Genomic DNA, 57190 nt, shown 5'->3' with positions numbered 1-57190 from the left:
ATCGTTGGATCCGAACCTGGCCTGGAAACCGCTCGGGTCCGTCACCGGTCGCCGCCGAAGGGGCCGTCGTCCTTGGGCACGTCGAAGTCGCTCTTGGCCAGCTCCTCGACGTTGACGTCCTTGAACGTCACCACCTTGACGTTCTTCACGAACCGGGCAGGGCGGTACATGTCCCACACCCAGGCGTCGGACATGGTGACCTCGAAATAGGTCTCCCCGCCCTCGCTGCGGACCTTCAGGTCGACGTGGTTCGCGAGGTAGAACCGGCGATCGGTCTCCACGACGTACTTGAAGATCCCGACGACGTCGCGGTATTCGCGGTAGAGCTGGAGCTCCATCTCGGTTTCGTACTTCTCGAGGTCTTCGGCGCTCATCGCGCGCGCTCCCCTCCCCGAGCTCGGTTCCCCGTCGTCACGCTCACCAGGTCCTCGCAGTCGGTCGGTTGGTCGTCGGCCGGCCGGTCGCCGCCCGGAACGGAGGCCGTCCCGGCACCATTCTGGCCCATGACGCTGGACCCGCCCGGCACGGACCCGGCCGGGGCCGATCCGTCCGTTTCGTCCCCGGCTTCCCACTCGTCCGGCGAGGCCGGAACCGGTCCGCTGCGGGCGGCTCCCGCGGCGCGCCGGACGTTGATGTAACGCAGCCGGTGCTCCGGACACGGTCCGTACCGGTCGAGCGCTGCCTGGTGGTCGGCCGTGCAGTAGCCCTTGTGGGTGGCGAAGTCGTACGCCGGATAGTGCTCGGCCAGCTCGCACATCAGCCGGTCGCGGGTGACCTTCGCGATCACCGAGGCGGCGGCGATGCAGGCGATCACCCGGTCGCCCTTCCAGACCGCGAGGCCCGGGGCGCCGAGCCCGTCGACCGGGAAGCCGTCGGTGAGGACGTACGCCGGCCGGGTGTCCAGCGCGAACAGCGCCCGCCGCAGCGCCTCGATGTTGACCCGGTGCATGCCGAGCCGGTCGCACTCGGCGGGGGGTACGACCACCACGGACCAGGCGACCGCCCGCCGGACGATCTCGGCGTAGCAGCGCTCGCGGGCCGCGGCGGTCAGCAGCTTGGAGTCGGCGAGCCCGCGTATCTCACCGCGACTCCCCTCGGGGAGGATCACCGCCGCGGAGACCAGCGGGCCCGCACAGGCACCCCGCCCGGCCTCGTCGACGCCGGCCACGGGGGTGAGTCCGCCACGGACCAGGGCGCGTTCGTACGCGTAGAGGCCGGAGTCTCGCCGGACCACCACTCGGCGTACGGCTGGCATGGCCTGACCTCCCGGTCAGCGATCCGCCCGGGACCGGCGGCGGCGTCGCGCCAGCCCGCGCCGCAACCCGGCGAGCGGGAACACGACACCTGCACCGGCCAGGACGGGCACGGCATCGGTCAACGGAGAAGTCGGGGGAGAACTCAGCGAGCCGGCCGGCGCACGGGGACCACTGGCCAGGCCGGCGTCGCCGTAGGCACCCGGCCGGGTGAGCAGGTCGACCCGGTCCAGCGGCCACACGATCACGAACGCGCGGCCGACCACGTGGTCGATCGGGATGGTTCCGCCACCGGGGTCACCCAGGTGGGAACGGGAGTCGGCGGAGGCGGAGCGGTGGTCGCCCATCACCCACAGCCGGTCCGCCGGGACGCGGATGTCGAACGCCATCGCCGACGGCGGGTCGCCCGGGTGGAGGTAGCCGCCCTCGGTGATCGGCTTGCCGTTGACCGTCACGCGGTTCTGCTTGTCGCAGCAGACCACGTGGTCACCGGGCAGGCCGATCACCCGCTTGATGAAGTCCTTCTCGCCGACGGTGGAGAAGCCGAACAGCTCGCCCACCCGGTGCAGCAACTTCTGCACCGACCCGCTGGGCGGAGCGAGGTCGACCTCGCTCTCCCAGGAGTCGGCACCGTTGAACACGATCACGTCGCCGCGCTGGATCTCGCCCAGGCGGTACGACAGCTTGTTGACGAGCACCCGGTCGCCGGGGACGAGGGTGTTCTCCATCGACTCCGACGGGATGTAGAACGCCTGGACCAGGAAGGTCTTGATCAGCAGCGCGAGACCGAGGGCCAGGACCACGAGGACGGGGAGCTCGCGCCAGAAGGAGCGCTCCTTGCCGTGGTTACGCCGGGCCTCGCCCTTGTCCGACCCGTCGTTGGACCCCACAGTCGACGCCCTCCCGGTTGCCGGCTCGCGGCCGGCAGCGATCTCCCGTTCATCCACCCGTCGAGCCTAGTCCGACAGGCTCAGTGCGCGGCGGTGGACTCGCGCTTCTCCTTGATCTTCGCGGCCTTGCCGCGCAGACCACGGACGTAGTAGAGCTTCGCGCGGCGCACGTCGCCGCGGGTGGCGACCTCGATCTTGTCGATGATCGGGGTGTGCACGGGGAACGTGCGCTCCACTCCGACGCCGAAGCTCACCTTGCGGACCGTGAAGGTCGCCTTGAGCCCGGCACCGGCACGCCTGAGGCAGACGCCCTGGAAGACCTGGATCCGGCTGCGGTTACCTTCGACGACCTTGACGTGCACCTTCAGCGTGTCGCCGGCCTGGAACGCGGGAACGTCGCTGCGCAGGGAGGCGGCGTCGACGGCATCGAGCGAACTCATGTCTTCTCCTCGTGGTGCCACAGGTCACCATCGGTAGATGGTTGGTACGTGGTGATGCGATCGGGCCAGTGCCCGGGCGCTCCCCCTGAGGCAGGAACGCGTGTGGCTGGACCCGCAGGTGGGCAGCCAGCGGCCAAGTGTGGCATACCGAGCTGGGAACGCCCACAGCGACCCGGAAAGCCGAGCCGGTCCGCCCGGCTTGGGCGGGTCTCGGCCGGGATCAGCCGCCCGGCTCGTGCCCCGGCTCGTGGTCCGGCCCCTGATCCGGTTCGGCATCCTCCCGGGCCTGCTCCGCGATCACCTTCCGGTCCTGGGCGTCGAGCCCTCCCGCGGCCAGCCGGCGCAGCAGGTCGGGCCGGCGCCGCGCCGTCCGCCGCAGCGCCTCGTCCCGGCGCCAGCGGGCGATCCGTCCGTGGTGGCCGGACAGCAGGACGGGCGGGACCTCGCGGTCGCGCCAGTTCGGGGGCTTGGTGTAGACGGGGTACTCCAGGAGTCCGGCCATGGAGCCGGTGCCGTGGGACTCCTCGGTCAGCGACTCCGGGTTGCCGAGCACCCCGGGCAGCAGCCGGGCGACCGCCTCGACGATCACCAGGACGGCCACCTCGCCGCCGGCGAGAACGTAGTCGCCGAGGGACACCTCGTCGACCCGCATGCGACTGCCGGCGTACTCCACCACCCGCTGGTCGATCCCTTCGTACCGCCCGCAGCCGAACACCAGCCACGGCTCGGCGGCGAGTTCGGTGGCGAGGTCCTGGGTGAACGGCCGGCCGGCCGGCGTGGGTACGACGAACCGCGGCTGGGCACCGTCGGGCGGGGCCAGGGTGTCCAGCGCCTCACCCCACGGCTCGGGCCGCATCACCATGCCGGCGCCGCCGCCGTACGGAGTGTCGTCGACGGTGCGGTGCCGGTCGTGGGTCCAGTCGCGCAGGTCGTGGACGCGCAGGTCGAGGATGCCGCTGTCGACCGCCTTGCCCACCAGCGACAGCCTCAGCGGGGCGAGGTAGTCGGGGAAGATCGAGACGACGTCCAGCCTCACCGGGAACCCTCCGGTCCCCCGCCGGGCACGTCGGGCACGTCGGGCACGTCGGGCACGTCGGGCACGCCGTCAAGCTCGTCGCCAGGCACGTCGTCGTCCTCGACATCACCCAGGAGTCCCGGCGGCGGGTCGATCAGCACCCGCCGGTGCTCGAGGTCGACCTCCGGCACGATCGCGGCGACGAACGGCACGAGCACCTCGCCCGCGTCCGGCGTGCGGACGGCGAGCAGGTCCTGCATCGGCAGGTGCACGACCTCGGTCACCTCCCCCACGTTCTCCCCGGCGACCGTCACGGCGGCGAGCCCGACCAACTGGTGGTCGTAGAACTCGTCGGGGTCCTCGGGGCGCTCGTCGTCGGGCACCTCGGCCACCAGGTCGGTTCCGCGCAGCCGCTCGGCGCCGGTCCGGTCGTGTACGCCGTGGAAGTACGCCAGCAGCCGGCCGCTGCTCCAGCGCACCGCGTCGATCCGCAGCTCACCCTTGTCGGTGGCGAACGACGCGCCCGGCACGAACCGCTCCTCCGGCGCGTCGGTGCGCACCTGGACGGCGACCTCGCCACGGAGCCCGTGGGCACGGCCGATCCGGCCGACGAGCAACTCCATCAGACAGCCTCCGAGGGGCGGGACGAGCGGGTCACGACCGCGGCCGGGGCGCGGGCGCGAGGGGTCAGGACGTGCGAAGGGCCGGCGGCGCCGCGTTCGGCCGAACCGAACGGGACGCTGCCGGCCCCAGGCGTTGCTGTCTGGTCAGCGGCCGCGGCCGCTGCGCGCGCCGACCTCGACGAAGTCGATGCGCGGGCTGCGGCCCTTGTCGAGCGCACCGACCACCGTGCGAATGGCCTGCGCGGTGCGGCCGCGACGTCCGATCACCCGGCCGAAGTCCTCCGGGTGTACGCGGACCTCGAACGTGCGACCGCGCCGAAGCTCCCGCGTGCTCACCCGGACGTCATCGGGGTGGGCGACGATGCCGCGGACGACATGCTCCAGCGCCTCGACCAGCATGGATCAGGCCTCGCTCTCGCCCTGCGCGGCCTCGGTGCCGGCGGACTCGCCGGTGGCCTCGGCCTGGTCGGCGGGCTTGTCCTCGGCCTTGGGCTTGCGGGCCGCGGACTTCTTGCTGACGGCCTCGCCCTGCGGCTCGGAGTGAGCGTCGCGCAACGCGTCGTCGAACAGCGCACGCTTGTCGGCCTTGGGCGCCGGGACCTTCAGCGGCTCCGGGGCGGGCTCGCCCTTGAACTTCTGCCAGTCACCGGTGCGCTTCAGGATCGCGAGAACCGGCTCGGACGGCTGCGCCCCCACGGACAACCAGTGCTGTGCACGCTCGGAGTCGACCTCGATGAAGCTGGGGTCGCTCTTGGGGTGGTACTTGCCGATCTGCTCGATCGTCTTGCCGTCGCGCTTGACTCGCGAGTCGGCCACGACGATGCGGTAGTAGGGCGCACGGATCTTGCCCATGCGCTTCAGCCTGATCTTGACGGCCACGAGTGTGGAGTCTCCCTGTGTGGACGAAAGGGTGATCGGGCGGCGCCGCGTGGGGTGCGGAACCGACCTCTCGAAGGGAGCCGGCCGGCCGCGGAGGTGAGAGGGCTACGCGACTGACGGACTCGGCCGCCCATTGTGCCAGACGGGACGCCCGGCGTGGCCCGCACGGGTGCACCGAGCGGAACGACGAGTGGCCCGGACGCCGCGGATCGGGGTGAACCGGACGTTTCCCCCGCACCTTCGCCGGGCTCGGGCCCTACGCCACGACCCGGCCGCGCAGCACCACCCGGACGGGATCGGCCAGCGTGCGGAGGTCGGCCACCGGGTCGTCGGCGTAGACCACGAAGTCGGCCGGTGCGCCCTCCTCCAGCCGGGCCGGCCGGCCGAGCCACTCCCGAGCCCGCCAGGAGCCCGCCGCCAGCGCGTCGTACGCCGACATGCCGGCGTACTCGGCGAGCATCCGGATCTCGGTCGCCACCAGACCGTGCGGGAGTACGCCACCCGCGTCGGTGCCGGCGTAGATCGGGACCCCGGCCTCGTAGGCGGCCCGCAGCGTGCCGTCGACCCGGGCGTGCAGGTCGCGCATGTGCCGGGCGTACGCCGGGAACTTCGCCTCGCCCTGGGCGGCGTACTCCGGGAAGTTGTCGATCTGCCGGCGGGTCGGCACCAGCGCCACCTGCCGGCGGGCCATCTCGGCGATCAGGCCGTCGGTGAGGCCGGTGCCGTGTTCGAGGCAGTCGATCCCGGCGGCGAGCAGGTCGGGCAGCGCGTCCTCGCCGAAGACGTGCGCGGTCACCCGGGCGCCGAGCTCGTGGGCCTTCGCGATCCCGGCGGCCAGCGCGTCGCCGGGCCAGCAGGGCGCGAGGTCGCCCACGCCCCGGTCGATCCAGTCGCCGACGAGCTTGACCCAGCCGTCGCCGCGCGCGGCCTGCTCGGCCACGGTGTCCACGAGTTCGAGCGGCTCGATCTCGGTGCCGTAGTTGCGGATGTAGCGCTTGGTACGGGCGATGTGCCGTCCGGCCCGGATGATGCGGGGCAGGTCGTCGCGGTCGTCGATCCAGCGGGTGTCGGCGGCGCTGCCCGCGTCCCGGATCAGCAGCGTGCCGGCGTCGCGGTCGGCGACCGCCTGCTGCTCCTGCACCGGCGGCGGCACGGCGCCGTCGGCGTCCAGGCCGACGTGGCAGTGGGCGTCCACCAGGCCGGGTACGACGTAGCCCTCGCCGATCAGGTCGGCGTCGCGCACCGGCGTGTGGCTGATCCGCCCGTCCACGACGTACAGGTCGCGGTGTTCGCCCTCGGGCAGGACGACACCGCGTACCCGCAACGCACCCTCAGAGCGCGTGCCGCTCACTTGCCGTCTTTCGGCAACAGGTCGCGCAGCTCCTTCGGCAGCTCGAAGCCCTCCGGCACGTCGGCCGGGGAGTTGAGGTCGGGCAGCCCGTTGCCGCCGAACGCGGCCGGGACGCCACCCTGCTCCTCGCCCTGCTCACGGACGGCCACCGCGTCGGCGGCCTTCTGTGCCCGCTTGGCCGGGTTGCCGGAGCGTCCTCCGGCGCGCTGGTTGCCCTTGCCCTTCTTGCCCTTCTTGCCCTTGCGGTTGCCGCCACCGCCCATCGCGCCGCCCATGCCCGGGATGTTGGGCATCCCCGGGATGTTGGGCATGCCCTTGCCCTGGCTGAGCTGGCTCATCATCTTGCGGGCCTCGAGGAACCGCTCCACCAGCAGGTTGACGTCGGAGACCGTGGTGCCCGAACCGTTGGAGATCCGCAGCCGGCGTGAGCCGTTGATCAGCTTGGGGTCGTCCCGCTCGGCCGGCGTCATCGAGCGGATGATCGCCTCGATCCGGTCCAGCTCCCGGTCGTCGATCTGCTCGACCTGGTTACGGACGTCGCCGAGGCCGGGAAGCATGCCGAGGATCTTCGACAGGGAGCCCATCTTGCGGACGGCCTGCATCTGGGCGAGGAAGTCCTCGAGGGTGAAGCCGCGCTCGGTCTTGAGCTTGTCCGCGACCCGGGCGGCCTGCTCCTCGTCGAAGGCCTTCTCGGCGGTCTCGATGAGGGTGAGTACGTCACCCATCCCGAGGATGCGGGAGGCCATCCGGTCGGGGTGGAAGACGTCGAACTCGTCCAGCTTCTCGCCGTTGGAGGCGAACATCACCGGCCGGCCGGTCACGTGCCGGACAGAGAGTGCGGCGCCACCGCGCGCGTCGCCGTCGAGCTTGGACAGCACCACGCCGTCGAAGCCCACGCCGTCGCGGAACGCCTCGGCCGTGGTGACGGCGTCCTGGCCGATCATCGCGTCGACGACGAACAGGATCTCGTCGGGCGAGACCGCGTCCCGGATGTCGGCGGCCTGCTGCATCATCTCGGCGTCGATGCCGAGCCGGCCCGCGGTGTCGACGATCACCACGTCGTAGAGCTTGGAGCGGGCGTGCTCGATGCTGCGCCGCGCCACCTCCACCGGGTCGCCCACGCCGCTGCCGGGCTCGGGCGCGAAGACCTCGACCCCGGCGCGCTGGCCGACGACCTGCAACTGCTCGACGGCGTTGGGGCGCTGCAGGTCGGCGGCGACCAGCATCGGGGTGTGGCCCTGGCCCTTCAGCCACAGGCCGAGCTTGCCGGCGAGGGTGGTCTTACCAGCACCCTGCAGACCGGCCAGCATGATCACGGTCGGCGGGGTCTTGGCGTACCGCAGGCGACGGGTGTCGCCGCCGAGGATCTCGATGAGCTCCTCGTTGACGATCTTGATGACCTGCTCGGCCGGGTTGAGGGCCTGGTGGACCGAGGCTCCCCGCGCCCGCTCCTTGAGCTGCGCGATGAAGGCACGCACGACCGGCAGCGCGACGTCGGCCTCCAGCAGCGCGATCCGGATCTCCCGCGCGCTGGTATCGATGTCGTCGTCGGTGAGCCGGCCCTTGCCGCGGAGCCGCTTGAACGTCGCCTCGAGGCGATCCTGAAGGGTGGCGAACACGGTGGCAGTCTGGTCCTCGTTAGACGTGGTGGGGTCCTGGCCAGGGTAGCCGTCCGGGCGCCCGCGGTCGGCGGCGCCGGAGGTTTGGCGTTGATCTCACCCGGTTTCGGTAGGTCGTCCCCACTGTGTCACCGCGTCGTGCCCCTGTCATCCGGGGCCGCTGTCATCGGGGCTCTGGATCAAGCGCCGCGCGGACCGACTCGGCCACCCTCGCCGCGACGGCCTCCTCCAGCGGGCCGCCCAGGGGCCGGGTCAGGTAGAAGACGTCCACCGCGTTGTCCGCCCAGGTGCTCACGTGCGCGGACCGGACCGAGCACCCGGCAGCGGCCACCGCCGCGCAGACCTGGTGGAACAACCCCGGCCGGTCGTGGGCGCGTACCTCCAGCACCGTGGCGGCGGCCGACGCGCCGGGCTCCACCCGCACGTCGGCCGGGCGGCGTGCCGACCGCGCGGCGTGCGCGGCGTCCATCCTGGCCACCCGCGGGGCCACCCGGTCACGGCCGGACAGCGCGGCGTCCAGGCGTTCGCGCAGCACCGCGGGGTCGGGCGGCTCCCCCGCGACGGTCCAGATCGACACCCCCACGTCGCCCTCGGTGTGCCCGTCGGCGTAGACCCCGGTGTCGTCCTCGACCCGAACCTCGGTGTGTACGGATGCCGAGCGCACCGACAGCCGGGCGAGCGCGAGTACGCCGGCGACGGTGGCCAGCGACCCCACCCGGCCGGGCGCGACGACGGTGATCCGGAACGGTTCCCCGTCGACGTCGGGCGGCTCGACCACGACGCCGGGCAGCTTCTCCCGGGCGAGCGCCCGCTGCCACTGCGCGAGCGGACCCGGCGCCGGTACCTGGCCGCGTTCGAGGTGCCGGCGTACGTGCCCGACGAGCCGGCCGACCAGCGCGGCCCGCCACGGCGTCCAGGCCGCCGAACCGGTGGCCCGGGCGTCCGCCTCGGTCAGCGCGGCCAGCAGGTCGAGGGTGTCCGCGTCGCCGACCACGGCGGCGACTCGGCGGATCGTGGTCGGGTCGTCGAGGTCGCGGCGGGTGGCGGTGTCGGCGAGCAGCAGGTGGTGGCGGACGAGCAGGACGAGGGTCTCGGTGTCGGCCTCTCCGAACCCCCACCTCGGTGCCAGCCGGGCCGCGATCTCGGCACCGGTCACGCTGTGGTCGGGTGCCGGGCGTGCCGGGCGTCCGTCGCGGCTGTCCCGACCGCCCTGACCGACGGGCCCGCCCTTGCCGAGGTCGTGCAGCAGCGCGCCGACCAGCAGCAGGTCCGGCCGGTAGACCCGGCGCACCAGCCGGGACGCCTCCACGCAGGTGTCCAGCAGGTGCCGGTCGACGGTGTGCCGGTGCACCGGGGAGTACTGCGGCGCGCACCGCACCCGGTCCCACTCCGGCACCAGGTCGTTCACCAGCCCGGCCTGGTCGCAGGTCTCCCACACGGCGAGCAGGTCCGGGCCGGTGCCGAGCAGCGCGGTGAACAACCGGCGCGCCTCCGCGGGCCACGGTGTCGGAAGTGTGCCGGGGGTGTTCCCCAGCCGGTCGGCGGTGTGCGGCGCCAGCAGCAGCCCGTGGTCGGCCGCCGCGTACGCCGCCCGCAGCGGCAGCAGCGGGTCCGCGCCGACGCGTGCCTCGGGCGCCAGCACGACCTCGCCGTCGACGGCGGCGACACCGGGCGCCAGCGGGGTGAGGGCCGGGCCGGGACGTGGGCGGGTACGGCCGGTACGGCGGCCGGACCGGCCGGCGAGGGCCCGTCCAGCTCGCCGCCAGGCGATGTCGGCGGTGTGGCTCATGGTGCGGCCGAGGTGGTAGACGTACCGCAGCAGCGCGTCGCGGTCGGGCAGTCCGCAGCCGGCCGCCACCTCCGCCTGCAGGTCGGCGCGCAGCCGGTCGGTGGGCCGCCGGCCGCCGACCTCGTGCAGCACGTCGCGTACGTCGAGCAGACCGGACCGCAGCCGGGCGACGTTCGCCTGGGGTACGTCCACCAGCCAGGTGGCGGCCAGCGCCCGCATGACGACACCGTCGCGCAGCCCGCCGCGTGCCTCCTTCAGGTCCGGTTCCAGCAGGGCGGCGATCTCGCCGACCCGGGCGGCGCGTTCGCGGCAGCTCTGCTCCAGCTCCGGAAGCCGGCGTGGCGCGGTCCGCCGCCAGTTGGCGAGCAGCGTGGTCCGCAGCTGGATCGTCAGCGCCGCGTCGCCGGCCACGTGCCGGGCGTCCAGCAGGGACAGGGCGGTGCGCAGGTCGGCGGCGGCCGCGTCGGAGGTCTCGGTGATGGTGCGGACGCTGTGGTCGAGGGCCACCCGGTCGTCCCACAGCGGGTACCACAGGCGCTCGGCGATCCCGGCGACGTCGGCACAGCGGTCGTCGTACAGCAGCAGGACGTCGAGGTCGCTGGCGGCGGACAGTTCCTCCCGGCCGTAGCCGCCGAGCGCGACGACCGACACCCCGCCGGCGGTGGGCGGGGTGCCGGTCTCGGCGAAGGCGTCGGCGAGCAGCGTCCGCAGCCGCTCGTCGGCCGCGTGGGTGCGCGCGGCCCGCGAGCGGCCGACCTGGGTCAGCCGCTCGCGGGCCGATGGCGCCGGCGAGAACGCGGGGGTGGGTGGCATCGCCGGCTACAGCGCCTCCGGCCCGTGCTCGCCGGTTCGCACGCGTACCACCGTCTCCACGGGTACGACCCACACCTTGCCGTCGCCGATCTTGCCGGTGTGCGCGCTCTTGGCCACGACGTCCACGATGTCGTCCACGTCGGCGTCGTCGACCACGATCTCCACCCGGACCTTGGGCACCAGGTCCACTTCGTACTCCGCGCCCCGGTAGACCTCGGTGTGCCCCTTCTGGCGGCCGTACCCGCTCGCCTCGGTGACCGTCATGCCGGAGACTCCGAACGTCTCCAGGGCCGCGCGTACCTCGTCCAACCGGTGTGGCTTGATGACGGCGGTCACCAGCTTCATCGGGTCCAGCTCCCTTCCTTCTGCTCCGCCGGCGCGTCCGCCGGCCCGTCCTCTTCGCCCTGTGCCGAGTCCCGACCCGAATCCTCCGAGGTCGCCTCCGGTGCCTGTCCCGGCGTCGACGCAGGCGCCGACTCATGCGCCGGCTCGGGCGAGGTGACGACGCGTGCACCGTGCTCGGGCCGGACCGCTGCGCTCCGGGACAGCCCGTGGGTGCGCGAACCGCCGCCGATGGTGCTGAAGTCGTACGCCGTCTCCGCGTGCTCGGTGAGGTCGATGCCGCTCACCTCGTCATCCTCACTGATCCGGAAGCCCATCGTCTTGTCGATGACCTTGCCGATGACGAACGTGAGGCCGAAGGAGTACGCGAGCACCGCCACCGCGGCGACGACCTGGCGCCACAGCTGGTCGAACCCGCCTCCGTAGAACAGCCCGTCCACCCCGGCCGGCGCCGCCGCGGAGGCGACGAAGCCGATGATCAGCGTGCCCGCCAGGCCGCCGACGAGGTGCACGCCCACCACGTCCAGGGAATCGTCGAAGCCGAACTTCGTCTTCAGCCCGACGGCCAGCGCACACAGCATGCCCGCGGCCAGGCCGACCAGGATCGCGCCCAGCGGGGTGACCGACGCACACGCCGGGGTGATCGCCACCAGGCCCGCGACCGCACCGGACGCCGCGCCGAGAGTGGTGGGCTTGCCGTCCCGGATCTTCTCCACCAGGATCCAGGCGAGCAGCGCGGCCGCCGTGGCGACCTGGGTGTTGATGAACGCCACCCCTGCGGTGCCGTTCGCCGCCAGCGCCGAGCCCGCGTTGAATCCGAACCACCCGAACCACAGCAGGCCCGCCCCCAGCAGGACCAGCGGAAGGTTGTGCGGCCGCATCGGGTCCCGGCGCCAGCCGACCCGGCGGCCCAGGACCAGCGCCAGTGCGAGACCCGCCGCACCGGCGTTGATGTGCACGGCGGTGCCGCCGGCGAAGTCGAGCGCCTTGAGCTTGTCGGCGATCCAGCCGCCGTTGCCGTTGTCGAAGAAGAAGACCCAGTGCGCGACCGGGAAGTAGACGATGGTCGCCCACGCGACGATGAACACGATCCACGCGCTGAACTTCGTCCGGTCCGCGATCGCACCGGAGATCAGCGCCACCGTGATGATGGCGAACATCGCCTGGAACCCGACGAACACCGTGGTGGGAATCGTGCCGGACAGGGACTTCTCGCCGATCAGGCCTTCCAGGCCGAAGTCGCCGAGCCCGCCGATCAGTCCCCCGCCGACGTCCTTGGAGAACGCCAGCGAGTAGCCGTAGAGCACCCAGAGAATGCTCACGACGCCGATCGCGGCGAAGTTCATCATGAGCATGTTGAGCACGCCCTTGGCCCGGACCATGCCGCCGTAGAACAGCGCCAGTCCGGGTGTCATCAGTAGTACGAGTGCGGCACTGGCCAACACCCAGGCGGTGTCGCCGGCACTGAGCTGGGGCATCGCGTCTCCTCCTGTGGAGATCCGAGGCTGTGCGCTGGGGGCTTCGCCGAGCCCAACCCGACCGAAGTCGGCGGGCGGCAACGGCGCCGCCTCCTGGATGGGCTCGCGAGGATGCGGCAAGACTTGTCGGGGCGTGTTTCAGCCGCGGGAGTGCGATGTTGCGGGCAGATGACGGAGCCGGGCGCGAGTGTGAAATCCGTGTGAACGCGGGGACGGATGCCCTCAGTCGTCACAAGGTGGTACGACCAGGGCGCGCAGCGGAACGGCCGCCTTCACCAGCATCTCGTCCCATTCGTCCGCCGGGTCCGAGTCCAGCACGATCGCCCCGCCCGCGCCGGCGGTGAGCCGTCCCCGGTGGATCACGGCGGTCCGGATCACCACGCTCAGGTCGGCCGTGCCGGCCAGCCCGAAGTGGCCGAGCGCGCCGGAGTAGATGCCGCGCGCCCGCGTCTCCAGCCGGTCCAGGATGCGCATGGTGGACAGCTTCGGCGCACCGGTCATCGAGCCGGGCGGGAAACAGGCCCGGGCGGCACGCACCGCGGTCACGTCGGCCCGCAGCCGGCCGCGCACCGTGGAGACGAGCTGGTGGACCGTCGCGTAGGACTCCACCGAGCAGAACGCCGGCACGGTGATGCTTCCCGGCTCGCACACCCGGCCGAGGTCGTTGCGTACGAGGTCCACGATCATCAGGTTCTCCGCCTGCGCCTTGGTGCTCGCCGACAGCTCCTTGCGGGCCAGGTCGTCGGCCGCCGCGTCGTCGCCGCGGGGTGCGGTGCCCTTGATCGGCCGGGACTCGGCGTACCCTCCCGCGTCCACCCGCAGGAAGCGTTCCGGGGACGCGGACAGGACGTGGATGTCGTCCAGGCGCAGATAGGCGGCGTACGGCGCGGGGTTGCGGCGGCGCAGCCGGCAGTACATCTCGAACGCCTCGGACGCCTCGGACGCCTCCTCGGAAACCTCGGATGCCGCGCCCACGAAGGGCATCTGCACGGTGTTGGTGAGGCAGACCTCGTAGCTGTCGCCGGCCCGCAACCGGTCCAGGCAGTGGCGTACGTCGCGCAGGTAGGTGTCGCGCGGGCGCGCCAGCCAGGGTTCGGGATCGGGCTCCGGGTGCGGGTCACGGCCGCCGGGACGCGGTCCGGACGCGGGCAGGTCCGCGAGCACCGCGGCCGCCTCGTCCAGCCAGCAGGCGGGCGTGTCCGCGGTGCCGAGCTCGACCACCCAGGCGCGCCCGGTGAGATGGTCGAGGGCGACGTACCGCGTCGCCGCCAGCCAGTACGCGTCCGGCAGCTCCGACCGGTGCGGTGAGGGCGCGCCGTCGTGTGCCCTGAGCTCGTAGCCGAAGTAGCCGACGTAGCCGCAGGCGAGCTCGGCGGGCAGCCCCGGCGGGACCTCGACCCGTCTCTCGGCGAGGCGGCCTTCGAGCCGGTCGTACACCGTGGAAGTGGTCGTGGTGGACGGCGGTGCCGCGACACGGTCGGTGAGGACGTCGGCGTGCGGGCCGGCGCACTCACCGAGTACGGAGTACCTCGCGGGTCCGTCCACCATGGCGCTGTCCAGCCAGTAGGTGCACCGGCCGGCGCCGAAGAGGGCCCGGAACGCCTGCTCGGCGTCCGGCATGGCCGGCAGCTCCCGGCAGCGCAGCACCCACCTCGTCACCCGGTTCAGCGTAGAGCGCCGGCACCGGACGACTGTCAACCCGGCCTGGACAGGCACCTCGGACAGGCGCACGGACCGGTGTCAACGCCGGGTTTCGCCCGGTCGGCGTACCGGGGAGACGATGTGCCCCTTCGGTGAGGCCCTGCTGCCCTGTCGGACCGAACGAGGTCGGCATAGCGTCACGGGTGGAGTCGTACGGAAGCATGTCCCGGGGAGACATGATGGCCGATTACGAGGATCTTGGCCGGGATCTCACCAGGCTCGTGGCACAGAACGGACCGCAGGCGCCGCGGCGGATCTGCGAGGCGGTCGTGGCCTCCTCGCTGGCCGACGGCGCCGCGGTGACGCTGATCAGCGACCCGGATCGGCAGGAGCCGATCTGTGCCACCGACGAGATCGCCACCCGGCTGGACGAGTTGCAGTTCAGCCTCGCCGAGGGGCCCTGCCTGGACGCCCACAGCCTCGGCCAGCCGGTACTCGTGTCCGACATCGCCGATCCCGCGGACACCCGCTGGCCGGGGTTCGCCGACGGTGCCCGGGCCACGCGGGCCCGCGCGCTGTATGCCCTGCCGATGCGGATCGGCGGCGCCCGGCTGGGAATTCTGGACCTGTACCGGCTGGCGCACGGACCGCTGTCCCGCGAGGAGGTGACCATGGCCCTGCGGGCCGCGGACGCGGCGACGTGGGCGGTGCTCAACCCCGGCGCCGGCGGGCGGAAGGCTCCGGCGGAGGTGCTGGAGGACCTCATCGGCGGAGGGCTGGCACGGGCCGAGGTGCACCAGGCCACCGGGATGGTCGCCGTCCAGTTGGACGTCCCCGTCGCCACGGCGCTGGCGCGGCTGCGAGCGCACGCCTTCGCGGAGGACCGGCCGCTGATCGACGTGGCCCGCGACGTGGTGGCGCGCAGGCTGAAGTTCGACCCCGGCGACGACAGCGACCTGGGCTGACGGTGATCATCATGACGACCGGACACACCCGAGGCGAGGGACCCACCCGGGGCGAGGGCGCCTTCCCGGTGGAGTTCGCGGAACTCACGCAGTCCCTTGTCAACGACTACGACCCGATCGAGCTGCTCGACCGGGTGACGGCGATGTGCGTCGACCTGCTGCCGGTGCAGGCGGCCGGGGTGTTGCTGGCCGACCAGTGGGGAGCACTCGGCACCATCGCCTCGTCCAGCGAACAGATGCGCCTGCTGGAACTCATGCAGCTGCAGACCGACCACGGCCCCTGCCTGGAGTGCTACCGCACCGGCGAGCCGATCAACACCCTCGACCTGACCGGCCCCGCCGCGCGCAGGTGGCCGGACTTCGCCGCCCGGGCCGTCGCCGCCGGATTCCGGGGGATCGCGGCGATGCCGATGCGGCTGCGCGACGACCTGATCGGGGCCCTGAACCTGCTCAGTGAGCAGCCCGTGCCGTTGTCGCACTACGAGCAGCGCGTCGCCCAGGCGCTGGCCGACCTGGCGACGATCGCGGTCGTCCACGAACGCACGCTGCGCCGTCCGGAGCTGCCGGTCGAGCAGCGCCTCGCGGTGCTCAACCAGCGCGTGATCATCGAACAGGCCACCGGAATGGTCGCCCAGCACGGCGGCTACGACCTGTCCGAGGCGTACGGCGTGCTGCGCCGGCGCGCGCGGGAGACCGGTCGGCGCCTCACCGACCTCGCCACGGCGCTGGTCGAGGGGCGGATCACCGTGTCCGAGGCGGACCGGCCCGCGACGAAGTGACCCGGGCCCCGCGGTCGCGTCACCCGAAGGATCGAGGCAGCTGACATGCCGCTGGACCGCCTGCGACTCATCGACGAGCTGGCCACCATCGTGGCGGACGTCGAGCGGGTCGCCGAGCTCCCCCAGCGCGTGTGCGACACCGTCGTGGACCTGCTGCCGATCGACGGCGTGGGACTGTCCCTGATGAACCCCGACATCGCCGGTGGCCGCACCCTGCTGGGCGCCAGCAACGACGCCGGCGTGGAGATCGAGGAGCTGCAGTACCGGCTGGGCGAAGGTCCGTGCGTGTCCGCGTTCGCCGACAACCAGCCGGTCCTGGTGCCCGACCTGCAGGCCGCGGACGCGACGGTTCGCTGGCCGATGTTCACTCGCGAGGTAGCCCAGCTGGGGGTGCGGGCGATCTTCGCCCTGCCGCTGCGGATCGGCGCCGCCGGCATGGGCGTACTCGACTTCCACCGCACCCGGCCCGGTCCGTTGCTGGAGGTCATCGAGGCGCTGCTGGTGGCCGACGCGGTGGCGGTCGTGTTGTTCAACTACCAGCTCCGGCAACAGCAGACGGAGAGCCTGCCCGATCTGTACGAGCTGTCCCGGCTGCAGCACGAGCAGGTGCACCTCGCGATCGGGATGGTCTCCGGCCAGCTCGACATCCCCAACGAGCAGGCGATCGACCTGCTGCGTGCGTACGCGTACGAACACGGCGAACGCCTCAACGACGTCGCCGAACAGGTCGTGGAACGCCGGCTGCGCCTGACCCTCGACAGCTGAGGAGAGGGCCAGGCGCTCGGCGACCGACCGGCTCAGGCCGGTGCCAGCACGTCCTCCAGCTCGGCCAGCAGCCGCGCCTTCGACCGTGCGCCGACCAGCGACTTCACCAGCTCCCCGCCGCGGTAGACCTGCATCGTCGGTACGGCCATGACACGGGTCGCCATCCCGGTCTGGGGGTTCTCGTCGTAGTTGATCTTCACCACCCGGAGGCGTTCGGCGTTCTCCCCCGCGATCTGTTCGAGCACCGGCCCGAGCATCCGGCACGGCCCGCACCAGGGCGCCCAGAACTCCACCAGCACCGGCAGGTCGGCGCCGAGCACCCGGTCGGCGAAGGTCGCGTCGGTGACCGCCTCGAGTTCCTTGCCCTGGCCCGGGCGGGACGTGCGGGCGGCTTTGTCGTTCAGCAGCATGTCGAATCTCCAACGGTGTGGTCGATCTGGGCGGAGGCCCTGCGCTGCAGGGCGGTCGCCAGCTGCGCCTGGATCTGGTCCCGTACGGCACCCAGCCGGGTGAGACAGTCGTCGATCTCGGCGAGCTTGGCGCGGTAGACCTGCACGGAGTTCGGGCACGCGTCGCCGGCCTCGTGCCCGGACCGCAGGCACTCCACGAACGGCCGGGTCTCCTCCAGCGAGAACCCGATCGCCAGCAGGGACCGGATCTCCTCGACGATCCGCCGGTCGGTGTCGCCGTAGTCGCGATAGCCGTTCGACGTACGCCGGGCAGCCAGCAGCCCCTGCGACTCGTAGTAACGCAACGCCCGCGTGGTCGTGCCGGTTCGTTCGGCAAGCTCTCCGATGCGCATCTGGCCTCCTCGACCACCGACGCTAAACCTTGACGTCGGCGTCAACGCCAGCACAGGCGCATCGATTTCCGTCCCGGTTCCTCCGCCGGGATCACAACCCGAGGGCGGACCCTTCGGTACGCGGGTCGCTGCCACCGGTGAGCACGCCAGTCACCGAGTCTCGGGCGATCACCTGGGCGCCGCTCTCCGCACTCCAGTCGCCGCCGACCGTCACGTCGTGCCCGCGTTCGGCCAGCGCCGCGGCGTGCTCCCGGCCGGCCCGGCCCTCCAGCGTCAGCGTGAACCTGCCGCCCTCCCCCGCCGACGGCGAGCTGATCCACAGCGGCTGCTCGACCGTCTGCTGCGGGTCCAGACCGTGGTCGAGCAGCCCGGTGATCACCTGGAGGTTCCACTGGGGCTGCCGGTCACCGCCCGGCGTGCCGCCGACGACGTTCATCCGTCCCTGCCGGTCGGCGATCAGGTAGCAGTTGAGCGTGTGCATCGGCTTCTTGCCCGGCGCGAAGACGTTCGGCGAGGCCTCGTCGAGGGAGAACGCCTGGCAGCGGTTGTTCAGCAGGACCCCGGTTTCGCCGGCCACCAGCCCGCTGCCGAAGTTGGCGGCCACGGACTGGATCAGCGAGACCATCATGCCGTCGCGGTCGGTGACGCACAGGTACGTGGTGTGGCCGGGGTCGAACGCGCCGGCCGGTACGTCGTGGCGGGCCTGCCTGCCGATCAGGCTCGCCCGCCCGGCCGCCCAGTCCTTCGACAGCAGCCGCTCGACCGGCGAGGGACCGAACGCCGCGTCGCCGCAGCAGTGGGCGTACCGGTCGGCGAACGCCAGCTTGGTCGCCTCGACCAGCAGGTGGGTGCGTTCCGGTGACGCGGCGCCGAGGCCGGCGAGGTCGAAGCGTTCGGCGATGTTCAGCGCCTCCAGCATCACCAGGCCCTGACTGGGCAGGCAGGTCTGGAACACCCGATGACCGCGGTACGTCGTGGACAGCGGCGCCGACACGTCGGTGTGGTGGTCCTTGAAGTCGGCCGCCGACAGCGCACCACCGGCCTGAGCCATGAACGCGCCGATCCGCTCGGCGATCTCGCCCTGGTAGAAGACCTCCGGACCGTTCGCGGCGACCAGCTCCAGGGTGCGCGCGAGGTCGGCCTGCGCGAGCACACTGCCCGGTGCGGGCGGCCTGCCGTCCGGGAGGAAGACCCGCGCCGAGGTCGGGGCCGCCGCCAGCAGGTCGGCGAACTTCGTGATGAACCCGACCAGCACCGGCGAGACCGGATGCCCGTGGGCGTAGCCGATCGCGGGCCGGGCGAGGTCGGCGAACGTCCGGGTACCGTGGCGTTCGAGCAACGTGAACCAGCCGTGCACCGCGCCCGGCACCGTCACCGACAGCGGGCCACGGCCCGGCAGGTGGACGCCGTCGCCGGCCGCCCGCATCGAGGCGAGGCTCGCCGCGCGGGGCGCGATTCCGCTGCCCTGAAAGGACGTCACGGTGCCTTCGGGGCCAGTCGCCGCGGGGTCGTGCACCAGCGAGAACAGGTCGCCGCCCAGGCCGCACATCTCCGGCATCACCACCGCGGCCACCAGCGCCGAGGCGACCGCGGCGTCCACCGCGTTGCCGCCGTCGGCGAGCACCCGCAGGCCCGCGCCGGTCACCAGCGGGTGGGCCGAGGCCACCATCCCGCCCTCGGCGAACACCGGGGCGATCCGGCGGCGGGACCAGGTGGGGTCGGTGTTCATCGTGTTCCCTTCGCGGGCCGGAGGCGTCCGGCGTACATCAACATGATGGTGAAGTTGTCGGCGTACGGCGAGTTCTGCAGCAGCGGGTCACTGTCCGGCGGCCAGGCGGTGACCCGAACCCCTTCCAGGGCAGGGTTGTTGCCGTACCGCTCGAACAGCGGGATCATCGGCAGCAGCTCGTTGAACGCCAGGCCGAGGGTGCTGACGGTGGCCCGCTGCGCTGCCTCGTCGAGCCCCTCGCCCGCCTGGATCACCAGCCGCTGCAGGTCCACCTGACCGCGTACCTTAGTGGACTGCCGCAGGGGGAACGCCATGCCCTTGCCGCCCTGGTTCGCCGCCACCGGGATGTTGTGGACGAACAGGTCCTGCACGAAGGCGAAGTGCGGATGTGGATGGTCCGACGTGCCCCACGACTGGATGGCGAGGGAGAAGTTGCCCTTGTCCACGTCGATCGGCTGCTGGGACTCGGTGACCCCGCGCGGGGTGACCCTGATGCCGAACCGCGACAGCTGGCGGGCGGCGTCCTGCCCGGACGCCGACCAGTCGGCGTACTCCGCCGGGAAGATGATCTCGTACTCCGCGGCCCTGCCCTGCGGTGTCAACCACCGCTTGCCCTGACGGCGCCAGCCCGCCTTCGTCAACAGCCCGGCCGCCTTGTCCTGGTCGAACTCGTAGGCGTTCAGCCGGCCGCGGTCGGCCTCCGGCATCCACTCGGGCACCAGGTTGTCGGAGAACCCTGCCAGGTAACGGACTCCCCGGCCCGAGCTTGCCAACGACACCTTGCCGTTGAGGTCGCGGTCGATCGCGTGCGCCAGTGCCTGCCGGGCGGCCGGGTCGGCGAACTCACCGAGCCGGGCCAGGTTGAACAGCAGCGCGGGCCCGGAGTAGACCGGCGGCCGGATGATCCGGACGCCCTTCTTCGTCAGCTGTTTCTCGGTGGCGACCGGGAAGCCGTGGGTGGCGTAGTCCAGTCGCTTCGCGAGCACGAGCGGGGTGATCGTGGGCGTCTCGCCGTTGAAGACGATCACCTTGTCGAAGGAGATCCTGTCCGCGGCGTACCCCTTGGGGTTCTTCACCAACGTCAACTGGGCGTTGGTGATGGTGTCGTACTCGTAGTCGAACGGTCCGGAGACCACGGCGCGTTCCGGCCGGAACGCCTGGAACTCCTCGTTCAGCTTCCCGCCCTCCGGTGAGTCCAGGTCCTTGCCGGACCCGAAGAGGCGCTGCGCCCGGCGCGCCCACGGACCGTACGTCGCGTCGGCGTGCAGGTGCTGGCGCAGCACGTAACGCTCCACCACGGTCGAGGGCTTCTTCATGGTGAGCACGATCGTGCGCTCGTCGGGCGCACGGACGTCGTCCAGGTAGTCCCACAACGAGTTCCGCATGATCCGCAGGCACCAGAAGGTGGTCACCGCGTCCTTGCTGGTGATCGGCTTGCCGTCACTCCACCTCAGTCCGGACCGCAGCGTGCAGGTGAACGTGCGGGCCGCCTCGTCGACCTTCCACTTCTCCAGCAGCATCGGTTCCCACTTCTTCTCCTTCCACCGGTACATCGCGCCCGGCGCGAGGATCAGGTCGAGGTAGAAGTGGTCGCCGAGGATCGCGTCGGTCACGCCGTCCATCAGGTTGAAGTGGCCCTTGGGCGGCACCTGGTACGCCGTACCGCCGTGGAACTCCGCGGGCGCGCCGGCCGCACCGGGTTCGCCGCCCTGCCGGCATCCGGCCAGCGCCCAGGCACCGGCACCCGCGCTCATCGCGGCCAGGACGTCCCGCCGGGTCAGTCGTGCGGTGCCAGGGGAATGTGAAGGCATCTGCCGATTGTCGAGGCGGCACGCGACCCTGGGACAGCGTGTCGCGGCCCGCAGTCCTCGATAGGACAGGAGTTTCCGGATCCGGATGGATTCCGGACGAATCCGGATGAACTCAGGTGACCGGCGTGTTACCTCAGACCAGCGCCTCGTACACCCGCCCGATCGCGTCGGAGGCGATCGCCAGCCCTTCCTCGGCCTCGTCCTCGGTGAGGGTGAGCGGCGGCCCGATCCGGATGACGTTCCCGTGCAGGCCGCCCTTGCCGACCAGCAGCCCGCCGCGCCGGCACTCCGCCAGCACCATCCCCGCGGCCCGCGGGCTGGGCGTGTCGGTGCCCGGCTCGACCAGCTCCAGGCCGATCATCAGTCCCTTGCCGCGTACGTCGCCGACGATGTTCGTGCCGTCGGCCAGGGCCCGCAGGCCCGACATCAGCCTCGCCCCGAGCTTGGCGGCGTTGGCCTGCACGTCGTGGGCGAGCAGGTAGTCCAGGGTCGCGTTCGCGGCGGCCATCGCCAGCGGGTTGCCGCCGAACGTCGACAGCCCGCTCGCGTTCAGCCCGTCCATCAGCTCCGCACGGGCGACCACGCCGCCGATCGCCAGCCCACCGGCGGCGCCCTTGGCGAACGTCAGCACGTCGGGCACCACGTCGTGTGCCTGGTAGCCCCAGAAGTGCTCGCCGGTCCGGCCCCAGCCGGTCTGCACCTCGTCGCTGACGAAGTGGATGCCGTACTCGTCCAGCACCTGCTTCATCGCGCCGAACAGCCCGTCCGGCGGGGTGGCGAACCCGCCCACGCCCTGGATCGGCTCGGTGATCATGCACGCCACGTCGCCCGCGGTGGTGGTCGCGATGACGTCGCGCAGGTCCTCCACGCACGCCTCGATGTAGTCGGCGTCGGACAGGTGGCGGAACGGGCTGCGGTAGCGGTAGCCGCCGTACACGTAGCTCACGTGCACCGGGGACAGCGAGCTGGTGCCCCAGCTCCGGTTGCCGGTGATCGCCACCGTGGCGAACGCGCGGCCGTGGTAGGAGTTGCGCAGCGCCAGCACCTGGTTGCTGCGCCGCGCGTGGGTGGTGAGCAGCAGCGCGGCCTCGTTGGCCTCGGTGCCGGAGTTGACGAAGAACACCTTCGCGTCCGGGATGCCGGACAGCTCCGCGACCCGCTCGGCGTACTCCACCTGCGCCCGGCCGAGGTAGGCGGTGGAGGTGTGCACCACGCCGGTGTCGAGCTGGCGGCGGACGGCCTCGGTGATCTCGGGTACGCCGTACCCGAGGGAGTTGCTGAGGATCCCGGCGAAGAAGTCGAGGTAGGTCCGGCCGTCACCGCCGGTGACCCGGCGCCCCTGCCCGCCGACGATCTCCAGCGGGTCGTCGTAGTAGAGCGCCTGCCAGTTCGGCATCACCGCGCGGTGCCGGGCGAGCAGGTCGGTGTCCCGGTCGGTGCTGGTCATCGCCACTCCTCCTGCGTCGGTGTGCTCGACCCAGCCTTGCACAGGAGGTCGGCAGAGACCGTCAGCCGTCGAGGCCGACGTAGATGTCCAGGCCGGCGACCTCGGCGAAACCCAGCCGCGTGTACAGCCGGGCGGCCTCCTCGGTCTCGGGATTCAGGTGGGCGAGCGTCGCGCCGCCGCCGAACCCCCAGGCCAGGATGTCCGCTGTGAGCGCGGCGCCGATCCCCCGCCGGCGGGCCCGCGGCAGGACACCCACGCCGAAGACGCCGACGCTCTCCCCACCCGAACCGCTGGTGCGGATGCCGGTGGCCACGCCGACCGGCTCGCCGTCCAGCCTGGCCAGCACGGACCGGAAACCGTCGGCGCCGAGTTGCGGGCGTACCCAGGCGAGGTTCTGCTCCACCGGGTCGCCGAACGCCTCCGCGTCCACGGTGGCGAACAACTCCGCCTCGTCCGGCCTGGCCGGTGTGACGACGAGCCCCGGCGGCATCGCCACCGGACGTTCGTACGCCGGCACCGCCAGCGCCATGCACCGCTTCCGGAACAGCCACCGCCCGTACGGCCATGGCGTGCCCGCCGGCACCCGCACGCCCCACGGGACGCCTCGAGGGGCGTACCACGCGCGCACCTGGTCCAGGTCGAACAGCGCCGGGTCGGTCACGTCGCCGTTGTTCCACTGCGGGTACGGCAGACCGGAGGCCATCACCGCACAGCCCGGCAGCAGCGCGGCGCCCCCGCCGTCGGCCACCCGGATCCGGCCCATCGCCTGCCAGGCGTCGGCGTGCGCCGCCCACACCCGTTCGTTCATCGTCGGGTCACTGCCAACCGCCAACTGCCGGTCGTCAGTCCGCGAGCAGCGCGTCGACGAACTCCTCCGGAGCGAACGGCGCGAGGTCGTCGGCGCCCTCGCCGAGTCCGACGAGCTTCACCGGCACGCCGAGTTCGCGCTGCACGGCGATGATGATGCCGCCCTTGGCGGTGCTGTCCAGCTTTGTGAGCACGATGCCGGTGACGTCGACCACCTCGGCGAACACCCGGGCCTGGGTGAGGCCGTTCTGCCCGGTGGTGGCGTCGATGACCAGCAGCACCTCGCTCACCGGCGCCTGCTTCTCGATCACCCGCTTGACCTTGCCGAGCTCGTCCATCAGGCCGGTCTTGGTGTGCAGCCGGCCGGCGGTGTCGACGATCACCACGTCGGACTCCTGCTCGACGCCGGCCTTCACCGCGTCGAACGCCACACTGGCGGGGTCGCCGCCCTCCGGGCCCCGCACGGTGGGTACGCCGACCCGCTCGCCCCAGGTGGCCAGCTGGGCGACCGCGGCGGCGCGGAAGGTGTCGGCGGCGCCCAGGATGACGTCCTTGTCCTCGGCGACGAGGACCCGGGCGAGCTTGCCGCAGGTGGTCGTCTTGCCGGTGCCGTTGACGCCGACGACGAGCACCACGGCGGGGTTGGTGGCCGTACGGTCGGCGTGCACCGTCCGGTCCAGATCGGTGCCGACGAGGTGCAGCAACTCCGATCGGAGGATCTCCCGCGCCTGGCCGGGGCTGGCGACGCCCTCGACCCGCACCCGGGTGCGCAGCCGCTCGACCAGCTCCTGGGTCGGGCGCACGCCGACGTCGGCGGACAACAGGGAGTCCTCGATCTCCTCCCAGGTGTCCTCGTCGATCCGGTCCCGGGACAGCATCGCCAGCAGGCCCTTGCCGAGCGTGCTCTGCGAACGCGCCAGCCGGGAACGAAGCCGGACCAGCCGGCCCTGGGCGGGTTCGGGCCGCTCCACGGTGGGCGTGGGCGGCTCGACGAGGTCGAGTTCCTCGGTGGGCGGCGCGGGGGCGCCGGTGCCGCTCGGGCGCTCGGCGGTCGCGACGGGACCTTCCGCCTCGGACTCCTCCCCGGCGGGGCGCGAGATGGTGCCGGTGCCCCGGTCCGCCTGAGGCGGTAGCTCACGCCGGCGGCCCCGGGTGAGGAGGAAGGTTCCGGCGGCGCCGAGGGCGATGACGGCGATGACGATGGCTGCGACGACGTACTCCACGGTCGTTCATCCTCCCAGACCGGGCCGGAACCCGCCGACGCCCGGGGCGGTCACCGCCGATCAGGGCTGATCAGAGCGGGCCACAGCCGGTCAGGGCCGGTCGGCGGCGGGCAGGCGTACCTCGGCCCGTACGCCGGGACCCGCGTCGGCCAGCGTCACCGTGCCGCCGTGCAGGCGGGCCAACTCCCGCACGATCGCCAGGCCCAGCCCGCTGCCGCCGTCGTCGCGGGCCCGGGCGTCGTCCAGCCGGGTGAACCGGTCGAACACCCGCTCCCGGTCCGCGGGCGCGACCCCGGGACCGTCGTCGGTGACGGTGAGCAGCACGCCCTCTCCGGAGTCCTCCACCGCGACCCGCACCTCGCCGGCGGCGTGCCGTACGGCGTTGTCGGCGAGGTTGCCGATCAGCTGCCGCAGCGCGCCCGGCGTGCCGCACACCCACCGGGCCTCGGGCGCGTCCACCCGGACCGGCACCCGCGCACCGGCGTACCTTCCGGCGACCTCCTTGGCCAGTGCGGCCACGTCGACCTGATCGGTCCCCCGGTGCAGGGCGCCCTCGTCGGCCCGGGCCAGCAGCAACAGGTCGTTGGTCAGGTCGGCCAGCCGGTTCACGTCGGTGAGCAGGTCGGTGAGGAGTTCGGCCGGCGGGCCGCTCCCCGGCGCGGTGTCGGTGGCGGTTGCGGCTGCGTCCAGCCGGACGGCGACCTCCAGCTGGGTACGCATGCTGGCCAGCGGGCTGCGGAGCTCGTGCGCCGCGTCGGCGACGAACGCCCGCTGCCGTCCCCGGGTCGACTCCAGCCGCGCGAGCATGTCGTTCAGCGTCACCGCGAGCCGGTGCACCTCGTCGTTGCCGGGCGGCACCGGGAGCCGCCGCGCCGAACTCGCCCCGGTGATCTCGGCCGCGCCACGCCGCAGCGCCTCCACCGGCGCGAGCGTCCAGCCGACCACCCGCCACGCGACCGCGGCCAGCAGCCCGACCAGGATCGGGAACGCCACCAGCAACGTTCCCTTGACGACGCTGATCGACTCGGCCATCCCGCGTTCGGACACCGCGACCAGCACGGTCCGCCCGCCCGGCAGCGGCTCACCGACGACCCGGACCGCGCCGGTGATCCCCAGCTGTTCCCCGTCCACGGTCAGCCGGGCACCACCGCGCGCCGCCGTGAGGTCGCCCGGCCGCAGCGCCGGCACCAGCCGGTCCGCACCCGCGGACGCCGCGGTCACCCGGCCCTGCCCGTCGACGACCTGCACGAACGACACCCCTCCGCCGACCGGGATCGGGTCGGACAACCGGCCGGCGTGGGCGAGCGCGGCGACGTCGCGGGCCGTGCCGACCGCGCCCTCGTCCAGGCTGCGCTGCAGGGTGAACTCCAGCGTCCGGACCAGGATCAGGCCGCCCAGCGCGAGCCCGGCGGCCACCCCGACCGAGCCGATCAGGATCAGCCGGCCCCGCAGGGTCAGCCGGTGCCACCGGCGGGCCGGCCCGCTCGCGTTCACCGGCTCACCTCACGGTCACGTCGGCGGCCAGGCGATACCCCGCTCCGCGCACTGTCTCCAGCGCCGACCGGCCGATCTTGCGGCGGAGGTAGCCGACGTACACCTCGACGACGTTCGGGTCGGTGTCGTCGGTGGCGTCCCACACGTGGTCGAGCAGTTCGATCTTGGTCACCACGTCGCCGGGCCGCCGGATGAGGTACTCCAGCAACGCGAACTCCCGGGCGGTCAACGTGATCTCCGCGCCCGCCCGGGTCACCCGCCGGCTGGCCGGGTCGAGAGTGAGGTCACCGGCGGCCAGCACGGTCGGCCGCTCCGGGGCGCCACGGCGCAGCAGGGCGCGCAGCCTGGCCACCAGCACGACGTAGGAGAACGGCTTGGTGAGGTAGTCGTCGGCGCCGGCGTCCAGCCCGTCGGCCTGGTCGTACTCCCCGTCCTTGGCCGACAGCATCAGCACCGGAACCCAGTGCTGCTCCGCGCGCAGCGCGCGTACGACGTCGTACCCGGACATGGCGGGCAGCATCACGTCCAGCACCACCGCGTCGTACTCACCGTGCAGTGCACGGTCCAGCCCGTCACGGCCGTCGGTGGCGAGGTCCACCACGAAACCCTCGGCGGACAGGCCGCGCACCAGGGCCCGGCCGAGCCGGGGTTCGTCCTCGACGAGCAGCAGTCGCACGCTCACCAGCGTGACACGCGACGCGCCGCCCAGCGAGCACGCGGGGACGGAATCGCCCGCCGGAGGGACCCCGAGGAAACCCTTAGGGGGCCTTCTCAGCGTGCTCACAGGCCGCACCACGCAGGATGGGGCCGACGTCCTTCACTCCTTGCGGAGATCTCTTGAGGAGGCCCGGCTTGTTCCCGTCCCGCCCCGCCCTGCGCTGGCTGGCCCCGGTGGCCGTCCTGGCGCTGGTGCTCGCCGCCGGCACGACCGGCACCATGCTGCGGGCCGACGCGGCCGGCGCGCTGCCGCCCCGGACCGCCGCCCAGCTGCTGGTCGACCTGCAGAAGGCCGACCCCGCACCGTTCTCCGGCACCGTCTCCCAGCAGTCCGACCTCGGACTTCCCGAGCTTCCCGCCCTGAACGGCGGAGGCGGCAGCTCCGACCTCAGCTCGCTCGTCAGCGGCAGCCACACCCTGCGGGTGTGGTTCGACGGTCCGCAGCGGGTACGCCTGGCGCTGCTCGGCACGCTCGGCGAGTCCGATGTCGTACGCAACGGCTCCGACCTGTGGATGTGGTCCAGCCAGGAGCGCTCGGCCACCCACCGCACCCTGCCGGCGAAGTCGGAGCATGCCGCTCCGGACGCCTCGAAGCTGCCCGCGGACCTGCCGAAGACGCCGCAGGAAGCCGCCGACCAGGCGCTGAAGGCGCTCGACCCGACCACGAAGGTCACCACCGACGGCACCGCGAAGGTGGCCGGCCGGTCGGCGTACCTGCTGATTCTCACCCCGCGCGACTCCTCCTCCCTCGTCGGCCAGGTGCGGCTGGCGATCGACGGCGCCCGGCACGTTCCCCTGCAGGTGCAGGTGTTCGCCAAGGGCGCGAGCGAGCCGGCGTTCCAGGTCGGGTTCACCTCGATCAGCTTCACCCGGCCCAGTGCCGACCAGTTCCGGTTCACCCCGCCGCCCGGCACGAAGGTGACCGAGGGCGAGAAGGGGTCCGGCGAGGGGCCCGCCTCCCACAAGCGCGCCCCGGCCAAGCAGGCGCAGGAACCGCGGGTGGTCGGCAAGGGCTGGACCAGTGTGGTCGTGGCCACGATGCCCTCCGAGCGGGCGGCCGCGCCCGGCAAGGGTGGGCGGGGTGACCAGCTCGGCGAGCTCGGCCAGGTGCTGAACTCGCTGCCCAGGGTGAGCGGCTCCTGGGGAAGCGGGCGCCTTTTGAAGGGCTCGCTGTTCTCCGTGCTGGTCACCGACGACGGCCGGGTGCTGGCCGGCGCGGTGTCGCCGGACAGGTTGTACTCCGTCGCCGGGTCCGCCAGGTGACCGAGGCAACGTCCGCCGTGGTGTCCGCCGGCCGGTCCGGCGGGCACCACGACGAGGACACGCCGGCGATCCGTACGTACGGACTGCGCAAGAGGTTCCGGTCCGGTCAGGTCGCGGTCGACGACCTCGACCTGACCGTGCCGACCGGCGCCGTCTACGGCTTTCTCGGGCCGAACGGCTCGGGCAAGACGACCACGATCCGGATGCTGCTCGGCCTGGTCCGCCCGACCGCCGGCCGGCACGAGCTCCTCGGCCGGGCGATTCCCCGGGAGTCGGCGCAGGCACTCCCCCGGATTGGCGCCCTGGTGGAAGGTCCGGCGTTCCACCCCTACCTGTCCGGACGCGCCAACCTGCACCGGCTGGACGCCGCCGACCGTACGGCGGACCCGGCGACCGCGCGCGCTCGCGTGGACGCCGCGCTGGACCGGGTGGGACTGCTCGCCGCCGCCCGCAAGCGCTACCGCGCCTACTCCCTCGGTATGCGGCAACGGCTGGGGCTGGCCGCCGTCCTCCTCCAGCCTCGCGACCTGCTGATCCTCGACGAACCCACCAACGGGCTGGACCCGCAAGGAACCCGCGAGGTGCGCAACCTCGTCACCGACCTGGCTCGCGACGGCGCGACCGTCATGTTGTCCACGCACCTGCTGTCGGAGGTCGAGCAGATCTGTTCCCACGTGGGCGTCATGCACGTCGGGAAGCTGCTGACCCAGGCGCCGCTGGCACAGGTGCGGTCGAGCGCGCAGGCCCGGGTCGAGGTGGAGACCGAACGACCCGATCTCGCCGAAGGGACGCTGCGCAGGTTCGGGTTGACAGGGCTGTCCGTGGCCGGGACGAAGGTGAGCGCGCTGATCGGCGACGTGCCGCCGGAGAAGATCGTGCCGGTGCTGGTCGAGGACGGCGTGCCCGTACGTGCGTTCGGTGTGCAGACCCCCGGACTGGAGGACGTGTTCGTGTCACTGACCGGGGAGGGCTTCGATGTCAGCGGCTGAGCCGATCGTCGGCCGGGCCAGCGCGCGGCCGCACCGCCGGGTGAGCCCGCGGTTCTTCTGGTCCGAGCTGACGCTGCTGTTCGGCCGCCGGCGCAACTGGGCGGGGATGGCAGTGCTGGCCGCCGTACCCCTCATCATCGCCGTCTCGGTGAAGCTGTCCTCGCCGTCGTCGCGCGGCGGTGGTGCGGACGGCCCGAACTTCTTCGCCGGCATCACCTCGAACGGACTGTTCGTGGCACTCGCCGCGCTCACCGTCGAACTCCCGTTGTTCCTTCCGCTCGCGGTGTCGGCGATCGCCGGCGACGCCGTGGCCGGGGAGGCCAACCAGGGCACGTTGCGCGGCCTGCTCGCCGTACCGGTCGAACGCACCCGGCTGCTGGCGGTGAAGTACGCCGGGATCGTGGTGTTCGCGTTCGCCTGCACGCTGCTGGTCGCCGCGGTGGGCGCGGTCGCCGGGCTGATTCTCTTCGGTGGTGGGCCGATGGTGTTGCTGTCCGGCGTCCAGGTGGGCTTCGCCGAGGGGCTGGGCCGGCTGCTGCTGGTCTGTGTCTACCTCGCGGTCTGCCTGTCCACGCTGGGTGCGATCGGGTTGTTCGTGTCCACGCTGACCGAACAACCCATCGGGGCCACCATCGCGACCGTGATCCTCAGCCTGAGCAGTCAGATCCTGGACGTGATCCCCCAGCTGGACTGGCTGCATCCGTACCTCCCCACCCACTACTGGACCGGCTTCGGCGACCTGCTGCGCTCACCTCTGGCCACCGAGTCGGTGGCGCCGGGGCTGTGGCTTTCCCTTGCCTACACAGCGGTTTTCCTCGCCGCCGCATGGGCGAGGTTCGCCGGCCGGGACGTGACCAGCTGAGCAGACAGCGCTCGGACGGTTCACGGCCAGGCTTCAGAACGGCGGGAGGTCGTCCTCGGCCGACCGCACTCCGGCGGTGGCCGGCACGGGCTCGGCTGGTTCAACCGGGTCGGTGAGGGAGGGCGCTCCGCTGTGGTACTTGCGGCCGAACGGGTCGGTGAGGGTGTGCTCTCCTGGCCCGGTCTGCTTCAGCTTCCAGTCCCGTTCGGTCTTGGCTTTGTGGTGACGCGCGCACAGGGGCGCGATGTTGTCCACGGAGGTTTCTCCGCCGTCGGCGTACTCGGTGTTGTGGTCCAGGTGACACGTCGCGGCCGGGCGGCGGCAGGTGGTCCACACACACCGCTGGTCGCGGGCATGGACGAGCTCGGCCTGCAGTCCGCGCAGGAACCTCGCAGGTATCGGATGCAGGTGCAGTAACCGCCCGGTGACCGGGTGAGTGACCCCGACGCTGAATCTGGCCTCGGGGTTGTCGAGATGGTTCGCCACGATCCGGCGAGCCACCTCGGTGATGACCGGTCCGAACCCGCCGAGCTCACCGGGCCGGGTGGACAGCCCCATCAGGGTAGTCAGCGGCATGTTCAGCTGCACCTTGGCGCGCGTCTTGATCGGACCCCAGCTCGGCTGCGAAGAGGTCCACGGCGGTGGCAGTGGCGGCGATGTGGAATTGCCCGTCGGCGAATCAGGTGGATCAGGCTGACCCGGCGGATCGGGTGGGTCGGGCTGTCCCGGCGGTTCGGCGTTGCGGGCTGCGGCCTGGTGGGCGGTGATGTCGTGGACTCGGACCCGGTTCATCGCGGCCGCACCACACACTGTGCAGCTGGCCACCGGTGCCGGAGAACAGTTCCCACACTCACACCAGCTGTCGTGCAGGTCATGGTCGGGGAACCGGTGCACAGCACAGTGCCCCTGCCCACCCTGCTCGGTCTCTCCCTGAGCCTGCTCCTCCGACTCACCTTCGGGCTGCGTTTCGTCGTCGGTTCCAGGGTCGGCCCGCTCCTGCGGAGTGTCACCGTCCGCGGGCTGCTGCCCGGAGTCGTCCTGCCCGGAGTCGTCCTGCGCCTCGTCTTGCGCGGCCTGGCTCTGCGGGGCCTGGCCCTGGACGCCTTCGTCCCGCTCGGCCTGGTCGTGCGGCTGGTCGGCGTGCGTGGGGGCGGAGCAGTCGATGATGTCGGCGGCGCCGCTGAGCAGGGAGAAGGCGACGTCCGCGCGTAGCTGGCTCAGCTTGCGGGGGTCGCCGGCAGACTTCACGGCACGGGCAATCGCGTCGATGTACCCGTACGCCTCCGCGGCCTGATCAGCGGACAGACCCCGAATCGCCAGGTCGGCGACACCGTCGACAGCCGGCCAGATCGCCACGTTCCGCCCCGTCCGCGCGGCCCGGTGCCGCTTGCCGGCAGCCTCGGGGTCGGCCTTCACGACCTCCGCCTCCACCTTCGCCCGCAACAACCCGCCCCGAAGTTCCAGCACCTTCGGGAAGATCGCGTCCTCGACCGCACCCCACAGGTCGGGTTTCGCGTCGGTGATCCGATCGACGATCGCCCGCACGTCGGGCAGCTCCAGCCCACCGGACGCCAGCGCCGCACGCACACGGGGCAGGCGGGGCAGGGTGAGGGCCAGCGCCAGATACCAGCTGGCGTGGTAGCCCGACCACCGCAGCAAAGGTTCCAGCACGGCCTGGGTCATCGGGTCCATCTCGGGACTGCGCTGCGCCGGCTCGTCGGGCATACCGGGTTCGGCGTAGGCCAGCTCGTTCACCTCGGCCAGACACTCGGCCTCCGCCCAGCCGATCAGCCGCCGCCACGCCCTGGCCCGCTCCTCCACCTCGAACCCGTTACACACCCCGCGATCCACCGAAGCCAGCAGCACCGCAAGCCGCGGCCCACCCGGCACATCAGCGAACCCATCCGGCAGCACCCGGCGACGACCCGGGCCATCGCCCAGGTCGTCGCCGAAGCACTCACCGCCGTCGCTCACGTGTTCGAGTCTACCGCACAAGATCGACTTCCGCTCGTAGGAAACCCCTTACTCACAAGGTAAATCGAGCGATTTCTCGTCAGCGTTTTGTGGGTCTCCGCACTGAGGAGTAGAACGCGTTCGGTCACCACGGTCCGCCTCGCACCTGGCCGGAGGACCTTGGTGGCAACCCCCGCGGGTTCAGCGGAGGTCGATCATGTCGCTGAGGCCCGGACCGGTGTCCAGCAACACCACCGGCGCTCCGGTGTCGTGTTCGACCTGCTCGATCAGCGCCCGGACCGGTGCGGTGATCGCGGCGGCGTCACGGGTGCCGCGCATCGTCGGGTCCACATGGTCGCAGAACGTCAACGCGATCTGCGTGGGCCCGTTGAGCATCGCGGCGTAGCCGAGGAGGTCCCGGTCCAGCCGGCCGGCCTTGCGCCGCGGCCGTCCGGTGACCACGCCGTACTCCGCGATGCCGCGCCGGAGCACCTCCTCCTCGGGTAGTTCGTACGGCAGCGGCCCCTCGCCGACCCGCGTCGGCAGTGCCTTGACCACCATCAGCACGTCCTGCACCAGCCGCCAGTTCAGGCCCACGTCGTCCATCGCCGCGGCGGCGGTGCAGTTGCCGGAGGTGGTGTAGGGGTACTCGTCGCTGAATCCCAACGACAGCAGGGTTCCCTGCGACCCCTCCACCAGGACCAGACCGTCGCGGGCCACGTCGTTCACGTGCCGGGCGACGTCGCTGAGGTACGGCGCGAGGGCCGGCTCGTCGCGGGCCTGCCGCGCCCGGCGGAGCACGAAGTCCGCCCGGGCGGCGCCGTTTCCGGTGCAGGTCGAACCGACCGTCGTGGCCAGGTGCGCGTCGGCGCGTTCGGCCTCGACGTGCTCGGGCTCGATCAGGGCGCAGCGACCGTCCACGAGCACCCGGCCGGCGAGGCCGAACCTCGCCACCTCGCCGGCCAGCACGGCCGGGTCGACGAGGACGCCGGACCCCACCGCGACGGTCGTACCCGGGTTGATCCACCCGGTCGGCAACTGCCGCGCGCGAACGAGCGTGCCGTCGTCCAGCGTCACGCTCGCGCCGGCGTTGGTGCCGACCCCCGCGCGTACTGCCAACGGCGCCTTGTCACTGACGGCGAGGTGCGCGCACACCTTGCCCTTGCCGGAGTCTCCCCACAACGCGTCCACGATGACGACCGCACCCATGTCAACCCATCCTTTACAGACGTTCGAGCACACGGATTCCCTGCACGGCAGCGCTTTCTGCACCCCGTGCACGCACTGATGTCGCACCACCCGACCGGGCGGTCTCGCGCTACTCCGAGGGGAGCAGCTCCTCCACGACCGGCGCGTCCGCGCCGAAACCGACCACCGACAGCAGCGCACTGGCCTGCTCGGCCGGGAGCAGCTTCGAGCGCAGGTCGACCAGGTGCGGACCGAACGTCTCCTCCAGTTGCGGCCGGAGCTGGTCGTAGATGGCGGCGAGGTAGGCCTCGTCCCGGATGAGTTTCTCCACCACCCTCAGCAGCGCCGGATGTTCTGTGTGCACGGCCGCGGCGGGGTCGTCCAGGGAGGCGATGAGGGCCGTGGTGGAGTCCACGGCGAGGGTGAGCAGGTGGCCGCCGACGGTCTTCGCGGGCGGCTCGTGGCGGTAGACCTCGCCGAAGTCGACCGGTACGTCACCGAAGACGTTGACCACGACATGGCAGCCCGACCGGGCGGCGGCGCGCAGCGGCTCACCCAGCCAGTCCAGGTCGTCGGCCCACAGGCACACCGCGACCCGGTCCCGGGCGTCCGCGACCAGGGCGCCGGCGCGCTCGATCACCGACTCCCGGCCCTTCAGGCTCCAGAACGCGGTGGGCTGCGCCGGCCCGGACAGCGCGGCGAGGTCGGCGACGAGCGCGTCGCACCGCCGGGCGGTCTCGTGCTTGATCCGCCCGAGCACCTGGGCCGGCGGCTGGGCGAGGAATCGCGCGGGCCCGTCGCCGACCTGCTCCACGACGCCGCGGTCGGTCAGCGAGGCCAGCACCTGGTAGACGTTCGCGCGCTGCAGCCCTGCGAGTTTGGCGAGCTCGTAGCCGGTCGCCGACGGCTGCCTCAGCGCCGCGACGTAGACCCGGGCCTCCTGGGAGGAGAACCCCACCCGCACCAGTTCGTCGATCACGTGACGCGAGCCTAGACGAGACGTAGTAGTCGACGCAACTACTACGTCTCTCCTTTCGTGACCTCAGCGCCGAAGCTGCCCGCGGGCTCAGGCCGCGCGGACCCGGCGTTCGAGGTCCAGCAGGAACTGCTTGCGCTCGAGCCCGCCGCCGTACCCGGTGAGACTTCCGGTCGATCCCACCACCCGGTGGCAGGGCACGATGATGCCGATCGGGTTGCGGCCGTTGGCGAGGCCGACCGCCCTGGACGCGGCCGGCCGTCCGAGCTCACGGGCGAGCTCGCCGTAGCCCCGGGTCTCGCCGTACGGGATGGACCGCAGCCCGGCCCACACCTGCTGCTGGAACTCCGTGCCCACCGGCGCGAGCGGTAGGTCGAACTCGCGGAGCCGGCCGGCGAAGTACGCCTCCAACTGCGCGGTGACCTCCTCGAACCCGTCCGGGTCCGGGACACCGAAAGTCTCCGGGCCGGGCCGGTGCCGCTGGTCGGTCATGTAGAGGCCGGCGAGCACACCGTCGGTGGCGACCAGCGTGAGCGGCCCGACCGGACTGTCGACGACGGTGTGGGTGCGCCGGTCGGCGGCCGGTGTCGCGGGCCGGGCCGTGGCCGCGGTGGCCGTCGCGCTCGCCGACGTGGGCCGGGCGCTGATGGAAGTACGCATGCCGTCAACCTAGCCTTTCGCCCGGATCGATCCTGGCGGGAATCCGACATGGCGCTGAACAGCGAACGGGCCCGCCTCCTCCGCGATGGAGGAAGCGGGCCCGAGCGTCCTGGCGGATCCGAACCGCCGCGTACAGCCTCAGCTGAAGCGCGGGATGATCTCGGAAGCGAACCGGTGCAGCGGCTCGTGGTCGTAGGCCACGCCGGGGATGTAGGTGATGAGGTAGTCCGAACCGGCCTCGACCAGCGCCTCCACCTTCGCGGCGATCTCGTCGGAGGTGCCCACGACGTTGGCGTCGGCGAACTGCTCGTAGCTCTGCCGGCCACGGGCCTTCGCGGTGGCCTTCTCGGGGTCGGCACCGGCCTCGATCGGGAACACGTTCAGGCTGGTCGACTTGATGATCGAGTCGTAGTCGCGGCCCAGCTTGTCGCAGTGCGCCTTGAGCACGGACGCCTTGTGCTTGAACGCCTCCGGGTCACCGCCACCGATGTTGGCCGCGTCGCCGTACTTCGCGACCAGCTTCAGCGTGACCTTCTCGCCACCGCCGCCGATCCAGAACGACGGGTGCGGCTTACGCGCGCCCTTCGGCTCGTTGTACGGCTTGTCGATGGAGTAGTACTTGCCGTTGAAGACCGGTGCGTCCTCGGTCCACATCTTGTAGATGAGCTCGGTGGCCTCGCGGAACGCACCCATCCGGTCCCGCAGCTCCGGCCACTCGTAGCCGTAGGCCTTCCACTCGTTCTCGTACCAGCCCGCGCCGATGCCGGCGTAGAGGCGGCCGTGGCTCGCGACGTCGACCGTGGAGGCGATCTTCGCGTACAGCGCCGGGTGACGGTAGCCGTTGCAGCCGACCATCTGGCCCACGTTGACCCGCTTGGTGTCGCGCACCAGCGTGGAGGTGATGGTCCAGCACTCGAACGTGGTGTTCGGCGTGGGCTCGGGCACCGTGTGGAAGTGGTCGTAGACCCAGATCGAGTCCCACGGTCCCTCGTCCGCGGCCTTGGCGACGGCCGTCATCGCTTCGTACTGTTCGACCGGGTCGGCGATCTCGTTCAGATCCATCCGCCAGCCTTGGGGTACGAACACACCGAAACGCGTTGTCATGCGTGGGGTCCCTTCGTCGTGTCCGCTTACCGGACACCTCGCTTGGGACCTTACCGACAGCCGACGAACGATCGGTGACGCCCAGGTGGCCGCGCGAGGGAGCACGACCGGTATCGGACGCCGGGTTCACCGGCCGAGTGCGCACGACCACGCAGGATGACCCGACGACGAAACGGACACTCATGCCCGACCAGTTGCCCGACCCGCTGCCCGACTCGCTGCCCGGCCTCCAGCTGATCACCGCGGTGCCGACGCCGTTCGGTCCCGACCGGTCGCTGGACCTCGTCGGGGTTCGCACCCTGCTCGCTCGCGTCGCGGACTACGGCGTGGACGGCGTACTTGTCGCCGGTACGAACGGCGAGTTCGTCGCGTTGTCCGACGCCGAACGCCTTGCCGTGGTGGAGGCCGCGCTGGAGGTCTGGCCGAACGCGGACGGCGTCTTCGCCCACGTCGGGGCAGCGACGACGTACCAGGCCGTGGCGCTCACCCGGGCGTCGGTCGGCCTCGGTGCCCGCAGGCTCGCCGCGCTCACGCCCTACTACCACCCGGCGAGCAGGCAGGTGGTGCTCGACCACTTCCGTTCCGTCGCCGACGCGGCCGGTGGAGTGCCGGTGTACGCATACCTCTTCGAAAGCCTCACCAACACCAGGGTCGACGTGCCGCTGATGGCCGAGCTGGCAACGATCCCAGGTCTGGCCGGGGTGAAGGTCAGCGGAGCGCCGGTCGACGCGGTGGCCGCCTACCGCGCGGCGCTGCCACCGGGGTTCGCGGTCTACTCCGGTGCGGACATCGACCTGGCCCGCGTCCACCGCATCGGTGGTACCGGCGTCGTCTCCGGTGTCTCCGCCGCCTTCCCGGCGCCGTTCCTGGACCTGGCGGCCGCGGTGCGGGCCGGCGACGAGGAAGCCGAGAAGCGTGCGCAAGCCGAGGTTGACACGGTGGTGTACGCGCTGTCCGGTGGTGTGGCGAGCCTGAAGGCCGCGCTGGACCTGCTGGGGCTGCCGGCCGGTCCGGTGCGGGTCGGCGTCGACCCGCCGTCCGCGCAGGAGTACGACCACCTCCGGCGGCTCACCGGGCGGTGAGCATCCCCAGGTCCAGCACCTCGTCCACCAGGTCGGCCGGCACGGCGCGGTGGGTGACGAGGACGACGGTTCGGTCACCGGTGGCGGCGAGCAGATCGCGGGTGAGCGCGGTCGCGTCCGGCTCAGCCAGGTGCTCGGTGGGTTCGTCGAACACCACCACCGGCGTACCGGCCAGCAGGCAACGGGCCAGCGCCAGCCGTTGGCGTTCCCCGCCGGACAGCCGTTCGCCGTGTTCGCCGACCCGGGTGTGGATGCCTTCTGGGAACGATTCCAGCCGGTCCAGCAGGCGAGCTTGCGCCAGTGCGTGACGTACGTCGGTGTCGTCGGCGCCGGGCCTGGCCAGCCGGACGTTCTCGGCGAGGGTGGTGTCGAAGATGTGCGCGTCCTGGGCGCACAGGCTGACCACCGTGCGCACGTCGTCGGTGGCGAACCTGCGTACGTCCACACCGTCCAGGCTGATCCGCCCCCGGCCCGGCTCGACGAACCGCACCAGCGCCTGCGCGAGCGTGCTCTTACCGCATCCGCTCGGCCCGACCACCGCGATCCGCCTGCCGGGTGGCAGGTCCAGGTTGACACCGGCGAACACCCACGGCGTGTCCGGCGACCAGCGCACTGCGAGGTCGTGCACCCGCAGGTGGTGGGGGCCGGGCGGCAGCGGCAACGGCTGCTCGGGTTCGGCCACCGGCTCCGGTGCCGACCGCAGTTGCGCCAGCCGGGCCAGCGCCGGACGTGCCCGCGCGGCGCCGAGCGCCGCCGCCGGGATCGCGGCGAACACGTCGGCCAGGGCCAGCGGGACCAGCGCCACCACGGCCAGCAGCACCGGGTCCAGCCGCCCGCCGGCGACCGCGGGCACCCCCGCCGTGAGTCCCACCCAGCAGGCCGCGCCGACCGCCAGCACCAGCCCGGCCGAACCGAGCCCGGCGCTCCAGGCCGACCTGCGTTCGGCCCGCCGGAGCCGTTCGGTGCTTGCTCGTACGTGGTCCAGCACCGGGCCGGCCGCACCGTAGGCCAGCAGGTCCGGAGCGCCGTCGAGGAGTTCGGTGGTGGCGGTTGCCAGCCGGCCGCGCTCGGGTGCGACCGCACGCTCGGCCGCCCGGCCGGATCGGGCCACCAGCCACGGCACCACGAGCAGCGCCACTGCCACACAGACCGCGGTCGCCACCCCGGCGGCCGGAAGGACCAGCCCGAGGAACACCGCCGTGGCCGCTCCGGTGATGCCGACCGCCGTCACCGGCAGCGCCACCCGCAGGATCACGTCCAGCACCGCGTCCACGTCGGCGACCAGCCGAGAGAGCAGGTCACCGGAGCGGAACGCCGCCAGCCCGCCTGGGGCCAGTCGCTCCAGCCGGCGGTAGGCGTCGGACCGGACGTCACCCAGTAGCCGGTACGCCGAGTCGTGCGCGAGCAGCCGTTCGACGTAGCGCAGCACACCCCGGCCGAGCCCGAAAGCGCGCACCGCCACGATCGCGACCATCAGCACCAGCACCGGCGGATGCTGGGCGGCCCGCGAGATCAGCCAGGCCGAGGTGGCCAGCAGGGCGACGGCGCTGGCCGCCGCCGCGACGCCCGCTGCCGCGGCGAGGACGAGCCGAACCCCTGTCCTGGCGGGCGTCCCGGGCATCCCGGTCGTCCCGGTCATGCGGGCACTCCGGTGAGAGGGCGACCGGGCCGCGAGGTGGGGGTCGTTCGCAGAGGTACCTCCACGACCCGGTCGGCAAGTGGGAGGAGCGTCGGGCGGTGCGTGACCACGATCGTGGTGACGCCGTTCGTCCGCAGCCGGGTGAGTTCGGCCCGCACCTGCTCCTCGGTTCCGGAGTCCAGTCCCGCGGTGGGTTCGTCCAGCAACAGCAGGCAGCCCTGGCCGGCCGCCAGCCGCCGATCCACCCGCACCAGCGCCCGGGCGAGCGCGACCCGGCGCACCTGACCGGCGGACAGCCCCGCGCCACGCTCCCCTACCGGCCGGTCCGGGTCCAGGTCACCGGCACCGGCGCGGGCCAGCGCGGCGACGACGTGGCCGCGGTCGGCTTCGGGGTCACCGATCCGGATGTTGTCCGCGATGGTTCCCGCAAGCAGGTAAGGACGTTGGGGCACCCAGGCGACGCCTGCCCGCCAGGCAACCGGGTCGACGCGGGCCAGGTCGTGCGCCCCGGCCAGCACCTCACCGGACGCCGGGAGCACGAAGCCGAGCAGACCGGCCAGCAAGGTGGACTTGCCCGCGCCGCTCGGTCCGGTGACCGCCACGGTCTCCCCCGGACGAACGGTCATCGTCAATCCGGCCAGGGCCGGCGCGTCGCGGTCGGGGTAGCGGATCTCGAGGTCTCGTACCGTCAAGGTGACCTTGCCCGGGTCCACGTCGCCCGCACCTCGGTGGGGCAGCGGCGTCTCCAGCACCCGGAACGCCTCCTCCGCCGCGGCGAGCCCGTCGGCACTGGCGTGGAAGTGCGTGCCCACCATCCGCAACGGGAGGTACGCCTCCGGCGCCAGCACCAGGACCAGCACCGCCGTCCGCAGGTCCAGCTCACCCTCGACCAGCCGCAGCCCGATCCCGACCGCGACCAGTGCCACCGACAGGGTGGCCAGCAGTTCGAGGACGAGCGCGGACAGGAACGCGATCCGCAGGGTGGCCAGCGACTCCCGCCGGTGCTCGTCGGACACCTCGCGCAGTGCCCGGGCCTGTGCCTTCGCCCGGCCGAACAGCTTCAGGGTGGGCAGTCCCGCGACAACGTCGGCGAAGTGGTGCGCCAGCACTGCCAGCGCCCGCCACCGCCGCCTGGTCCGTGCCCTGGTGGCCAGCCCCACCAGCACCATGAAGACCGGGATCAGCGGCAGGGTGAGCGCCACGATCGCCGCGGACAGCGGGTCGGCGGTGAACAGGCACACCACGACGGCGGCCGGGACGATGGTGGCGAGCACGAGTTGCGGCAGGTAGCGCGCGAAGTAGCCGTCCAGCGCGTCCAGGCCCGATGTCACCAACGTGGTCAGCGCCGCCCGGCGTTCGGTCCCCAGCCAGGACGGGCCGAGCTCGGCGACGTGCTCGCTGATCCGCCGCCGCAAGGTCGCCTTGACAGCGGCCGAGGAACGCTGGGCGGCCACCTCCTGGCCCCACGCGAGCCCGGCCCGGGCCGCGATCACCAGCCCCAGCAGGGCAAGCGCCCTTCCATACTCGGTCTGCACACCACCGAACGCCCCGCCGAACACCCCGCTGATCACGTCGGCCAGCACGGTGGCCTGGGCGATCACCAGGCCGGCCGCCACCGCGCCGATCCCGGCGGTCAGCCCGACGTACACCGCACTGGACCGGGCGTACCGCAGCAGCCGCGGGTCGAGCGGGCGCACGGACGTTCCCGCCCCGCTCATCCGGCCACCCGCCTGCGGAAGACCCAGTAGGACCAGCCCTGGTAGGCGAGTACGGCCGGCAGGGTCACCAGCCCGGCGATGGTGAGGATGCGCAGCCCGTACGCCGGTGACGCCTCGGTGAGCACCGTCAGGTCGTGCATCCGGCCGAGCGTGGACGGCATCAACACAGGGAAAGCCGAGCAGAAGATCGCCACCACGGTGGCGCCGACCGCGGCCGTGGTGCCCGCGAAAGCCCAGCCGTCGTGGCGCAGCACCACCCCGGCCACCACGCCCAGGGCAGCCACCACACCCACCAGGTCGACCCACCCGGACAGCCCGCCAGCGGGACCGGCTCGCAGCGCGGTCCACAGCCAGAACCCGCCGCCGAGCAGGACGGCCGGAACACCCGTCACCGCCAGCGCCCGGCTCGCCCGAGCCCGCAGTTCACCGGTCGTGCGCAGCCTCAGGAACGCCGCACCGTGTAGCAGGCACAGCGCGAGCAGCGCGCATCCGCCCAGCAGGGCGTACGGATGCAGGAGTGCACCGAGACCGCCGACGAGCACACCGCGACCGTCCAGCGGGAGGCCACGGGCCGCACCGGCCAGCGCGATGCCCCACGCCAGCGGCGGGAGCGCCGAGCCGACCGCGACTCCCAGGTCGCACCGGCGGCGCCAGCGGTCGTCGTCGTGCTTGCCGCGGAACTCCAGTGCGACACCGCGCAGGATCAGCGCCACCAGGATCGCGACCAGCGGGAGGTAGTAGACGCTGGTCAGGGTGGCGTACCACCCGGGAAAGGCCGCGAACATCGCGCCGCCGGCCACCACCAGCCACACCTCGTTGCCGTCCCAGACCGGTGCGATGGTGGACAGCAGCCTGCCCCGCTCCGCCTCGTCGCGGCCGAGCACGCGGGCGAGCACACCTACTCCGAAGTCGAAGCCCTCCAGGACGAAGTAGAGCGTCCAAAAGAAGACGATCAACCCGAACCACAGCGTCGGCAGGTCCATCGTTACGCTCCTGTCTTTTCGAGCAGACCGTCAGTAGGCGAAGGTGACCGGGCGGTCGGCGTCGTCGGAGTCCTCGGCGTCCCGGTCGCCGGAGTCACGTCCGGGCGGTGCGGGGCTCGCCTGGTCGCCGTCGTCGGGCGGCAGGTCGGGCACCTGCCGGGCGACCCGCCGCAGCAGGCCGAACTCCACCACCGCCAGTACGCCGTACACGATCGTGAAGACGGCCAGCGACACGGCGACCTGCCAGGCGGCGGTGCCCGGCGAAACCCCGTCCGCGGTCTGGAACAGCCCGTATGCAAGCCACGGTTGACGGCCGCCCTCGGTGAACAGCCAGCCGAAGCTGTTCGCCAGCAGCGGAAGGAACGGCACCGTCAACGCGACCCGGGGCACCCAGCGGTTGGCGAGCAACCCCGGCTTGCGCAGCACCAGCAGCCCGACCAGGGCAAGGAACGCCGCGAGCAGACCGAGGCCCATCATCAGCCGGAAGCTCCAGTAGGTCACCGGCACGTTCGGCACGTAGTCGCCGGGTCCGAACGCCGCGACCGCCTTGGCCTGCAGCTGGTTGACGCCCTCCACCTTGCCGGTGAAGCTTCCGGTGGCGAGGAACGACAGCAGGTCGGGAAACCTGAAGCTCCACAGTTCCCGCCGCCCGTCCGCCGTCCCCAGGGTGAGCAGCGAGAACCCCGCGGGCTGCTCGGTGTCGAACAGCCCCTCGGCCGCGGCCACCTTCATCGGCTGCAGCTGGGTCATCAGCTTCATCATCGAGTCGCCGGTGACGACCACGCCCAGGGCCGCGGCGACCACCACACCCGAACCCACCTTGGCCGCGGTACGAAACGCGGCCCGGGCGGCGTCGGTCGCGGAGGGCCGGGCCAGGTGCCAGAACGCCACGCCCGCCACCAGGGCGCCGCCGGTGAGCAGGCACGCCGCCGCGGTGTGCAGGCCGGCCTGGATCGCGACCGGGTTCGTCAGTAGGGCGGTGAAGTCGGTGAGTTCCGCCCGGCCGGTCGCCGGGTCGATCCGGTAGCCGACGGGATGCTGCATCCAGGCGTTCACACTCAGGATGACGTACGCCGAGATCTGGGTGCCGATGGCGACCAGCCAGATGCAGCCGAGGTGCACCACCCGCGGCAGCCGGTTCCAGCCGAACACCCACAGGCCGAGGAACGTCGACTCCAGGAAGAACGCGAGCAGGCCCTCGATCGCCAGCGGTACGCCGAAGATGTCGCCGACGAACCGCGAGTAGGCGCTCCAGTTCATCCCGAACTGGAACTCCTGGATCAGCCCGGTCACGATGCCGACGGCGAAGTTGACGATGAAGATCGTGCCGAAGAACTTCGTCAACGTGAGGTAGCGCCGCGCCTTCGTGACGAACCACGCGGTCTGCAGGCCGGCCACGATCGCCGAGAGTCCGATCGACAGCGGGACGAAGAGGAAGTGGTAGACGGTGGTGATGCCGAACTGCCACCGTGCGAGGTCGACTGCACCCATGCCTGAATACTACTTCTTGTAGTACGACAGAGCGTCGTAACCTTGCTCACATCGCGCCGGCGCGGTGACGCGAAGTGCAGTGCCCTAGCCGAGCAGCTCTACCCGAGCCCTACCCGAGCCCGCGGGGACGCGACCGGAACGCCCAGTCCAGCTTCGGCTCGACCGCCCACCGGACCGCCGCTCGCACCGGCGGCGTGGACAGCAGCCCCGCGAGCAGCACGCCGGCCACCGCGACGGCCAGGACGCCGAGCGTGGTGTGCAGCGCGGGGTGGTCGTACCCGCCGAGGTAGTCGGCCACCTTCACCGGGATGCCGTGCAGGAGGTAGACGTACAACGTGATCGCGCCCAGCGCGGTGAACCACGTCTTCTTCGAGGGCACCAGCGCGAGGAAGGCCGCCGACAGGGTGGTGGCACACACCAGCATCCCCACCCGCATGGCCGTACCCGTGAGGTTGTCCACCCCCAGGTACCCGTTGCTGCGCCGCCAGAAGACCCACTCCACACTCATCCGGGTCTGCGCCCAGTAGGCGACCACCAGGCCGCCGGCCAGCACCGGGACGGCCAGGATGCGCACCCAGCGCCTGCGCAGGTAGGCGAAGTGCTCCGGCTTCAGCATCATCCCGAGAACGAAGAACGGCAGCAGGCTGAGGATCCGGCCGGTCTCCAGCACGCCGGGAAGTTCCTGCAGCCCGGCCGCCAGCGAGATCAGCACCGCCACCAGCAACGGCCAGCGGATCCGCAGCCAGACCGGTGTCGACAACCGCCAGGCGAACAGCGCCAGCAGGAACCACACCAGGAAGTACGGGTCGAGCAAGGTCGGGTTGACATCGCGGCCGCCGACGAACCGGCCCAGCAGCAGGTACACGATCTGGAAGATCACGTACGGCACCAGCAACTGCGTGATGAGCTTGCGGGCCTTGTTCTTCGAGTACGGAAAGCGCCGGGAGAAGTAGCCGGACACGATGATGAACACCGGCATGTGGAACATGTAGAGAAAGAGGTAGAGCGCCTTGCCCACCGGCACGTCACGCAGCGCCTCCATCGCGTGACCGGCCACCACCAGCACGATCGCGATGTACTTCGCGTTGTCGAAGAACGGGTCCCGGGTCTTCGGCACCCGCCCGGTCGCCTCGGGCCTACTCTCCGTGGCAGCGCCGTCGGTGATGGCATCACCCCTCGCGCCCACGTGGCGGGGGTCACCGTCGGAGGACGGCTTCACCGGGTCGGAGGAGGGTGTTCCGGGATCAGCGGCAGGTGTCACCACCGGCGGGACGATACCTATCGCCCGGCGCGCGGCCAAACCGGCGGCCCCGCCCTCGGCGGGCTCCGCACCCGCCGGGCACCCGCTCGAGCACCCGCCGCGTGATCGATCCCACAGCCGTCCCCGCCACCGGGACCGGCCGAGTACGACGCAGCGTCGTAGAATCGCGGGCATGGCGCGGTTGGGAAACCTCGAACGCGAGGTCATGGAGCACGTCTGGTCCGCCACCGAGCCGGTCACGGTGCGCGAGGTCCACGAGGCGCTGGCGGTCGAACGTGACCTGGCCTACACCACGGTGATGACGGTCCTGGACCGGCTGGCGAAGAAGGGGGTCGTCCTCCGGGTACGCGACGGCCGCGCCTATCGCTACCAGGCGGCCGCGGGCCAGGACCAGTTGGTCGCCGACCTGATGCGCGAGGCGCTCGACGGCGCCGGCACCGGGGCCACCCGCGCCGCCGCCCTCGTCCGGTTCGTCGACCAGGCGTCCCCGGAGGAGGCCGCCGCCCTGCGCGAGGCCCTCGCCGAGGTGGACGCCCTCGCCACCCGGCCCTCCCGCCGACGGCCCCCCCGGAGCTGATCATGACGCCGGTCGTCCTGGGTGCGCTGGCGCTGCTGCTGACCTGGCCGGTGCCCGAGCTCCTCGGCCGCGCACGGTGGCCCTCGCTGGTCCCCCGCGCGGCGCTGGTGCTGTGGCAGGCGCTGGCACTGGCCGCCGTCCTCGCCGCCCTCGGCGCCGGCCTGAGCCTGGGCACCGACGTCCTGCTGCATCCCGGGCAGGGTGCGGCGCGGACCGGCCTGCAGCTTGCCGTCACTGCGCTCACCGTCGTGGTCGCGGTCCGGCTGGCGTGGGCGACCGTGCAGGTCGCGGTCCGCACCCGGGCGCGGCGCCGGCACCACCGGATGGTGGTCGACCTGGTGGGCACGCCCGGCGAGCGCCTCGGCGACCCCGCACGGCTGCACGATGAGGAGTCCGGCGTCCGGGTGCTCGCCGAGAGCACGCCGTTCGCGTACTGCCTGCCGGGGGTGCGGTGCTCCCGCGTCGTGGTGTCCTCCGGCGCCCTGGACCAGCTCGCCCCCGAGGAGCTGGAGGCGGTGCTCGCGCACGAACGCGCGCACCTGCGAGCTCGCCACGACCTGGTGTTGGAGGCGTTCACCGCGCTGCGGCAGGCGTTTCCGCGCTGGGTACGCAGCCGGACGGCGTTCGACCGCGCCCACCTGCTGGTGGAGATGCTTGCCGACGACGCCGCGCGGCGCCGGGTCGGTGCTCCCCCGGTCGCCCGTGCCCTGGTGACGCTGGCGTCCACCCCGGCCGCACCGGCCGGCGGGCTGGCCGCCGGGGGCACCGGGACCCTCGCCCGGATACGCCGGCTGGCTCAGCCCGGTGAACCCCACCGGGTCCTCGCGACCACCACCTACCTGGCGGCGGCCGCACTGGTGGTCGTGCCGACGCTCACCCTGGCCGTGCCGTGGCTCGCCCGGCTGGCCGAGCACCTGGCCTGATCGGGCGGCAGGCTCGTCGGGCGGCACGGTTCGTCAGGCGGCGTCTTCGTACTGCCCGTTCAGGCCGGAACGGTCGGGATGGAGCAGATGTGCGTCCTGGTGGTGGTTGGCGTCCTCTTCGGGCGTGGGTGTGCTCGGAGTACGGGCGAAGACCGCGACGAGCGCCATGACCACCAGCGCCAGCGTCGTTATCGCCAGCAGCGAGCCGATGAGAGCAATCACATGGTGAGAGTCCCCTCCCCCGGTGCGACGAAAACGCTTCCGCCCGACCGAAATCTGCTGGGGGCACGACGAATTCCTTCTCCAGCGCGCGCGAGATCTCTTGCCCGCTTGCCGAATCGGCCCATCCGGCCGACATGCACCACTCGTCCGAGCGCCGGATCGCCGTCAGGAAAGGAGAAACCCGGCATCAGGTGTCACGACAGCGCGGACACACCCAGGCACGGGTCGAACGCCTCGAACGCAGCCAGGTCAGCTCAACGCACGCACGAGCGCGTCGGCGCAAGCTCGGGTTGACAGTGGCCCGCCGAAGAACCACGTCCTCGTGCCGAGCCGGTGCACCCGTCCCTCGGCGGCGAACGCGAGTCCCCGCCAGGCCGGCCCGTCGGTCATGGCACCGGTGAAGATGTCGTTGCGCCGGTCGGCCAGGTAGAGGAAGTCCGCCGACGACACCTGGCCGAGGTCGGCGGGGCCGACCGTGGAGAGGCCGTACTGGTCCGGCTCTCCCCGCCAGCCGTTCTGCAGGCCGAGCCGGCCCAGCAGATCCCCGGCCAGCGAGGTTCGCCCGAACATCCGGATCGTGGGCACGCCCTCCACGGAGTACCCCTGGGCGAGCGCCACCGGCAGGTTCGCCGCACCCGCGGCGGCCAGCTTCGAGCGGTCCCGCACGATCGCGTCGTCCAGTTGGCGCAGCACCCAGGCGGCCTGGTCGCCGCGGCCGACCGCCCGGGCCACCGCCGCGAACGTCGTTCGCATCTCCGTCCAGGCGGACATGTCTGGCCGGTACGGGTCGAACACCAGCACCGGCGCGATCCGGCGCATCTGCGCCACCAGAGCATTGGTCTCGTCCTTGCCGACGAGGATGAGGTCGGGCCGCAAAGCACGTACGACCGTCGGGTCGGGCTGCTGGCGCGGCCCGACCTCGGCCGTGGTGCGGTCCAGCCGCGGACCGCCGCCGACCCAGGCCGCGTAACCGGCCTTGTCCGCCACGCCGACCGGCCGGACACCGACCGCCAGCAGGTCCTCGGCGTACGTCCAGTCCAGCGCCACCACCCGGCGGGCCGGTGCCCGCAGCCGCACCGCGCCGTTCACGTCGGAGACGGTCACCGGCTTCGGCCGGGCTGCCCGGGCGCGCGCGGCCGGGCTCGCCGAGGCAGGGCTCGCGGAGGCGGGGCTCGCCGAGGCCGGGCTCGCGGTCCTGGATGCGCTCGAGGAGGTCGAGGCGCCCGGCGCCGGCGAACCCCCGTCGGAGCAGGCCACCGACCCGGCGGCGAGGAGTACGCCGATCAGGCAGGCGCAGACGCGTCGTACGGAAGCGGGACTCACCGGGCTCGCCTCTTTCGGTATTGCCACCGGTCGGACTCACCGATTCGCTTACCCGCCGGCGAAGATCACCGACCGGCCCCGACGGAACCCACGGCCTGTCCGAGGCGGTCCTACGCGGACTCCGCCTCCCGCATCCGCTGGCTGATCACCGCCGACACGCCGTCGCCGCGCATCGACACGCCGTACAGCGCGTCCGCGACCTCCATCGTGCGCTTCTGGTGGGTGACGACGAGCAGCTGGCTGTTCTCCCGTAGCTCCTCGTAGATCTCCAGCAGCCGGCCGAGGTTGGTGTCGTCCAGCGCCGCCTCCACCTCGTCAAGGAGGTAGAACGGGCTGGGCCGGGCCTTGAACAACGCGACCAGGAAAGCCACCGCGACCAGCGAGCGTTCGCCGCCGGACAGCAGCGAGAGGCGCTTGACCTTCTTGCCCGGCGGGCGGGCCTCGACCTCGATGCCCGTGGTGAGCATGTCGTCGGGGTTGGTCAGGACGAGCCGCCCGTCGCCGCCCGGAAAGAGCCGGTCGAACACCTGCTCGAACTGCTTCTCCACGTCGCGGTAGGCCGCGGTGAACACCTGCTCGACCCGCTCGTCGACCTCCCGGACGATCTCCATCAGGTCCTTGCGGGTGGCGCGGAGGTCCTCCAGCTGGCGGGACAGGAACGTGTGGCGTTCCTCCATCGCCGCGAACTCCTCCAGCGCGAGCGGGTTGACCTTGCCCAGGAGGTTCAGCTGGCGTTCGGCGGCCTTGAGCCGCTTGGTCTGCTCGGCCCGGTCGTAGGGACGCGGCTCGCCCTCGGCCTCCTCACCCGGGGCGGGCGGGGACGGCGGAACGGGCACCTCCGGGCCGTACTCGCGGGCGAGGGTCTCCGGGTCGACGCCCAGCTCCTCGATGGCGCGGGTCTCCAGCTGCTCGATCCGCAGCCGCTGCTCGGCCCGGGCCATCTCGTCGCGGTGCACCGAGTTGGTCAGCTCGTCCAGCTCGCCGGCCAGGGCGCGGACCTTCTGCCGGACGGTGTTGATCTGCGCCTCGCGGGCGGTGCGGGCCTGTTCGGCCTCCTGCCGCTCCCGCCCGGCCGCGGCCAGCGAGCCTTCCAGCCGGGCGAGAACCTGGCGTACGGCGGCGAGGACGGCGGTGGCGACCTCCGCCTCACGGGCGCGGCGTTCCCGGCGCACCCGGGCGCGTTCACGGGCCGCCCGCTCCTCGCGGGCCGCCCGCTCCAGGGAGTCGGCGCGGCCGGACATCGCCCGGCCGCGTTCCTCGGCGGTACGCAGCCCGAGCCGGGCCTCCATCTCCCGCTGGCGGCCGTCGCGGCACACCTCGGCGAGCCGGTCGCGCTCGTCGGTGGAGGGTTCCTCGTCCGGGCTGTCCTCGGCGGTGGACAGCCGCTCCTGCAGCTCACCCAGCCCGCTCTGGTCGCGGACGACGGCCTGGCGGGCCTCCTCGATCGCGGTGCCGAGCCGCTCGGCCTCCGCCTGCGCCGACCGGGCCGCCGAGCCGAGCTGGCCCAGGCGTTCGGCGACCGCAGCGAGCTCGGCGTCGGACTCGTGCAGCCGGCTGAGGGCCTGCTCCGCACCGGCCGCGGCGGCCTTGCGGCGTTCCTCCGCCTCGGCGCGTTCGGCGCGCAGGCGCTCGGCCCGTGCGCTCGCCTCGCGCAGCCGCTCGGTGGCGTCGTCGACGGCGGCCTGGACCTCCAGCAGGCTGGGCTGGGCCGACGATCCGCCGTACGCGGTGTGGGCGCCCAGCAGGTCGCCCTCGCGGGTCACCGCCATCACGTCCGGCTGGTCGGCGACCAGCGCCCGGGCCGCGGCGAGGTCGTCGACCACGGCGACCCTGGCCAGCAGCCGGACCAGCGCGGGCAGCACCTGCGCCGGCGCGCTGGCCACGTCGACGGCGTAGCGGGCGCCGGGCGGCAGAGCGGGCCAGTCCGACGGAGCGCCCTCGGCGCCCGGGCCGGCGCCGCCGACCAGCAAGCCGGCCCGGCCGAGGTCCTCGGTTCGCAGGTGGTGCAGCGCGGCCACGGCCGAGTCGACCGACTCCACCGCCACCGCGTCGGCCGCCCGGCCCAGCGCGCCGGCGACGGCCGCCTCGTAGCCGGGCTCCACCGACAGCAGGGCGGCGACCGAGCCGAGCTGGCCGGACACGCGTTCGGTGGCGGCGAGCAGCTCGGCGGCGCCGTCCTTGCGGGCCAGGCCCAGCTCCAGCGCCTCCTTGCGGGCGGCCAGGGCAGCGCGTTCGCGTTCGGCCTCCTGCTGGTCCTGGCGCAACGTCACGAGCTGTTCCTCGAGCGTCTCCAGGGCGGTCTGCGCGGACTCGTACACCGCGTCCAGGCCACGCTCCCCGGCGTCCAGGCTCGCGACCTGGCTCTCCACCCCGACGAACTCCTCCTGCGCCTGCTCGGCGCGGGCACTCGCCTCGGCCCGGGCGGCGGTGAGGCGCTCGACCTCGGCCTCGCGAGCCTCCAGCCGGCTGCGTACGGAGTTGACCTGGCCGGTGAGCCGGGCCAGCCCCTCGCGCCGGTCCGCGGCGGCGCGGGACAGCGCGGCGATCCGGCGTTCCTCCTCCGCCAGCGCCCGCTCGGAGGCCTGCCGGTTCCCGACCGCCTGGTCCAGCGCCTCGCGGTGGGACTCGGTCTCGGCGGCGATCGCCTCCTCCTCGGCCCGCACCCGGGCCGCCTCCTCCTCCAGCTGGTCGGGGTCGCGGCCGGGGCGTTCCTCCTCCCGCGCCTCGGCGAGATGGCGGCTGCGCTCGACGGCCAGGCCGGCGGTGCCGCCCAGCCGCTCCTTCAGGCTGGACAGGCGGTACCACGTCTCCTGAGCCCGGGCCACCCGCGGAGCGTCCGCCCGCAGGCTCTCCTCCAGCTCGGCCTCCTGCGCCTGCGCGACGCTCAGCTCGCGCTCGACGGCGGCCCGGCGCTCGCGGACCGCGGACTCGTCGGCGACCTCCTTGGCCAGCGTCGTGGTGAGCTGGCCGAGATCGTCGGCGAGCAGCCGCAGCCGGGCATCGCGCGCGTCGGCCTGGATCACCGCCGCCTTGCGGGCGGCCTCGGCCTGCTTGCCCAGCGGCCGCAGGGCGCGCCTGATCTCGGTGAGGAGGTCCTGCAGCCGGGTGAGGTTTCCCTCGGTGGCGTCCAGCTTGCGAAGCGCCTTCTCCTTGCGCTTGCGGTGCTTGAGGACGCCGGCCGCCTCCTCGACGAAGCCGCGCCGGTCCTCCGGCGTCGCGTGCAGGATCGAGTCGAGCCGGCCCTGTCCGACGATGACGTGCATCTCCCGGCCGATGCCGGAGTCGGAGAGGAGTTCCTGGACGTCGAGGAGCCGGGACGTGCGGCCGTTGATGCTGTACTCGGACCCGCCGTTGCGGAACATCATCCGGCTGATGGTGACCTCGGCGTAGTCGATCGGCAGGGCGCCGTCGCTGTTGTCGATGGTGAGGATCACCTCGGCCCGGCCCAGCGGGGCCCGCCCGGACGTACCGGCGAAGATGACGTCCTCCATCTTGCCGCCGCGCAGGCTCTTGACCCCCTGCTCACCCATCACCCAGGCGATCGCATCGACGACGTTGCTCTTGCCCGAGCCGTTCGGGCCGACCACGCAGGTGATGCCCGGCTCGAAGTGCAGGGTCGTCGAGGACGCGAACGACTTGAACCCACGGAGCGTCAGGCTCTTGAGGTACAACGCGCGCTCTCCTCGGTGCTTCCGGGGCCGGGCCGGGACTCGGTGGTCCGGGGCGCCGGCCTGGGCGTGGTCTGGGCACTGGTCCGGGTGCGGAGGTCCACAGCCCGTACGGGCCGGTGGGGACCTGTGCCCGACGATACCGGTGGTGAGCGCCGGAGCCGTTCGCGACGCGGCGGGGAAAACCTCGTCCGAAGCATTCCAGGCACAACAAAACGGGACGCCTCAGATGAGGCGTCCCGTTCCATCTCGGTCTTTCGAGGCTGGTCCACTCAGTGAGACCGGATCTCCCTCAGGTCAACGCGGGCTCGTGCCGGGCGTCGATGGTGAGCAGTTGGTCTTCGTGCACCACTGCGGAGAGAGAGTCGTTTTCTGCCTGAAGACGCATGACATGCGCCTCCAGATCCGATACTCGCTTTTGCAGACGTCGCACCTCGGAGACCAGACGGGGGTCGGGGCCACCGACGTGGCCGAGGAGCGCTTTCGCCATAGGGGGTCCTCCACGCTGAGTGACCTAAGGTTTGGGTCGCAATGTCGCAGCACTCAAGTGGGGCAGGGAGCGCGGCGGTGTTTCTAGAATCTCACCACAGGGCCATGCCGTCAAGGTGACCGCACCGCGACCCACCGTAGTCAAGTGATCGCACTCCCCACTTGTCCGGCAATATCTCCACCGGACCGCAGGACGGACGAAGCGGTGTCATCACTTTCATGACGGACTGAATCTCGGGTCAGATCCCTTGTACACAAGGGAAAACAACTTTCCATGTCGCCGGCGGCAGTTGTCCGGCGTACGCCGGAAATATGTGCCGACGTGGTGGAAGTCACCAGCGACCGCGACGCGGACGGGGCTGACACCTCGGGCAGGTGAAGGACGACCGATTCATGAAGGGATCCCGCCGCACGGCGTTTCCGCAACGTTCACAGGGTTCGCCTTCCCTGCCGTACACAGAAAGCGAACGCGCGAAGTAACCGCTTTCGCCGTTGACGTTGATGTAGAGACTGTCGAACGACGTTCCGCCGGCAGCGAGAGCGGCGTTCATCACGGTGCGGATCTCGGCCAGCAACGTCCGCGCCTCGGTTCGTCGCAGCGTGTCGGTCGCCCTTGCGTAGTGCAGGCGCGCCCGCCACAACGCCTCGTCGGCGTAGATGTTGCCCACACCGGAGATCAGCCGCTGGTCGAGCAAGGCGCGCTTGACACCGGTGCGACGGCGGCGCAGCGCGGCCACGAAGTCGTCGTCGGCGAATTCGGGATCGATCGGGTCCCGGGCGATGTGCACGATCTCGGCCGGAAGCTCGGCGCCGCCGGGACTGATCGACAGGCCGCCGAACATCCGCTGGTCGACGAACCGCAACTCCCAGTCCGGCTGGTCGGTGAACGTGAACCGGACCCGCAGATGGGGTTCGTCCGGGTGTTCGGTGGGTACGACGACGAACTGGCCACTCATGCCCAGATGGGCCAGCAGGGCGTCGCCGTTGTCCAGTGGCAGCCAGAGATACTTCCCGCGCCGCCGGGCTCCCACGACGCGGTGCCCGACCAACTGGTCGGCGAAGTCCTGCGGGCCGGCCAGGTGCCGGCGTACCGGACGAGGATGACCGACCGCGACAGTGGCGATCGCGTGCCCGACGACGAGCTTCTCGATGCCCGCGCGGACGACCTCGACCTCGGGCAACTCCGGCATGCCCGATCCCCTCGCTCAGGCCGGAGCCGCACCCGCGGCGCCGCCGGTGGGCCGGTCGGCAGAACCGCCGCTCGACTGGTCGGCCGAGCCGTCGGTGCTCTCGCCCAGCATGGTGCGGATCGCCGTCCAGGCCGCCTCGGCGGCCTGCTGCTCGGCTTCCTTCTTGCTGCGGCCGGTGCCGACGCCGTGGTCGGTGCCACCGACCACGACGTGCGCGGTGAACACCTTCTCGTGGTCGGGGCCGCGCTCCTCCACGACGTACTCCGGCACGCCCAGCGAGGCACGTGCCGTGAGCTCCTGGAGGCTGGTCTTCCAGTCCAGACCGGCGCCCAGCCGGGCCGACGCCTCCAGCAGCGGGTCGAACAGCCGGTGCACGAACTCCTGCGCCAGCGGGAAACCACCGGCTAGGTAGACCGCGCCGATGACCGCCTCGACCGCGTCGCCGAGGATCGACGACTTGTCCCGGCCGCCGGTGGTCTCCTCACCGCGGCCGAGACGGATGTACTTGCCCAGGTCCAGTCGCCGGGCGACGTCGGCGAGCGCCCGCATGTTGACCACCGCCGCCCGCAGCTTCGCGAGCTGTCCCTCGGACAGGTCGGGATGCGTGCGGAACAACGCGTCGGTGATCACCAGGCCGAGCACCGCGTCGCCCAGGAACTCCAGGCGCTCGTTGGTCGGCAGGCCGCCGTTCTCGTAGGCGTACGACCGGTGTGTCAGGGCGCGTTCGAGCAACGCGTCGTCCAGCACCAGACCAAGCTTGGTGTTCAGCTCGGCGTACGCCACTGTCCCCCCGAGGCGATCCACTGACTCAGACCGAAACTCAGACGTCGATGACCTGACGGCGCCCGGCACGAGGACCGTACTGCCCACACTGCGGGCACGCACGGTGCGGCAGGTGCGAGGCCCGGCACGCGGGGTTGGCGCAGACGACCAGCTGCGGGGCCGACGCCTTCCACTGCGCCCGCCGGCTGCGGGTGTTGCTCCGCGAAACCCTCCGCTTGGGAACGGCCACGCCACTACTCCTTTACCTCGGGCCGTCGGGGCGAACCCGCGACCTCGTTGTCCGTGTCGTTCTGGTCGTCCGGCACGACCGTGGCCAGCGCCGCCCATCGAGGGTCGATCGCCGCCTCGTGCTGGTGCTCAGGGTCGTCTGCCAGGCGCGCGCCGCACTGCGGACACAGCCCCGGACAGTCGTCTCTGCACACCGGTTGGTACGGCAACGCGAGCACAACCGTGTCACGCACCACCGGCTCGAGGTCGAGCAGGTCGCCCTCGAGCCGACTCGCCTCGTCGTCCTCGATCTCGCTCTCCGGGAAGACGTACAGCTCCTGGAAGTCCACGTCGAACGGTTGCTCGAGTGGCTCCAGGCACCGCACGCACTCACCGGTCAGCAGCACCCGCGCCGTGCCGGACGCGAGCACCCCCTCCACCACCGACTCGAGCCGCAGTGCGAGCTCGAGGTCGCTGCCTTCGGGTACGCCGAGGACGTCGATGCCGAGTCCAGCCGGTGCGGGCACCGAACGCTGGAGCTTACGTTGTGCCCCCGGGCGGCGGCCGAGCTCGCGAGTGTCGAACACGAGCGGCGCCTGAGGGTCGACGGTGCTCAAGGCGTCCTTGCTTTCTGGGTCGCAGGGCTGGATTCGGCCTCGATCGAGACCGGCTATCGAGAGTACCCGAGGGGCGGTGGTGCACTCAACGCGGCCCGGTCGCTCGCTCCCCGTGTCCGTGCCGGGAGCGTACGGGACGCGGGGCGCCGACCCGGACGAATCCCGGTCGAACCCGGACGCATCCGGACGGACCGACCGCCCGGGACCGGCCGGGCACTCGCCCGAGTCTCGTCGGTCACTCGTCGGGTCGCTCACCGGGCAGCGGGGGCCCGTCCGGGTCGCCGCCGGCGAAGGAGTCGTCGAGGCCGCTGCGGTCGCGCAGGCGTTCCCGGCCACGGGTCACCGAGTCCAGGGTCCTGCGTAGGGACTGCTCGAACCTGCCGAGCTTGGTCTCGACGTACTCGTCGACCTCCGCCGGCGACTTCGGGCCGCCGCCACCCCGGCCGGCGCCCGCGCCGCGGCCACGCAACTCCTCCCGGCCGAGGGCCACCGAGGCCAGCGTCTTCTGCAGGGCGATCTCGAAGCCGGCCAGCTTGCCGTCGACGTAGTCGTCGACCTCACGGCGCAGCCCGTCGGCCTCCTCCTGAGCTTTGGCGGTCAGCTCGTCGGCGGCGGTGTGGGCCTCGCGATGGATGTCGGTGCGTTCGACGAGCTCGGCACGCTCGCGGCGGGCCTCCTCGACCAGCCGGTCGGCCTCGGCCCGCCCCTCGGCGACGATCGCGTCCCGGTCGGCGGCCACCTTGCGCGCCGTCTCGAACTCCTCCGGGAACATCCGCTGCGCCTCGTCGAACCCGGCGAGCAACTCCGTCCGGTTGACCAGGCACGACGCGGACAGCGGCACCGACCGGGCGCTCTGCACCATCCGGCGGAGCTCGTCGAGCTTGTGCTGCACGTCCACGATGTGTCCTTTCCGAATGCGGCCCCTTGCCGAGTCGGCAGCGGGGAGTCGGGCGACGTCGCCCTCGGCCCGAACCGGGCCGGCTAGGGCCTGTCCTGCGCCGGGGTGTCACCGAGCCGGGCGACGAGCCGGCTCAGCACGTGCTCGGGCACCAGACCCGAGACGTCGCCACCGTACGTCGCGACTTCCTTGACCAGACTCGACGACAGGAAAGAGTACTCGGGACTGGTCGGGACGAAGACGGTCTCGACGCCGGTGAGGCGGAGGTTCATCTGCGCCATCTGCAGCTCGTAGTCGAAGTCGCCGACGGCCCGCAGCCCCTTCACGATCGCCTGGATGCCGTGCTCGCGGCAGAAGTCGACCAGCAGCCCGTCGAACACCGCGACGCGTACCTCGGCGAGGTCCTTGGTGACCTCCCGGATCAGCTCGACCCGCTCGTCCACACTGAACAGGCCGGCCTTGCGGGGGTTGGCGCCGACCGCGACCACCAGGTCGTCGAAGAGGCGGGCAGCGCGCACGATGATGTCCAGGTGACCGTTGGTCACCGGATCGAACGACCCCGGGCACACCGCGCGGTGCACTGGCGCCTCCCCTGCCTGTTCGCTGTCCTGGCCCCCCGGCCTGTTGCCGGCCCGTTCGCCGACCTGTCCGGCCGCGCCGGTCACCGGCGGCGAGGGCGCGCTACCCCTCGATGGTGCCCTCCCCGTCCGCGGCGTGACCGTACCAAAGAGCCGTGTCGCCGTACTTCCGCATGCGGTCGGCGGCAAACCCGGGTGGCCACGAAAACGCGGCCGACCGCGCGGACCGCTCCACCACGACCACCGCGTCCGGGGCCAGCCAGCCGTTGCCGGCGAGGTCGCGCAGGACGGCGACCACCGCGGCGTCGGGCAGGGAGTACGGCGGGTCGACGTAGACCACTTCGAAGCCGTCCGGCTCCGGTGGCGGGCCGCCGACGACGCGTTCGACCCGGCCGGCCAGCAGGCTGCCGCCGGGCAGGCCCACCGTGCGGAGGTTGTCCCGGATCACCCCGACGGCCCGGCGGGCCACCTCGACCAGCACGACCGCGGACGCACCGCGGGAGAGCGCCTCGATCCCGACGGCGCCACTGCCGGCGTACAGGTCGAGGAACCGCAGACCCTCCAGCGAGCCCAGCTCGGAGCTGAGCGAGGCGAACAGCGACTCGCGTACGCGGTCCGAGGTCGGCCTGGTGTCCTTCCCGTCGGGCACGCTCAGCCGGCGCCCACGGGCCTCTCCTGCGACGATGCGGCTCATCCTCGCCATCCTCTCGCACGCAGGGGGCCGCGCCGGGATCAGGCCGTCACCCGGCGGGCGGCGGCCGGCAGTTGGCGAGGAGAGCTGTCCGGCGGGGCCGGGCTCAGGTCTTCTCGAGGTAGTCGGCTCGGTCGTCGTCGTACAGCGCCGCCACCGCCTCCGCCAGCGCGGGCTCACCGCGCAGGCCGGGGTCGGCGTCGACCACCTCCGCGGCGTCGGTGCGGGCCTGGGCGATCACCTTCTCGTCCCGGATCACCGCGAGCATCCGCAGGCTCGACCGGCGCCCGGACTGGTCGGCGCCGAGGACGTCGCCCTCCCGGCGGTGCTGGAGGTCGATCCGGCTGAGCTCGAACCCGTCGGTGGTAGAGGCCACCGCGTCCATCCGGGACCGGGCCGGTGAGCCTTCGGCGGCACCGGTCACCAGCAGGCACAGCCCGGGGTGGCCGCCGCGACCTACCCGGCCGCGCAGCTGGTGCAGCTGGGAGACCCCGAACCAGTCGGCGTCCATCACCACCATCGTGGAGGCGTTGGGTACGTCGACGCCGACCTCGATCACCGTGGTCGCGACCAGGACGTCGATCTCGCCCGCGGCGAACCTGCGCATCGCGGCGTCCTTGGCGTCGGAGGGCTGCCGGCCGTGCAGCTGCTCGACCCGCAGCCCGGCGAGCGGCCCCTCGGCGAGCTCGGCGGCGAGCGCGACCACCGCGGTCATCTCCCGGGTGCCGTCCGCCTCGACGTCGGCCGGGAGGTCGGAAAGGTCGGTGTCCTCGCCGGGACCACCTGCGCCGCGGCGCTTGGTGTCCCCGCCGTCACCGTCGTCGCCGATCCGCGGGCAGACGACGTACACCTGCCGCCCGGAGTCGACCTCCTGGCGCACCCGGCGCCACGCGTGGTCGATCCAGTCGGGCTTCTCCGCCAGCGGAACGACGTTGGTCTGGATCGGCGCGCGTCCGCTCGGCAGCTCGCTGAGCGTGGACACCTCCAGGTCACCGAACACGGTCATGGCGACCGTGCGCGGGATCGGGGTGGCGGTCATCACCAGCACGTGCGGAGGCGTGCCGCCGGCCTTGCCGGTGAGCGCGGCGCGTTGCTCCACGCCGAACCGGTGCTGCTCGTCGACCACCACCAGCCCGAGGTCGGCGAACTGCACCTTGTCCTCCAGCAGGGCGTGCGTGCCCAC

54 protein-coding genes and 1 pseudogene (2 of these 55 running past the window's edge) are annotated in these 57190 nt (G+C 72.2%); 9 read left to right on the top strand and 46 right to left on the bottom strand.

Annotated elements, in window-relative coordinates:
• The 15 genes and pseudogenes from FHR37_RS05485 to FHR37_RS05415 all read right to left on the bottom strand — a co-directional run.
• Positions 1-45: the 5' end (the start) of an LURP-one-related/scramblase family protein gene (locus FHR37_RS05485; RefSeq protein ID WP_092883176.1), read on the bottom strand. The gene continues 531 nt to the left of window position 1, outside the view; the window shows 45 of its 576 coding nt (coding positions 1-45); it begins with the start codon at positions 43-45; the stop codon falls past the left edge of the window.
• Positions 42-374, bottom strand: a complete 333-nt coding sequence (locus FHR37_RS05480) for a DUF2469 domain-containing protein (protein WP_092883177.1) — start codon at positions 372-374, stop codon at positions 42-44. The genes FHR37_RS05485 and FHR37_RS05480 overlap by 4 nt, the downstream gene beginning before the upstream one ends.
• A 239-nt stretch (positions 375-613) precedes the next feature.
• Positions 614-1255: pseudogene (locus tag FHR37_RS05475) on the bottom strand (ribonuclease HII); the annotation flags it as partial.
• A 15-nt stretch (positions 1256-1270) separates the two neighbouring features.
• Positions 1271-2200, bottom strand: coding sequence for a signal peptidase I (gene lepB / locus FHR37_RS05470; protein ID WP_237768739.1), 930 nt, complete (start codon positions 2198-2200; stop codon positions 1271-1273).
• Between the two features lie 23 nt (positions 2201-2223).
• On the bottom strand, positions 2224-2583 hold the full coding sequence (gene rplS, locus FHR37_RS05465) for a 50S ribosomal protein L19 (protein WP_092883180.1): 360 nt from the start codon (positions 2581-2583) through the stop codon (positions 2224-2226).
• Positions 2584-2803: 220 nt separating this feature from the next.
• Positions 2804-3619 (bottom strand): tRNA (guanosine(37)-N1)-methyltransferase TrmD, encoded by an 816-nt coding sequence (gene trmD, locus FHR37_RS05460; protein WP_092883181.1) that lies wholly within the window; start codon positions 3617-3619, stop codon positions 2804-2806.
• Complete coding sequence (gene rimM / locus FHR37_RS05455; RefSeq protein WP_092883182.1) at positions 3616-4221, bottom strand: ribosome maturation factor RimM; 606 nt, start codon at positions 4219-4221, stop codon at positions 3616-3618. Before rimM ends, trmD begins: the two co-directional genes overlap by 4 nt.
• Positions 4222-4365: 144 nt before the next feature.
• Positions 4366-4620, bottom strand: a complete 255-nt coding sequence (locus tag FHR37_RS05450) for an RNA-binding protein (protein WP_092883183.1) — start codon at positions 4618-4620, stop codon at positions 4366-4368.
• A gap of 3 nt (positions 4621-4623) precedes the next feature.
• Positions 4624-5100, bottom strand: a complete 477-nt coding sequence (rpsP, locus tag FHR37_RS05445; protein ID WP_092883184.1) for a 30S ribosomal protein S16 — start codon at positions 5098-5100, stop codon at positions 4624-4626.
• Positions 5101-5356: 256 nt separating this feature from the next.
• Positions 5357-6451: an amidohydrolase family protein gene (locus FHR37_RS05440; RefSeq protein WP_092883185.1), complete on the bottom strand. Its 1095-nt coding sequence runs from the start codon at positions 6449-6451 to the stop codon at positions 5357-5359.
• Complete coding sequence (gene ffh / locus FHR37_RS05435) at positions 6448-8070, bottom strand: signal recognition particle protein (RefSeq protein ID WP_092883186.1); 1623 nt, start codon at positions 8068-8070, stop codon at positions 6448-6450. Before ffh ends, FHR37_RS05440 begins: the two co-directional genes overlap by 4 nt.
• 163 nt (positions 8071-8233) lie before the next feature.
• On the bottom strand, positions 8234-10672 hold the full coding sequence (locus tag FHR37_RS05430; protein WP_092883187.1) for a [protein-PII] uridylyltransferase: 2439 nt from the start codon (positions 10670-10672) through the stop codon (positions 8234-8236).
• 6 nt (positions 10673-10678) lie between these two features.
• A complete protein-coding gene (locus tag FHR37_RS05425) occupies positions 10679-11017 on the bottom strand; it encodes a P-II family nitrogen regulator (protein ID WP_092883188.1) in 339 nt (112 codons plus the stop codon).
• Positions 11014-12492, bottom strand: coding sequence for an ammonium transporter (locus FHR37_RS05420; protein WP_175542479.1), 1479 nt, complete (start codon positions 12490-12492; stop codon positions 11014-11016). Before FHR37_RS05420 ends, FHR37_RS05425 begins: the two co-directional genes overlap by 4 nt.
• 222 nt (positions 12493-12714) lie before the next feature.
• Positions 12715-14151 (bottom strand): anthranilate synthase component I family protein, encoded by a 1437-nt coding sequence (locus FHR37_RS05415; protein WP_237768740.1) that lies wholly within the window; start codon positions 14149-14151, stop codon positions 12715-12717.
• Between the two features lie 218 nt (positions 14152-14369).
• Here FHR37_RS05415 and FHR37_RS05410 point away from each other — a divergent pair, with 218 nt between their 5' ends.
• Genes FHR37_RS05410 through FHR37_RS05400 form a run of 3 tightly spaced genes read left to right on the top strand, consistent with a single transcriptional unit; the run spans position 14370 to position 16642 of the window.
• Entirely contained in the window at positions 14370-15098 is a 729-nt protein-coding gene (locus FHR37_RS05410; RefSeq protein ID WP_175542480.1) for a GAF and ANTAR domain-containing protein, read from the top strand.
• An 11-nt stretch (positions 15099-15109) separates the two neighbouring features.
• Complete coding sequence (locus FHR37_RS05405; protein WP_092883254.1) at positions 15110-15877, top strand: GAF domain-containing protein; 768 nt, start codon at positions 15110-15112, stop codon at positions 15875-15877.
• 45 nt (positions 15878-15922) lie between these two features.
• On the top strand, positions 15923-16642 hold the full coding sequence (locus tag FHR37_RS05400) for a GAF and ANTAR domain-containing protein (RefSeq protein ID WP_092883190.1): 720 nt from the start codon (positions 15923-15925) through the stop codon (positions 16640-16642).
• Positions 16643-16674: 32 nt separating this feature from the next.
• Here the strand turns inward: FHR37_RS05400 and trxA are convergent, their stop codons facing one another.
• The 9 genes from trxA to FHR37_RS05355 all read right to left on the bottom strand — a co-directional run bounded on the left by trxA (position 16675) and on the right by FHR37_RS05355 (position 26631).
• Positions 16675-17052, bottom strand: a complete 378-nt coding sequence (gene trxA, locus FHR37_RS05395) for a thioredoxin (protein WP_092883191.1) — start codon at positions 17050-17052, stop codon at positions 16675-16677.
• Positions 17043-17444 (bottom strand): MerR family transcriptional regulator, encoded by a 402-nt coding sequence (locus FHR37_RS05390; protein ID WP_092883192.1) that lies wholly within the window; start codon positions 17442-17444, stop codon positions 17043-17045. The genes trxA and FHR37_RS05390 overlap by 10 nt, the downstream gene beginning before the upstream one ends.
• Before the next feature lie 91 nt (positions 17445-17535).
• Positions 17536-19173 carry a gamma-glutamyltransferase gene (gene ggt, locus FHR37_RS05385; RefSeq protein WP_092883193.1) on the bottom strand — a complete coding sequence of 546 codons (1638 nt, stop codon included), beginning with the start codon at positions 19171-19173 and terminating at the stop codon, positions 17536-17538.
• Complete coding sequence (locus FHR37_RS05380) at positions 19170-20984, bottom strand: ABC transporter substrate-binding protein (RefSeq protein ID WP_175542481.1); 1815 nt, start codon at positions 20982-20984, stop codon at positions 19170-19172. The genes ggt and FHR37_RS05380 overlap by 4 nt, the downstream gene beginning before the upstream one ends.
• Before the next feature lie 133 nt (positions 20985-21117).
• The gene (locus FHR37_RS05375) at positions 21118-22431 is read right to left on the bottom strand and encodes an aspartate aminotransferase family protein (RefSeq protein WP_092883195.1); all 1314 of its coding nucleotides are present in this window, start codon (positions 22429-22431) and stop codon (positions 21118-21120) included.
• Between the two features lie 61 nt (positions 22432-22492).
• Positions 22493-23239, bottom strand: coding sequence for a GNAT family N-acetyltransferase (locus FHR37_RS05370; RefSeq protein ID WP_092883196.1), 747 nt, complete (start codon positions 23237-23239; stop codon positions 22493-22495).
• 34 nt (positions 23240-23273) lie between these two features.
• Positions 23274-24461 (bottom strand): signal recognition particle-docking protein FtsY, encoded by a 1188-nt coding sequence (gene ftsY, locus FHR37_RS05365; RefSeq protein ID WP_092883197.1) that lies wholly within the window; start codon positions 24459-24461, stop codon positions 23274-23276.
• Positions 24462-24551: 90 nt separating this feature from the next.
• On the bottom strand, positions 24552-25955 hold the full coding sequence (locus FHR37_RS05360; protein ID WP_237768742.1) for a sensor histidine kinase: 1404 nt from the start codon (positions 25953-25955) through the stop codon (positions 24552-24554).
• 4 nt (positions 25956-25959) lie between these two features.
• On the bottom strand, positions 25960-26631 hold the full coding sequence (locus FHR37_RS05355; RefSeq protein WP_092883198.1) for a response regulator transcription factor: 672 nt from the start codon (positions 26629-26631) through the stop codon (positions 25960-25962).
• A gap of 176 nt (positions 26632-26807) precedes the next feature.
• Between FHR37_RS05355 and FHR37_RS05350 the strand changes: the two genes are divergently transcribed.
• The 3 genes from FHR37_RS05350 to FHR37_RS05340 are packed head-to-tail and all read left to right on the top strand — an operon-like array spanning position 26808 to position 29786.
• Positions 26808-27935, top strand: a complete 1128-nt coding sequence (locus FHR37_RS05350; RefSeq protein WP_237768743.1) for a LolA family protein — start codon at positions 26808-26810, stop codon at positions 27933-27935.
• A complete protein-coding gene (locus FHR37_RS05345) occupies positions 27932-28924 on the top strand; it encodes an ABC transporter ATP-binding protein (RefSeq protein ID WP_237768744.1) in 993 nt (330 codons plus the stop codon). The genes FHR37_RS05350 and FHR37_RS05345 overlap by 4 nt, the downstream gene beginning before the upstream one ends.
• The gene (locus tag FHR37_RS05340) at positions 28911-29786 is read left to right on the top strand and encodes an ABC transporter permease (protein ID WP_092883200.1); all 876 of its coding nucleotides are present in this window, start codon (positions 28911-28913) and stop codon (positions 29784-29786) included. The genes FHR37_RS05345 and FHR37_RS05340 overlap by 14 nt, the downstream gene beginning before the upstream one ends.
• A gap of 33 nt (positions 29787-29819) precedes the next feature.
• Here FHR37_RS05340 and FHR37_RS05335 read toward each other — a convergent pair whose 3' ends face one another.
• The 5 genes from FHR37_RS05335 to FHR37_RS05315 all read right to left on the bottom strand — a co-directional run bounded on the left by FHR37_RS05335 (position 29820) and on the right by FHR37_RS05315 (position 35667).
• A complete protein-coding gene (locus tag FHR37_RS05335; protein ID WP_330831721.1) occupies positions 29820-31760 on the bottom strand; it encodes an HNH endonuclease signature motif containing protein in 1941 nt (646 codons plus the stop codon).
• 180 nt (positions 31761-31940) lie between these two features.
• Complete coding sequence (locus FHR37_RS05330; RefSeq protein ID WP_092888835.1) at positions 31941-32948, bottom strand: adenylosuccinate synthetase; 1008 nt, start codon at positions 32946-32948, stop codon at positions 31941-31943.
• A 109-nt stretch (positions 32949-33057) separates the two neighbouring features.
• Positions 33058-33906 (bottom strand): TrmB family transcriptional regulator, encoded by an 849-nt coding sequence (locus tag FHR37_RS05325; RefSeq protein WP_092888832.1) that lies wholly within the window; start codon positions 33904-33906, stop codon positions 33058-33060.
• 87 nt (positions 33907-33993) lie between these two features.
• Positions 33994-34563 (bottom strand): methylated-DNA--[protein]-cysteine S-methyltransferase, encoded by a 570-nt coding sequence (locus FHR37_RS05320; protein ID WP_092888829.1) that lies wholly within the window; start codon positions 34561-34563, stop codon positions 33994-33996.
• A 138-nt stretch (positions 34564-34701) separates the two neighbouring features.
• A complete protein-coding gene (locus FHR37_RS05315) occupies positions 34702-35667 on the bottom strand; it encodes an LLM class F420-dependent oxidoreductase (protein ID WP_092888826.1) in 966 nt (321 codons plus the stop codon).
• Between the two features lie 182 nt (positions 35668-35849).
• Between FHR37_RS05315 and FHR37_RS05310 the strand changes: the two genes are divergently transcribed.
• Complete coding sequence (locus FHR37_RS05310; protein ID WP_202818361.1) at positions 35850-36749, top strand: dihydrodipicolinate synthase family protein; 900 nt, start codon at positions 35850-35852, stop codon at positions 36747-36749.
• On the opposite strand, the gene cydC is transcribed toward FHR37_RS05310, so the two are convergent.
• From cydC to FHR37_RS05285, 5 genes are all read right to left on the bottom strand, one after another.
• The gene (gene cydC / locus FHR37_RS05305) at positions 36736-38388 is read right to left on the bottom strand and encodes a thiol reductant ABC exporter subunit CydC (RefSeq protein WP_092888823.1); all 1653 of its coding nucleotides are present in this window, start codon (positions 38386-38388) and stop codon (positions 36736-36738) included. The two genes, FHR37_RS05310 and cydC, sit on opposite strands and share 14 nt — an antisense overlap.
• A complete protein-coding gene (cydD, locus tag FHR37_RS05300) occupies positions 38385-40106 on the bottom strand; it encodes a thiol reductant ABC exporter subunit CydD (protein WP_202884483.1) in 1722 nt (573 codons plus the stop codon). Before cydD ends, cydC begins: the two co-directional genes overlap by 4 nt.
• Complete coding sequence (gene cydB / locus FHR37_RS05295; protein WP_092888817.1) at positions 40103-41089, bottom strand: cytochrome d ubiquinol oxidase subunit II; 987 nt, start codon at positions 41087-41089, stop codon at positions 40103-40105. The genes cydD and cydB overlap by 4 nt, the downstream gene beginning before the upstream one ends.
• Before the next feature lie 30 nt (positions 41090-41119).
• Entirely contained in the window at positions 41120-42580 is a 1461-nt protein-coding gene (locus FHR37_RS05290; RefSeq protein ID WP_092888814.1) for a cytochrome ubiquinol oxidase subunit I, read from the bottom strand.
• Positions 42581-42689: 109 nt separating this feature from the next.
• Positions 42690-43844, bottom strand: coding sequence for an acyltransferase family protein (locus FHR37_RS05285; RefSeq protein ID WP_237769075.1), 1155 nt, complete (start codon positions 43842-43844; stop codon positions 42690-42692).
• Positions 43845-44013: 169 nt separating this feature from the next.
• On the opposite strand from FHR37_RS05285, the gene FHR37_RS05280 reads away from it, so the two are divergent.
• Positions 44014-44418, top strand: a complete 405-nt coding sequence (locus FHR37_RS05280) for a BlaI/MecI/CopY family transcriptional regulator (protein ID WP_092888808.1) — start codon at positions 44014-44016, stop codon at positions 44416-44418.
• Between the two features lie 2 nt (positions 44419-44420).
• A complete protein-coding gene (locus FHR37_RS05275; RefSeq protein WP_092888806.1) occupies positions 44421-45341 on the top strand; it encodes a M56 family metallopeptidase in 921 nt (306 codons plus the stop codon).
• Positions 45342-45374: 33 nt separating this feature from the next.
• Here FHR37_RS05275 and FHR37_RS05270 read toward each other — a convergent pair whose 3' ends face one another.
• The 12 genes from FHR37_RS05270 to recG all read right to left on the bottom strand — a co-directional run.
• Positions 45375-45563: a hypothetical protein gene (locus FHR37_RS05270; RefSeq protein ID WP_092888803.1), complete on the bottom strand. Its 189-nt coding sequence runs from the start codon at positions 45561-45563 to the stop codon at positions 45375-45377.
• A 249-nt stretch (positions 45564-45812) separates the two neighbouring features.
• Positions 45813-46886, bottom strand: a complete 1074-nt coding sequence (locus FHR37_RS05265; protein WP_139239174.1) for an ABC transporter substrate-binding protein — start codon at positions 46884-46886, stop codon at positions 45813-45815.
• A gap of 110 nt (positions 46887-46996) precedes the next feature.
• Positions 46997-50557: a chromosome segregation protein SMC gene (gene smc, locus FHR37_RS05260; protein ID WP_092888797.1), complete on the bottom strand. Its 3561-nt coding sequence runs from the start codon at positions 50555-50557 to the stop codon at positions 46997-46999.
• A 289-nt stretch (positions 50558-50846) separates the two neighbouring features.
• Complete coding sequence (locus tag FHR37_RS05255) at positions 50847-51044, bottom strand: hypothetical protein (RefSeq protein ID WP_092888794.1); 198 nt, start codon at positions 51042-51044, stop codon at positions 50847-50849.
• 331 nt (positions 51045-51375) lie between these two features.
• Positions 51376-52233 (bottom strand): bifunctional DNA-formamidopyrimidine glycosylase/DNA-(apurinic or apyrimidinic site) lyase, encoded by an 858-nt coding sequence (gene mutM / locus FHR37_RS05250; RefSeq protein ID WP_092888791.1) that lies wholly within the window; start codon positions 52231-52233, stop codon positions 51376-51378.
• A gap of 15 nt (positions 52234-52248) precedes the next feature.
• Positions 52249-53037 (bottom strand): ribonuclease III, encoded by a 789-nt coding sequence (gene rnc, locus FHR37_RS05245; protein WP_092888788.1) that lies wholly within the window; start codon positions 53035-53037, stop codon positions 52249-52251.
• A 16-nt stretch (positions 53038-53053) separates the two neighbouring features.
• On the bottom strand, positions 53054-53245 hold the full coding sequence (gene rpmF, locus FHR37_RS05240; RefSeq protein ID WP_092888785.1) for a 50S ribosomal protein L32: 192 nt from the start codon (positions 53243-53245) through the stop codon (positions 53054-53056).
• A gap of 4 nt (positions 53246-53249) precedes the next feature.
• Positions 53250-53840: a YceD family protein gene (locus tag FHR37_RS05235; RefSeq protein ID WP_202884482.1), complete on the bottom strand. Its 591-nt coding sequence runs from the start codon at positions 53838-53840 to the stop codon at positions 53250-53252.
• Between the two features lie 235 nt (positions 53841-54075).
• Positions 54076-54738 (bottom strand): hypothetical protein, encoded by a 663-nt coding sequence (locus FHR37_RS05230; RefSeq protein WP_092888782.1) that lies wholly within the window; start codon positions 54736-54738, stop codon positions 54076-54078.
• 83 nt (positions 54739-54821) lie between these two features.
• Positions 54822-55319: a pantetheine-phosphate adenylyltransferase gene (coaD, locus tag FHR37_RS05225; RefSeq protein ID WP_092888892.1), complete on the bottom strand. Its 498-nt coding sequence runs from the start codon at positions 55317-55319 to the stop codon at positions 54822-54824.
• Between the two features lie 100 nt (positions 55320-55419).
• Positions 55420-56010 carry a 16S rRNA (guanine(966)-N(2))-methyltransferase RsmD gene (gene rsmD, locus FHR37_RS05220; RefSeq protein ID WP_092888779.1) on the bottom strand — a complete coding sequence of 197 codons (591 nt, stop codon included), beginning with the start codon at positions 56008-56010 and terminating at the stop codon, positions 55420-55422.
• Between the two features lie 103 nt (positions 56011-56113).
• Positions 56114-57190 carry the final stretch of an ATP-dependent DNA helicase RecG gene (gene recG, locus FHR37_RS05215; protein WP_202818360.1) on the bottom strand. 1188 nt of this gene lie beyond the right edge of the window, so only the last 1077 of its 2265 coding nucleotides appear in the window; the start codon falls outside the window, past its right edge; its stop codon occupies positions 56114-56116.

Source organism: Actinopolymorpha cephalotaxi (genome assembly GCF_013408535.1).
Lineage (GTDB): Bacteria > Actinomycetota > Actinomycetes > Propionibacteriales > Actinopolymorphaceae > Actinopolymorpha > Actinopolymorpha cephalotaxi.
This window is presented reverse-complemented; position numbering and strand designations above follow the sequence as displayed.

What these genes read in the sequence shown, in the direction of transcription:
- FHR37_RS05480 (WP_092883177.1), bottom strand. Translation starts at nt 374, where the DNA reads ATGAGCGCCGAAGACCTCGAGAAGTACGAAACCGAGATGGAGCTCCAG.
- rplS (WP_092883180.1), bottom strand. Translation starts at nt 2,583, where the DNA reads ATGAGTTCGCTCGATGCCGTCGACGCCGCCTCCCTGCGCAGCGACGTT.
- rimM (WP_092883182.1), bottom strand. Translation starts at nt 4,221, where the DNA reads ATGGAGTTGCTCGTCGGCCGGATCGGCCGTGCCCACGGGCTCCGTGGC.
- FHR37_RS05450 (WP_092883183.1), bottom strand. Translation starts at nt 4,620, where the DNA reads ATGCTGGTCGAGGCGCTGGAGCATGTCGTCCGCGGCATCGTCGCCCAC.
- FHR37_RS05430 (WP_092883187.1), bottom strand. Translation starts at nt 10,672, where the DNA reads ATGCCACCCACCCCCGCGTTCTCGCCGGCGCCATCGGCCCGCGAGCGG.
- FHR37_RS05425 (WP_092883188.1), bottom strand. Translation starts at nt 11,017, where the DNA reads ATGAAGCTGGTGACCGCCGTCATCAAGCCACACCGGTTGGACGAGGTA.
- FHR37_RS05420 (WP_175542479.1), bottom strand. Translation starts at nt 12,492, where the DNA reads ATGCCCCAGCTCAGTGCCGGCGACACCGCCTGGGTGTTGGCCAGTGCC.
- FHR37_RS05410 (WP_175542480.1), top strand. Translation starts at nt 14,370, where the DNA reads ATGATGGCCGATTACGAGGATCTTGGCCGGGATCTCACCAGGCTCGTG.
- FHR37_RS05405 (WP_092883254.1), top strand. Translation starts at nt 15,110, where the DNA reads ATGACGACCGGACACACCCGAGGCGAGGGACCCACCCGGGGCGAGGGC.
- FHR37_RS05400 (WP_092883190.1), top strand. Translation starts at nt 15,923, where the DNA reads ATGCCGCTGGACCGCCTGCGACTCATCGACGAGCTGGCCACCATCGTG.
- trxA (WP_092883191.1), bottom strand. Translation starts at nt 17,052, where the DNA reads ATGCTGCTGAACGACAAAGCCGCCCGCACGTCCCGCCCGGGCCAGGGC.
- FHR37_RS05390 (WP_092883192.1), bottom strand. Translation starts at nt 17,444, where the DNA reads ATGCGCATCGGAGAGCTTGCCGAACGAACCGGCACGACCACGCGGGCG.
- ggt (WP_092883193.1), bottom strand. Translation starts at nt 19,173, where the DNA reads ATGAACACCGACCCCACCTGGTCCCGCCGCCGGATCGCCCCGGTGTTC.
- FHR37_RS05380 (WP_175542481.1), bottom strand. Translation starts at nt 20,984, where the DNA reads ATGCCTTCACATTCCCCTGGCACCGCACGACTGACCCGGCGGGACGTC.
- FHR37_RS05375 (WP_092883195.1), bottom strand. Translation starts at nt 22,431, where the DNA reads ATGACCAGCACCGACCGGGACACCGACCTGCTCGCCCGGCACCGCGCG.
- FHR37_RS05370 (WP_092883196.1), bottom strand. Translation starts at nt 23,239, where the DNA reads ATGAACGAACGGGTGTGGGCGGCGCACGCCGACGCCTGGCAGGCGATG.
- FHR37_RS05340 (WP_092883200.1), top strand. Translation starts at nt 28,911, where the DNA reads ATGTCAGCGGCTGAGCCGATCGTCGGCCGGGCCAGCGCGCGGCCGCAC.
- FHR37_RS05330 (WP_092888835.1), bottom strand. Translation starts at nt 32,948, where the DNA reads ATGGGTGCGGTCGTCATCGTGGACGCGTTGTGGGGAGACTCCGGCAAG.
- FHR37_RS05320 (WP_092888829.1), bottom strand. Translation starts at nt 34,563, where the DNA reads ATGCGTACTTCCATCAGCGCCCGGCCCACGTCGGCGAGCGCGACGGCC.
- FHR37_RS05315 (WP_092888826.1), bottom strand. Translation starts at nt 35,667, where the DNA reads ATGACAACGCGTTTCGGTGTGTTCGTACCCCAAGGCTGGCGGATGGAT.
- FHR37_RS05310 (WP_202818361.1), top strand. Translation starts at nt 35,850, where the DNA reads ATGCCCGACCAGTTGCCCGACCCGCTGCCCGACTCGCTGCCCGGCCTC.
- cydC (WP_092888823.1), bottom strand. Translation starts at nt 38,388, where the DNA reads ATGACCGGGACGACCGGGATGCCCGGGACGCCCGCCAGGACAGGGGTT.
- cydD (WP_202884483.1), bottom strand. Translation starts at nt 40,106, where the DNA reads ATGAGCGGGGCGGGAACGTCCGTGCGCCCGCTCGACCCGCGGCTGCTG.
- cydB (WP_092888817.1), bottom strand. Translation starts at nt 41,089, where the DNA reads ATGGACCTGCCGACGCTGTGGTTCGGGTTGATCGTCTTCTTTTGGACG.
- FHR37_RS05290 (WP_092888814.1), bottom strand. Translation starts at nt 42,580, where the DNA reads ATGGGTGCAGTCGACCTCGCACGGTGGCAGTTCGGCATCACCACCGTC.
- FHR37_RS05280 (WP_092888808.1), top strand. Translation starts at nt 44,014, where the DNA reads ATGGCGCGGTTGGGAAACCTCGAACGCGAGGTCATGGAGCACGTCTGG.
- FHR37_RS05275 (WP_092888806.1), top strand. Translation starts at nt 44,421, where the DNA reads ATGACGCCGGTCGTCCTGGGTGCGCTGGCGCTGCTGCTGACCTGGCCG.
- FHR37_RS05255 (WP_092888794.1), bottom strand. Translation starts at nt 51,044, where the DNA reads ATGGCGAAAGCGCTCCTCGGCCACGTCGGTGGCCCCGACCCCCGTCTG.
- mutM (WP_092888791.1), bottom strand. Translation starts at nt 52,233, where the DNA reads ATGCCGGAGTTGCCCGAGGTCGAGGTCGTCCGCGCGGGCATCGAGAAG.
- rsmD (WP_092888779.1), bottom strand. Translation starts at nt 56,010, where the DNA reads ATGAGCCGCATCGTCGCAGGAGAGGCCCGTGGGCGCCGGCTGAGCGTG.